This is a genomic window from Paenarthrobacter sp. NPDC090517, assembly GCF_044769165.1.
Classification (GTDB): Bacteria; Actinomycetota; Actinomycetes; order Actinomycetales; family Micrococcaceae; genus Arthrobacter.
The window spans coordinates 169,969-227,639 of the sequence record NZ_JBIVXN010000006.1 but is presented as its reverse complement, the minus strand read 5'-3'; the positions used below and the strand labels follow the sequence as shown (position 1 = coordinate 227,639).

Annotated in this window: 48 protein-coding genes and 1 riboswitch (2 of these 49 only partly in view); of the genes, 37 read left to right on the top strand and 11 right to left on the bottom strand. The window is 63.0% G+C overall.

What is annotated here, in order from left to right; genetic code table 11:
- The 11 genes in view from ACIQTW_RS18220 to ACIQTW_RS18170 are tightly spaced (at most 45 nt apart) and all read left to right on the top strand, a layout consistent with a single transcriptional unit that may run on beyond the window.
- On the top strand, nucleotides 1-2,342 hold the 3' portion of the coding sequence (locus ACIQTW_RS18220; RefSeq protein ID WP_402939795.1) for a transglutaminase domain-containing protein. The gene continues 142 nt to the left of window position 1, outside the view; 2,342 of the gene's 2,484 nt are visible here — the last part of the coding sequence; its start codon lies beyond the left edge, outside the window; the stop codon is at nucleotides 2,340-2,342.
- Nucleotides 2,335-3,885 (top strand): RDD family protein, encoded by a 1,551-nt coding sequence (locus ACIQTW_RS18215; RefSeq protein ID WP_402939793.1) that lies wholly within the window; start codon nucleotides 2,335-2,337, stop codon nucleotides 3,883-3,885. The genes ACIQTW_RS18220 and ACIQTW_RS18215 overlap by 8 nt, the downstream gene beginning before the upstream one ends.
- Nucleotides 3,882-4,808 (top strand): PP2C family protein-serine/threonine phosphatase, encoded by a 927-nt coding sequence (locus tag ACIQTW_RS18210; RefSeq protein WP_402939790.1) that lies wholly within the window; start codon nucleotides 3,882-3,884, stop codon nucleotides 4,806-4,808. Before ACIQTW_RS18215 ends, ACIQTW_RS18210 begins: the two co-directional genes overlap by 4 nt.
- The gene (locus ACIQTW_RS18205) at nucleotides 4,795-6,534 is read left to right on the top strand and encodes an FHA domain-containing protein (RefSeq protein WP_402939787.1); all 1,740 of its coding nucleotides are present in this window, start codon (nucleotides 4,795-4,797) and stop codon (nucleotides 6,532-6,534) included. The genes ACIQTW_RS18210 and ACIQTW_RS18205 overlap by 14 nt, the downstream gene beginning before the upstream one ends.
- Nucleotides 6,531-8,336: a protein kinase gene (locus ACIQTW_RS18200; RefSeq protein ID WP_402939784.1), complete on the top strand. Its 1,806-nt coding sequence runs from the start codon at nucleotides 6,531-6,533 to the stop codon at nucleotides 8,334-8,336. The genes ACIQTW_RS18205 and ACIQTW_RS18200 overlap by 4 nt, the downstream gene beginning before the upstream one ends.
- A 45-nt stretch (nucleotides 8,337-8,381) precedes the next feature.
- The gene (locus ACIQTW_RS18195; protein WP_402939781.1) at nucleotides 8,382-9,086 is read left to right on the top strand and encodes a hypothetical protein; all 705 of its coding nucleotides are present in this window, start codon (nucleotides 8,382-8,384) and stop codon (nucleotides 9,084-9,086) included.
- Complete coding sequence (locus tag ACIQTW_RS18190) at nucleotides 9,083-13,537, top strand: FtsK/SpoIIIE domain-containing protein (RefSeq protein WP_402939779.1); 4,455 nt, start codon at nucleotides 9,083-9,085, stop codon at nucleotides 13,535-13,537. The genes ACIQTW_RS18195 and ACIQTW_RS18190 overlap by 4 nt, the downstream gene beginning before the upstream one ends.
- Before the next feature lie 12 nt (nucleotides 13,538-13,549).
- Nucleotides 13,550-14,185, top strand: coding sequence for a hypothetical protein (locus tag ACIQTW_RS18185; protein WP_402939776.1), 636 nt, complete (start codon nucleotides 13,550-13,552; stop codon nucleotides 14,183-14,185).
- A 39-nt stretch (nucleotides 14,186-14,224) separates the two neighbouring features.
- Nucleotides 14,225-16,531, top strand: a complete 2,307-nt coding sequence (ligA, locus tag ACIQTW_RS18180) for an NAD-dependent DNA ligase LigA (protein ID WP_402939774.1) — start codon at nucleotides 14,225-14,227, stop codon at nucleotides 16,529-16,531.
- Nucleotides 16,528-17,352, top strand: a complete 825-nt coding sequence (locus ACIQTW_RS18175; RefSeq protein ID WP_402939771.1) for an inositol monophosphatase family protein — start codon at nucleotides 16,528-16,530, stop codon at nucleotides 17,350-17,352. The genes ligA and ACIQTW_RS18175 overlap by 4 nt, the downstream gene beginning before the upstream one ends.
- Nucleotides 17,353-17,376: 24 nt before the next feature.
- Nucleotides 17,377-18,585, top strand: a complete 1,209-nt coding sequence (locus tag ACIQTW_RS18170) for an AAA family ATPase (protein WP_402939769.1) — start codon at nucleotides 17,377-17,379, stop codon at nucleotides 18,583-18,585.
- Nucleotides 18,586-18,600: 15 nt separating this feature from the next.
- Here ACIQTW_RS18170 and ACIQTW_RS18165 read toward each other — a convergent pair whose 3' ends face one another.
- Entirely contained in the window at nucleotides 18,601-19,968 is a 1,368-nt protein-coding gene (locus tag ACIQTW_RS18165) for an LLM class flavin-dependent oxidoreductase (RefSeq protein ID WP_402939766.1), read from the bottom strand.
- A 296-nt stretch (nucleotides 19,969-20,264) separates the two neighbouring features.
- Between ACIQTW_RS18165 and ACIQTW_RS18160 the strand changes: the two genes are divergently transcribed.
- Together ACIQTW_RS18160 and ACIQTW_RS18155 are read left to right on the top strand one after the other, a co-directional pair.
- Nucleotides 20,265-20,777: a GNAT family N-acetyltransferase gene (locus ACIQTW_RS18160; protein ID WP_402939764.1), complete on the top strand. Its 513-nt coding sequence runs from the start codon at nucleotides 20,265-20,267 to the stop codon at nucleotides 20,775-20,777.
- A gap of 58 nt (nucleotides 20,778-20,835) precedes the next feature.
- Entirely contained in the window at nucleotides 20,836-21,228 is a 393-nt protein-coding gene (locus ACIQTW_RS18155; protein WP_402939761.1) for a RidA family protein, read from the top strand.
- A gap of 79 nt (nucleotides 21,229-21,307) precedes the next feature.
- Here the strand turns inward: ACIQTW_RS18155 and ACIQTW_RS18150 are convergent, their stop codons facing one another.
- Both ACIQTW_RS18150 and ACIQTW_RS18145 read right to left on the bottom strand, forming a co-directional pair.
- On the bottom strand, nucleotides 21,308-21,967 hold the full coding sequence (locus ACIQTW_RS18150) for a response regulator (protein ID WP_402939759.1): 660 nt from the start codon (nucleotides 21,965-21,967) through the stop codon (nucleotides 21,308-21,310).
- Nucleotides 21,960-23,660 carry an ATP-binding protein gene (locus tag ACIQTW_RS18145; RefSeq protein WP_402939855.1) on the bottom strand — a complete coding sequence of 567 codons (1,701 nt, stop codon included), beginning with the start codon at nucleotides 23,658-23,660 and terminating at the stop codon, nucleotides 21,960-21,962. Before ACIQTW_RS18145 ends, ACIQTW_RS18150 begins: the two co-directional genes overlap by 8 nt.
- A gap of 198 nt (nucleotides 23,661-23,858) precedes the next feature.
- Between ACIQTW_RS18145 and ACIQTW_RS18140 the strand changes: the two genes are divergently transcribed.
- The 5 genes from ACIQTW_RS18140 (at nucleotide 23,859) to ACIQTW_RS18120 (ending at nucleotide 29,887) form a co-directional block, all read left to right on the top strand.
- Nucleotides 23,859-25,355 carry a CitMHS family transporter gene (locus ACIQTW_RS18140; protein WP_402939756.1) on the top strand — a complete coding sequence of 499 codons (1,497 nt, stop codon included), beginning with the start codon at nucleotides 23,859-23,861 and terminating at the stop codon, nucleotides 25,353-25,355.
- 500 nt (nucleotides 25,356-25,855) lie between these two features.
- Nucleotides 25,856-26,152, top strand: a complete 297-nt coding sequence (gene gatC, locus ACIQTW_RS18135; protein WP_017199363.1) for an Asp-tRNA(Asn)/Glu-tRNA(Gln) amidotransferase subunit GatC — start codon at nucleotides 25,856-25,858, stop codon at nucleotides 26,150-26,152.
- A gap of 5 nt (nucleotides 26,153-26,157) precedes the next feature.
- On the top strand, nucleotides 26,158-27,711 hold the full coding sequence (gene gatA / locus ACIQTW_RS18130; RefSeq protein WP_364306071.1) for an Asp-tRNA(Asn)/Glu-tRNA(Gln) amidotransferase subunit GatA: 1,554 nt from the start codon (nucleotides 26,158-26,160) through the stop codon (nucleotides 27,709-27,711).
- Complete coding sequence (gene gatB, locus ACIQTW_RS18125; protein WP_402939751.1) at nucleotides 27,711-29,219, top strand: Asp-tRNA(Asn)/Glu-tRNA(Gln) amidotransferase subunit GatB; 1,509 nt, start codon at nucleotides 27,711-27,713, stop codon at nucleotides 29,217-29,219. The genes gatA and gatB overlap by 1 nt, the downstream gene beginning before the upstream one ends.
- 107 nt (nucleotides 29,220-29,326) lie before the next feature.
- Nucleotides 29,327-29,887, top strand: a complete 561-nt coding sequence (locus ACIQTW_RS18120) for a hypothetical protein (protein WP_402939748.1) — start codon at nucleotides 29,327-29,329, stop codon at nucleotides 29,885-29,887.
- Here ACIQTW_RS18120 and ACIQTW_RS18115 read toward each other — a convergent pair.
- The gene (locus ACIQTW_RS18115; protein ID WP_402939852.1) at nucleotides 29,884-30,900 is read right to left on the bottom strand and encodes a formylglycine-generating enzyme family protein; all 1,017 of its coding nucleotides are present in this window, start codon (nucleotides 30,898-30,900) and stop codon (nucleotides 29,884-29,886) included. The genes ACIQTW_RS18120 and ACIQTW_RS18115 overlap by 4 nt on opposite strands.
- 393 nt (nucleotides 30,901-31,293) lie before the next feature.
- Here ACIQTW_RS18115 and ACIQTW_RS18110 point away from each other — a divergent pair, with 393 nt between their 5' ends.
- The 5 genes from ACIQTW_RS18110 to ACIQTW_RS18090 all read left to right on the top strand — a co-directional run bounded on the left by ACIQTW_RS18110 (nucleotide 31,294) and on the right by ACIQTW_RS18090 (nucleotide 37,334).
- Complete coding sequence (locus ACIQTW_RS18110) at nucleotides 31,294-32,328, top strand: ABC transporter permease (protein WP_402939745.1); 1,035 nt, start codon at nucleotides 31,294-31,296, stop codon at nucleotides 32,326-32,328.
- 42 nt (nucleotides 32,329-32,370) lie between these two features.
- On the top strand, nucleotides 32,371-33,294 hold the full coding sequence (locus ACIQTW_RS18105; protein WP_091466299.1) for a carbohydrate ABC transporter permease: 924 nt from the start codon (nucleotides 32,371-32,373) through the stop codon (nucleotides 33,292-33,294).
- A gap of 72 nt (nucleotides 33,295-33,366) precedes the next feature.
- On the top strand, nucleotides 33,367-35,025 hold the full coding sequence (locus ACIQTW_RS18100) for a sugar ABC transporter substrate-binding protein (RefSeq protein ID WP_402939741.1): 1,659 nt from the start codon (nucleotides 33,367-33,369) through the stop codon (nucleotides 35,023-35,025).
- A gap of 55 nt (nucleotides 35,026-35,080) precedes the next feature.
- Nucleotides 35,081-36,124, top strand: a complete 1,044-nt coding sequence (locus tag ACIQTW_RS18095) for a LacI family DNA-binding transcriptional regulator (RefSeq protein ID WP_402939738.1) — start codon at nucleotides 35,081-35,083, stop codon at nucleotides 36,122-36,124.
- Between the two features lie 16 nt (nucleotides 36,125-36,140).
- The gene (locus tag ACIQTW_RS18090; RefSeq protein WP_402939735.1) at nucleotides 36,141-37,334 is read left to right on the top strand and encodes a Gfo/Idh/MocA family protein; all 1,194 of its coding nucleotides are present in this window, start codon (nucleotides 36,141-36,143) and stop codon (nucleotides 37,332-37,334) included.
- A gap of 54 nt (nucleotides 37,335-37,388) precedes the next feature.
- On the opposite strand, the gene ACIQTW_RS18085 is transcribed toward ACIQTW_RS18090, so the two are convergent.
- Nucleotides 37,389-38,327: a LysR family transcriptional regulator gene (locus ACIQTW_RS18085; protein ID WP_402939732.1), complete on the bottom strand. Its 939-nt coding sequence runs from the start codon at nucleotides 38,325-38,327 to the stop codon at nucleotides 37,389-37,391.
- Nucleotides 38,328-38,434: 107 nt separating this feature from the next.
- On the opposite strand from ACIQTW_RS18085, the gene tdh reads away from it, so the two are divergent.
- From tdh to ACIQTW_RS18040, 9 genes are all read left to right on the top strand, one after another.
- Nucleotides 38,435-39,481 (top strand): L-threonine 3-dehydrogenase, encoded by a 1,047-nt coding sequence (gene tdh, locus ACIQTW_RS18080; protein WP_178996469.1) that lies wholly within the window; start codon nucleotides 38,435-38,437, stop codon nucleotides 39,479-39,481.
- 58 nt (nucleotides 39,482-39,539) lie between these two features.
- Entirely contained in the window at nucleotides 39,540-40,733 is a 1,194-nt protein-coding gene (locus tag ACIQTW_RS18075; protein ID WP_402939729.1) for a glycine C-acetyltransferase, read from the top strand.
- A 157-nt stretch (nucleotides 40,734-40,890) separates the two neighbouring features.
- Entirely contained in the window at nucleotides 40,891-41,988 is a 1,098-nt protein-coding gene (locus ACIQTW_RS18070; protein ID WP_402939727.1) for an NAD(P)/FAD-dependent oxidoreductase, read from the top strand.
- Nucleotides 41,989-41,999: 11 nt separating this feature from the next.
- On the top strand, nucleotides 42,000-43,238 hold the full coding sequence (gene hutI / locus ACIQTW_RS18065; protein WP_402939724.1) for an imidazolonepropionase: 1,239 nt from the start codon (nucleotides 42,000-42,002) through the stop codon (nucleotides 43,236-43,238).
- A 201-nt stretch (nucleotides 43,239-43,439) separates the two neighbouring features.
- Nucleotides 43,440-44,357 (top strand): SIS domain-containing protein, encoded by a 918-nt coding sequence (locus ACIQTW_RS18060; RefSeq protein WP_402939721.1) that lies wholly within the window; start codon nucleotides 43,440-43,442, stop codon nucleotides 44,355-44,357.
- A gap of 10 nt (nucleotides 44,358-44,367) precedes the next feature.
- Nucleotides 44,368-45,303 (top strand): ROK family protein, encoded by a 936-nt coding sequence (locus tag ACIQTW_RS18055; protein WP_402939718.1) that lies wholly within the window; start codon nucleotides 44,368-44,370, stop codon nucleotides 45,301-45,303.
- The gene (locus tag ACIQTW_RS18050; protein ID WP_402939715.1) at nucleotides 45,300-46,268 is read left to right on the top strand and encodes a 1-phosphofructokinase family hexose kinase; all 969 of its coding nucleotides are present in this window, start codon (nucleotides 45,300-45,302) and stop codon (nucleotides 46,266-46,268) included. The genes ACIQTW_RS18055 and ACIQTW_RS18050 overlap by 4 nt, the downstream gene beginning before the upstream one ends.
- Nucleotides 46,250-47,131, top strand: a complete 882-nt coding sequence (locus ACIQTW_RS18045) for a class II fructose-bisphosphate aldolase (protein WP_402939712.1) — start codon at nucleotides 46,250-46,252, stop codon at nucleotides 47,129-47,131. The genes ACIQTW_RS18050 and ACIQTW_RS18045 overlap by 19 nt, the downstream gene beginning before the upstream one ends.
- Entirely contained in the window at nucleotides 47,128-47,919 is a 792-nt protein-coding gene (locus tag ACIQTW_RS18040; protein WP_402939710.1) for a DeoR/GlpR family DNA-binding transcription regulator, read from the top strand. Before ACIQTW_RS18045 ends, ACIQTW_RS18040 begins: the two co-directional genes overlap by 4 nt.
- 38 nt (nucleotides 47,920-47,957) lie before the next feature.
- Here ACIQTW_RS18040 and ACIQTW_RS18035 read toward each other — a convergent pair whose 3' ends face one another.
- Entirely contained in the window at nucleotides 47,958-48,638 is a 681-nt protein-coding gene (locus ACIQTW_RS18035) for a histidine phosphatase family protein (protein WP_402939707.1), read from the bottom strand.
- 23 nt (nucleotides 48,639-48,661) lie between these two features.
- On the opposite strand from ACIQTW_RS18035, the gene ACIQTW_RS18030 reads away from it, so the two are divergent.
- Entirely contained in the window at nucleotides 48,662-49,435 is a 774-nt protein-coding gene (locus ACIQTW_RS18030; RefSeq protein ID WP_402939704.1) for a CPBP family intramembrane glutamic endopeptidase, read from the top strand.
- 135 nt (nucleotides 49,436-49,570) lie between these two features.
- On the opposite strand, the gene ACIQTW_RS18025 is transcribed toward ACIQTW_RS18030, so the two are convergent.
- On the bottom strand, nucleotides 49,571-50,209 hold the full coding sequence (locus ACIQTW_RS18025) for a VOC family protein (RefSeq protein WP_026005588.1): 639 nt from the start codon (nucleotides 50,207-50,209) through the stop codon (nucleotides 49,571-49,573).
- A 202-nt stretch (nucleotides 50,210-50,411) separates the two neighbouring features.
- Between ACIQTW_RS18025 and ACIQTW_RS18020 the strand changes: the two genes are divergently transcribed.
- Both ACIQTW_RS18020 and ACIQTW_RS18015 read left to right on the top strand, forming a co-directional pair.
- On the top strand, nucleotides 50,412-51,752 hold the full coding sequence (locus ACIQTW_RS18020; RefSeq protein WP_402939701.1) for a bifunctional o-acetylhomoserine/o-acetylserine sulfhydrylase: 1,341 nt from the start codon (nucleotides 50,412-50,414) through the stop codon (nucleotides 51,750-51,752).
- A gap of 162 nt (nucleotides 51,753-51,914) precedes the next feature.
- Nucleotides 51,915-52,031, top strand: a riboswitch (SAM riboswitch).
- A gap of 15 nt (nucleotides 52,032-52,046) precedes the next feature.
- Nucleotides 52,047-53,168: a homoserine O-acetyltransferase gene (locus tag ACIQTW_RS18015; protein ID WP_402939698.1), complete on the top strand. Its 1,122-nt coding sequence runs from the start codon at nucleotides 52,047-52,049 to the stop codon at nucleotides 53,166-53,168.
- Between the two features lie 2 nt (nucleotides 53,169-53,170).
- On the opposite strand, the gene ACIQTW_RS18010 is transcribed toward ACIQTW_RS18015, so the two are convergent.
- From ACIQTW_RS18010 to ACIQTW_RS18000, 3 genes are all read right to left on the bottom strand, one after another.
- The gene (locus ACIQTW_RS18010; protein ID WP_402939695.1) at nucleotides 53,171-53,605 is read right to left on the bottom strand and encodes a hypothetical protein; all 435 of its coding nucleotides are present in this window, start codon (nucleotides 53,603-53,605) and stop codon (nucleotides 53,171-53,173) included.
- Nucleotides 53,606-53,667: 62 nt separating this feature from the next.
- A complete protein-coding gene (locus ACIQTW_RS18005) occupies nucleotides 53,668-54,843 on the bottom strand; it encodes a winged helix DNA-binding domain-containing protein (RefSeq protein ID WP_402939692.1) in 1,176 nt (391 codons plus the stop codon).
- A gap of 8 nt (nucleotides 54,844-54,851) precedes the next feature.
- Complete coding sequence (locus ACIQTW_RS18000; protein WP_402939689.1) at nucleotides 54,852-55,694, bottom strand: SGNH/GDSL hydrolase family protein; 843 nt, start codon at nucleotides 55,692-55,694, stop codon at nucleotides 54,852-54,854.
- A 70-nt stretch (nucleotides 55,695-55,764) separates the two neighbouring features.
- On the opposite strand from ACIQTW_RS18000, the gene ACIQTW_RS17995 reads away from it, so the two are divergent.
- Nucleotides 55,765-56,415 (top strand): alpha/beta hydrolase, encoded by a 651-nt coding sequence (locus ACIQTW_RS17995; protein WP_402939686.1) that lies wholly within the window; start codon nucleotides 55,765-55,767, stop codon nucleotides 56,413-56,415.
- Nucleotides 56,416-56,427: 12 nt separating this feature from the next.
- Here the strand turns inward: ACIQTW_RS17995 and ACIQTW_RS17990 are convergent, their stop codons facing one another.
- Entirely contained in the window at nucleotides 56,428-56,655 is a 228-nt protein-coding gene (locus tag ACIQTW_RS17990; protein ID WP_062067368.1) for an RNA-binding S4 domain-containing protein, read from the bottom strand.
- Nucleotides 56,656-56,678: 23 nt separating this feature from the next.
- Between ACIQTW_RS17990 and ACIQTW_RS17985 the strand changes: the two genes are divergently transcribed.
- On the top strand, nucleotides 56,679-57,671 hold the 5' portion of the coding sequence (locus tag ACIQTW_RS17985; RefSeq protein WP_402939682.1) for a DMT family transporter. Its footprint extends 12 nt past the window's final position; 993 of the gene's 1,005 nt are visible here — the first part of the coding sequence; its start codon is at nucleotides 56,679-56,681; its stop codon lies beyond the right edge, outside the window.

The following is a 57,671-nucleotide window of genomic DNA, read 5'->3' as shown; positions in this document are numbered from 1 at the left end:
TGCTCTTCCTTGGCGTCCTCGGTTTTACGCTGAGCTTCGGGGGTGACGCCCACTACCTGGTCGCAGGTCTGGGTGGTGTGCTGCTGGGGCTGGGCACCGCTGTCCTCAACGTGCGCTTCCGACTGGGACTGCTCATCACCGCTGCCGTAACATTTGGCGCCTACATGGTGTTCGGCTCGGCATTGGCCGTACCGGACTCGGCTGTATTCGGATTCCTGCCCAGCCTCGACTCCTTGCGTACGCTTTTGCTGGGCATAGTCTTTGCCTGGAAGGACATGTTGACCGTTGGCGTTCCTGTGGGCACAGCGAATGGCATGCTCATTGTGCCGTTCCTCAGTTCTTTGGTGACCGCCCTGGCAGCTGGGCTGCTGACGTGGCGTTTGAAGAGCCCGTACTGGCCGTTGCTTCCGGTGCTGGTCCTCTTTGTCACGGGAATCGCTTTCAGCACCAGCGCGGGCTTCCTCAATGTGGAGCGCGGCGTCTCTCTGACCGTTGTGTCCATCGTGTGGGCGACGTTCCGCCGTGACGTGCTCCGACGAAACAGCACCAAGACCGTTTCGGCCAATAGGCCGGGTTCCGACGCCGCCACAGCCCGCCGCGGCCAGCTCCGCCGCCTAGGGACTGCTGCAGCCGTGATCGCTGTTGCTGTGGGCGTCACCGCCATTGCCTCGCCATTTGTAACCGCCAGCGATGACCGAAAGGTGCTCCGCAACACGATTGTCCCGCCGTTCGATCCGCGGGAGTACGTCACACCCCTTGCGAGCTTCCGTAACTTCGTCAAGGACGAGAAGGACAGCACGCTGTTCACGGTCAAGGGGCTGCCCAAAGACGCTCGCGTCCGTTTGGCGGCGCTGGACGCCTTTAATGGCTTGAACTACAGCATGGATCCCAACAGTTCCGGCAACTTCAGCAAGGTGGGCGATGCCCGGTCGCTGAACACCTTGGCGGACTCCGGGAACCCGGTGAACGGCACCAACTACTCGCTGGACATCACCATTGAGGATTATCAGGGCTACTTCGTGCCGGGTGGCCGCCACACCACGGGTATGAGTTTCGCGGAAACTTCGGGTGCTGCTTCCGGGCTCTACTTCAACGCCGGCACGGACACGGCCGTGACCACCAAGGGCCTGGCCAAGGGCGACAGCTACACCGTGCAGGTCTCGGACCCCGGGACGCTGGAGCACGGCCAGCTCACGCAGTACGACTTCGCCAAGCTCGCGCTGCCCGAGGCGGAGGAAGTGCCACCGATCGTGGCTACCCAGGCGAATCAGATTTCCGCGGATGCACCTACGGCCATTGACCGTGTCCGGCAGATTGAGGCCCATTTCCAGAAGAGCGGTGCTTTCAGCAACGGCCTGGTGGCCGATGGGCAGCTCCCGAGCCTTCCCGGCCACAGCGCTGCGCGCGTCCGCAACATGCTCTCCGCCAAGCAGATGCTGGGTGACGACGAGCAATACGCCGTGTCCATGTCCCTCATGCTCCGCCATCTTGGTATTCCTTCCCGCGTGGTCATGGGGTTCTACCCCGATCCCAAGAGCCCTGAGAATGGCGCCGGCGATATCAAGATCACCGGTAAGGACGTCCACGCTTGGGTTGAGGTGGCGTTTGACCGTGTGGGGTGGGTTCCTTTCGATCCCACCCCGCCCAAGGACAACGTGCCCATCCCACCCGACCCGGAAAATAAGTCCAAACCCAAGCCGCAGGTGCTGCAGCCACCGCCCCCGCCGCAGGAACCCGCGGACTTGCCACCGGATTCCACTCCGGACGCCCTGGACGCTGACGAGAAGAAAAACAACCCGTGGCTCTTCTGGGGGCCGCTGCTCGCGGCTATTGGCGTGGCACTGATTCCGTTGGGGATCCTCGCCTTGCCGCTGCTGCTGATCCTCCTGCTGAAATCACGACGCCGGAAGGCCCGTTTCCGTGATGGCCACCCGGCCCAGCGGGTTGGCGCCGGATGGAACGAAGTGCTGAGCCTGGTCACCGACATGGGTGCCTCGATTGACACCAAGTCCACCAGGCGGGAATCGGCCACAGTCATCGCTGATGCATTCCCTGCCTCCGGGACCACCACCACCACGCTTGCCCACCGGGCCGATGCTGCCGTCTTCGGTGCCGGTCAGCCCAGCGAGGAGGAGGTCAAGGAGTACTGGGAGATCGTTGATACGTCGCTGACGGACATCACAGGAAGCGTCGGTTTCTGGAAACGGCAGCAGGCACGGTTCTCACCGCGGTCCTTGCTGTCCGATGGCCGCGTGGCCCTTCGCCGCCGGCAACAGACGCCTGGCGACCCGGCCAAGCCCCGCTTCACGTTGCCGTTCAAGAAGGACGCCACCGATGAATAATGAGACAGAACTTTGCCCGGCTTGCCGGCAGGGGGTCCGTCCTGGCGCGACGTTCTGCACGCAGTGCGGTTCACCGCTGAACAACCGTGGTGCCCGAAAAGAGGGCAACATCAACCATGCACAGAAAGCAGCGTTGGAGTTCGCCAACCGGCAGGGCTTCGCCGATCCCGGTAGTATCTCGGTAGTGTCGGCGCCGGCGTCGCCGATGCAGCACGGATCAAAAACCATGCCGGACCGAATGCCGGGGCCAGGGGGAGGGACCACTATGACCACCAAGCTCGAGTTGGCGCCCGCCTCTGCCGGGAAGCGCTTGGGCGCAGCTGTGCTGGACTGGTTGGGTCCCGTTGCCGTGCTCGCCACCACGTTCGCCATTGGAATTGCCGGCATCACCCAAACCCGCAGGAACGGCTTCATCGTCTATGACACGGGTCTCCTGGTTCTCTTGGGCAGCATCGGCCTGGGTGTGACCGTGGTTTACACCTTTGTCCTCCTCGGAATTGAGGCAAAGTCCGGTAACACCATCGGCAATCAGCTCATGGGTATCCGCAGTGCGGACTCGGACGGCTACGCTCCGGGCGCTGGTGTGGTTTTCGTTCGCGGGATCCTCACAGGGGGACTCCTGCTGCTTGGCTCCATCGCTGCCGTCATCCTGTCGGCTCTTGGACAAATTGGGCTGGTCCTGTGGATCGCACTGCCGCTGATGTTAGTTGGTGTTGTCTGGGCCTTCCTTGTAGTCGTATCCAACGCCTGGGACAACAACGGCAAGCTGCGCGGCTGGCACGACAAAGCAGCGAAGTCTTTGGTGTTTGACGTGAACGCGGGTCGCAATCCGGTGACCACGGGAGGCATCCAAGGTCCCTACAGTTTCGCGCCGATGGATCTACCGCCGGTTCAACCCGTCGCTTCCCCGGTCCCGTCCGGGCCCGGCCAGGGCGTTCGTCAGAGCGCGAGTCCACTGCCAACTCCGGCGCAGTCCGCTCCTGCGACACCCTCTATGCAGCCTTCCCATGATCCGAACCGGTGGCGCCCACCCACGGCGCCCTTCACGCCGGCACCCCGCACATCAGCAGCACTAACCGGGTCTACAGCGCCGATCGCATCATTGTCATCGAGCCCTGCTGCGGTTGCACCTCAGGAGACTCCTGCGGCCGTTTCCCATCCGGACGACGATGTGGAGCGGACCCAGATGCGCCCCGGGGCAGCCCGTGCCCAAGCCGTCCTGCGGATTCGGATCGACGATGGCCAGGACATCCAGTTGGGCGGGTCAGTCCTCCTCGGCCGTAACCCGGCGCCGCAGCCGGGGGAAACCGTGGAACAATTGCTGCCCGTCGCAGACCCCGGCCGGTCCATCTCCAAAACACATTTACATTTGCGCGTTGATGGCGACGGTGTCTGGGTCACGGACCGAAAGTCCACCAACGGCAGCGCTGTCACAACCCCCGATGGCATCCAGACCAGGCTCCACCCGGGCGAAGCGAGCTTTGTCCGTCCCGGTTCCACCGTTCACTTCGGGGACCGTTCCTTCCACCTAGGACAAGCATGAATTCACAGCCGGCCACACCCGCCAATGCCGAAGAGGGTCCCGCCGCAGGAGGGTCCTCTTTTCGGCTCAGCTACGGGTACGGAACGGATCGCGGGCTTCGCCGCGAACTGAACGAAGATTCGTTCATTGCTTCTGACCCCGTCTTCGCCGTGGCCGACGGCATGGGCGGGCATGAGGCGGGCGAGATTGCCAGCGGCATGTGCGTCAGGGCTTTGGGCAGCGCCCCTGAGTTGTCAGCCGGCGTGCGCACAGCTTCAGCGGCCGACCTGCAGTCATGCCTGCTGAAGGCCGACGCTGCCATCCGCAACGCAACGGGGGCCCGCGCCGGGACTACGCTGTCCGGCGTCGTGGTGGTGGAGCAGATGGGCCTGCCCTACTGGCTGGTGATGAACATCGGCGATTCCAGGACTTACCGCCTCAGCCAAGGGGAGTTTGCGCAGGTAAGCGTTGACCACTCCGAGGTGCAGGAACTGGTGGATTCCGGGGATATCACCGCGGAGCAGGCCACCGTCCACCCGCGCCGCCACGTTGTTACCCGTGCTTTGGGTACCGGTGACGAAACCGAGGCCGATTTCTGGTTGCTTCCCATCCAGGAAGGTGACCGGATCATGATCTGCTCGGACGGTCTCAACGGGGAACTGGGCGATGACCACATGTTCCGCATCCTTAGCACTGTTGCCCATCCGCAGGATGCCGTGGACGCATTGATCCAGGCTGCCCTGAGAAGCGGTGGCAGGGACAACGTCACCGTCATCGTCGTGGACGCCAAGAACGTCTTGAACGACGCCGGCATCGCCACCACTGCGCCGCGCCCCGAGGTCGCGGCCGAGGTGGAAGAAGATACCCTTCCCCGCGCCTGGGTGAATGGCACCGGCGAGGTAGCAGGGGCTGGGCAGGAGGAAGGCGTCGATGGCAAGCAGTAACCACCTTTCGCTGACCCGCTATCAGCAGGGTGACTGGTTCGGCGTGGTGCGGAGCGGAACCGTGGTGCTCCTCGGCCCGGACACACCGCACGCACTGATCGACACCGTTTGGGAGTCGCTGGCATCCGCGCCCGAGGCCCACGAAGTCCTGCACGAGGTGACGGATGCCTTTGGCGTTTCCCTCAGCCGGATCCCGCCTTTCGGAATCATCGACTCCAAGGACGCGCTCAGAGTGTTCCTCCGCGGAGACCTCGAACTTGTTGTGCAGACGGCCCGCGGCGAGGAAAGCCTCACGGGGCGTGACGTCACCACGTGGACGGAACGACGACTCGCAGACGCCACCTCTTACAGCCTCCGGATAGGGAACAAGCCTGCCCCGTCCGCGGGATTTCCGACGGCGGCTGAGGGCCTGCCGCCGAACGGCTCGCCCTTTAACAGTCTTCCGCTGGGAGAGGGCGTGGTGCTCCTGGTCTCGATAGAGGCATCGGCCCATGCTGCCACCGAGGCGGCCAGTAAACCTGAAGTCCGGCCCGCAACGGTGTCGGACGAAACCATGATCGGCTACACGGAAGCGGACCTTGGCCTGACGATCGCACCCGGTCACGTGGTTCCCGCCAGCGAATCGTCCACTGACGAGTTGGTGGCTCCCAAGTCGTCAGCTGCCAACGTGCCTGCCGTCGACGTAGCTGCGCCGGAGCAGTCGGCCGCGCTCGAAGAGGCGGAGCTGGAACCAGCCAGCGAGGCAGATTCGGAAGCATCCGAGGTGCCCGTCCACACAAGTACCACTGATCCAGTACTTCCGTCGCTGGAAAACACCACAAACTATGACCACCTGTGGGACAAGACGGTGATGCGCAACATCGAGGACGCTGCAGTCCGCACGGACGAAGGGTGTGACGAGCACGACTCGCCTGCGTCCGCTACGCCGGATGCCCCACCAGCTACGGAACCGGTTTCGCCGGCACCGGAGAGCCCGTCTCCAAGCCCGGCGGCCGAAGCAGCAAGCGGGCTGATTGACTCCGTCCCGTGGCTGCGCGGCGGTACCTCCACCCCTGAGCCGGGCAGTGACCAGCAATCAGCTCCGCCCACGCCCCTACCCGGTCCTGCGGCCCAAGTACCGGCCGCTTGGTCGTCGGCTCCGGCGGCCATGGCCGCGGACGAGGACTCTGACCATGACGGACAAACCATCATGAAGAGCAGCCTTCCCACTGAGGACAAAGCCGTTGCCGAAGCTGCGGAAAGGCGCGTGGAAACGTCGGCCGTCAACGGGCCGAGCGTTTTGGCACGGATGTGCTCCCAAGGGCACGCAAACCCACCCACGTACCCGCAGTGTTCGGTGTGCGGGGTTGCCGTTTCCGGTGACGCCGTCCACGTCCCCCGTCCCAGGCTGGGCAGGATGCGGCTATCAACGGGTGAGCTTATTGATCTTGACCAGTCGCTCATCATCGGCCGCCAGCCGTCGGTTTCCCGTGTGCAAGGCGGCACTATGCCGCGTCTGGTCCAAGTGGACAGCCCCGGCGGGGACATTTCCCGCTCGCACGTTGAGGTCCGGCTTGAGGGTTGGCACGTCATGTTGTGCGACCTGAAGGCAACCAACGGCACCGTACTCATCAGGGAAGGCCAGGCACCCCGCCGGCTTGCCCAAAACGAAATGGCCATCCTGCTGGACGGCGACATCGCCGAACTGGGCGACAACATTTCATTGCGTTTCGAGGAGATTCTTTGAGTTCCAAGAGGCCCCCTGCGCCGCCTCCACCCATCCCGGGTTTCAAGTACATCAGCCTGCTCGGCTCCGGTGGCTTCTCGGATGTCTACCTATATGAGCAGGATCGGCCACGCCGAAAAGTAGCAGTCAAGGTGCTGTTGTCCGATTTGAAGACCGAAGGGGCCCGCCGCCGCTTCGAGTCCGAAGCGAACCTTATGGCGCAGTTGTCGTCGCACCCTTACATCGTGACGATTTTCGAAGCCGAGATCACTGAGGACGGACACTCGTACCTTGCCATGGAGTACTGCTCCCGGCCGAGCCTCGACGTCCGTTATCGTCGCCAGCGATTCAGCGTGGATGAGGTCCTGGCCGTCGGAATCCAGGTGGCTTCCGCCGTCGAGACCGCTCACCGGGCCGGTATTGTGCACCGGGACATCAAGCCTGCGAACATTCTGGTCACCGATTACAACCGGCCTGCCCTGACTGACTTTGGAATCTCCGGCACCATCGGCGCAGACACCGACGACGACGCCGGCATGTCCATCCCGTGGTCTCCGCCGGAGCAGTTCCGTGGAGGTGCCGTTGACGGTGTTCCTGTGGACATCTGGGCCTTGGGTGCAACGCTGTACACGCTGCTGGCGGGTCGTTCGCCGTTTGTCCTTCCGGGACAGGACAACTCGCAGCGGGAGCTGATCTCCCGCATCACCAACTCACCCCTGCCCAGGCTGGGCCGTGCCGACGTTCCGGAGTCCCTGGAACTCGTTCTGGCTACGTCCATGGCCAAGTCAGCGGAATCCCGCTACTCATCGGCACATGCTTTCGCACTGGCACTCCAGCGGATCCAGGCTGAACTGAACCTGTCCGTGACGCCATTCGAGGTTCTCGAGGAACCCGGGCACGGTGACGACCAGCACCCGGACGACAACTTCGAGGAAACACGCGTCCGGAGCATCGCCTCGATCGATCCCGACGCCTCGGGAACAGCCACCACAGGGTCAGCGCCCACTTTCCCGGCGCGAACCTTCCCGTCCACCGTTCCGGGCTCCACCCAACAGCCGATACAACAACCGGCCCAACCCGCCAACCCCCCGCAAACAGTGCAGTCCCACACGGGGCTATCGACTCCGCCGCAGTTCCACGCTCCGGCACCGGGATACTCGGCACCGGGATACGCGGCGTCGGGACACACAGCACCGGGATACACGGCACCGGGATCGTACACAGCCCCCGGCAGCCAAAACGCTCCCGCCGAGCCTGACACGGCAGAGTCCACAGTGCTGCGTGGCTGGCAGCCTTCACGTCCCCAGGACGATCTTGGCGCAACGGTCAGTCGCGCCAACGCTACCTCCGGTTCATCGCCGGTCACGCAGGAGCACGCTCCACCAGCAGACCACAGCAAGCGCAACCTCTGGCTGGCTGCCAGCGGCGCTGCAGTGCTGGTAGTAGCCATTGTGGTGGGCGTGGTGTTGGGCGCACAGGCGCAGCCAAAGGTGGCACCCACGGAAACGACAAGCAAGGAGCCGGCCGACCCTCTGGGAGATGGCGGCGTTCCGGAGGTTGCGGGAATGTCCGCGGCGCGGGACACCAAGGACCGGAATATTGTTGTCTTCTCCTGGACAAACCCGGACCCGTTGCCCGGAGACACGTTTAAATGGCGGGTCAAGTCGGCAAAATCCGAAGGCGTCTATGAGACCACGTCCACTGGAAAGGCGTTCCTCGGCGCGCTGGCTGACCCACCGATCTGCGTGCAAGCAATTATTGTCCGTGCTGACGGCAGTGCCTCACCCGGCGGGCCCGATTCCATCGCCTGCCTGGACGACTAACCGGCACATGAGACTTACTTACCGCCGACTGAGGAGGCACAGATCATGGGGGATCTAGCAATAGATTTCTGTGGGGAATGGTACGAACCATCCGATGAGGACATCTTCGATATTGGACGCGAAGGTGACCTGGAAGTGGACGACAACCCCTATCTGCACCGACGCTTCCTGCAGATCGCCCGCTACGACGGCATGTGGTGGCTCAGCAACGTTGGCAGCATGTTGTCCGCCACCATTGCTGACGGTTCGGGCGGCATGCAGGCCTGGCTTGCGCCCGGGGCCAGAATCCCGCTGGTCTTCAGCCACACCAACGTGATTTTCACGGCCGGACCCACAACCTACGAGTTCGCTGTTCACTTGAAGACGCCGTCCTTCCGCCACGAAGCACGCGACGACGACCAAGCGGGAGACACCACGATCGGGCCGGTGGTCTTCACCGATTCGCAAAAGGCACTCATCGTCGCCTTGGCCGAGCCCATGTTGCGACGCGACGGCACCGGCTTCAGCGCCATTCCGTCCTCTGCCGAGGCCGCGAAACGACTGGGCTGGGCCCTGACCCGCTTCAACCGCAAGCTGGATAACGTCTGCGACAAACTGGACCGCGTAGGCGTAGTTGGACTGCGCGGCGGGGTCGGAAAACTCGCCACCAACCGCCGGGCGCGCTTGGTGGAACACGCCGTGACGTCACACTTGGTGACGCCGGCTGACCTGCATCTCCTTGAAAAAATGACTGGAGTCGACGAAGGATGAAGTTCCGCCTGACCTTGCGGCGTGACCCTGCGGAAGCCAAGGACCTCGCCGTAACGGTGGACGGTCGTGCAACCGTGGCTGACATTGCCACCGAACTTTGGGCTGCCGACCCCGCACGAAAGGGGACCGAACCGCCGTCGAACCTGTCCATCAGCGTGGACGAGGCTTTCGTGGGCGGCGGGCTCTCCGGGCACGTCCTACGGCCCACGGACAACCTGCTGGAGTCCGGCCTGCGGCCAGGGTCCAAGGTTTCACTCGCGCAGGTGAGCGAGCAGTTTGCATCCAACGGGCACGCCAACGGTAATGGCAGGGGACCGGCAGCGGCGACGTTGCGCGTGATGTCAGGGCCCGACGTCGGGCGCGAATTTTCACTGCCTTTCGGCACCAGCTACATCGGCCGGGACCGCGACGCCGACATCCGTTTGTCGGACCCGCTGACGTCCAAGCGCCATGCACGGATCACGGTGGGCGAAACCGTGGAAATCGTGGACACGAACTCCGCCAACGGTCTCCTGATGGATGGGCTGCCGGTAACCCGGGCAACGCTCGAATCCTCTGACACCGTTACTTTGGGCGATACCTCCGTAGGTGTCGTTGCCCTGTCCCGAAACCACGGCGGTGGTCCGTCGTCGCCGCTGGTGGATTTCAACCGCTCGCCGCGCGTGCTGCCCAGGTTCGAGTCGCCCAAGCGCGTGCCTCCTGCGGGTCCGAAACGCCCGGAACACCAGCCCTTCCCTTACATCATGCTGATCGTGCCGCTCCTGATGGGCGGCGTGCTCTTCGCTTTCACGCAGAACCTGCTCTCCGTGATTTTCATGGCGATGATGCCGTTGTTCATTGTCGGGCACTACGTGGATCATAAAATGCAGAGCAAGCGGCAGGCCAAGGAAGGCCACAAACAATTCAAAGCCGCCATGCTGGCCTTCCGCGAAGACATCGACAAGCAGCAGAACATTGAACGCGCCGTCAGGCTCCAGGAAGCGCCATCCGTGACTGACACCGTGGACGCGATCTACAAACTCGGGCCCCTTCTCTGGACGCATCGCCCGGAGCATCAGCACTTCCTCGGGGTTCGCTTCGGACTGGGCTCCGCACCATCGCGCATCCAGTTCGACGAACCAGGCGCCAATGAAACTGAACCGCAGTACATGCGGGAAATTCAGGAGTGCCTGCAGCAGGTCCGGGTCATTGAAGGCGTTCCGATCGTGTCGCAACTGCGCACCTCGGGTTCCTTTGGCGTGGCGGGGGACCGCAGCGTGGTGGACGACGTGGCCCGCGGCATGGTGCTCCAGTTGGTGGGACTCCATTCGCCGGCCGAAGTTGTCGTCACGGGACTGACCTCGGCCCGTTCCCGTGAGCGCTGGGACTGGCTGCAGTGGCTCCCGCATGTCGGTTCAGGCCACAGCCCCATCTCGGGTGATCATCTCGCTGCCGGCCCCGGTGCAGGTGCGGCCTTGTTGTCCCGGCTCGAAAATCTTGTGGAAGAACGCGAAACCCTGGCCAAGGAGCCTGGCCCGCATCCGCGGCCTGGACTGAAGAACGAGCAGGAAGAAGTTCCTGGACCCGTGGTTCCGGCCGTCCTGGTGATCGTCGAAGACGACGCCCCCGTGGACCGCGGCCGTCTCACGCGGTTGGTGGAACGCGGCCCCGACTACGGCGTACACGTCATGTGGGTGGCGGCCAACGTACAGTCGCTTCCCGCAGCATGCCGTGACTTCCTCTCCGTGGACGGCGATCACGGCACCACAACCGGCCAGGTCCGCTTGGGTCGCCACACGTACCCGGTGAGCTGCGAAAGCGTTGACGCGGACCTCGCAACGCAGTTGGCACGCATGATGTCGCCGCTGGTGGATGTTGGAAACCCGCTCGACGACGACTCCGACCTCCCGCGCGCCGTCTCCTACGCCACGCTGATCGGCAAGGAACTGATGGATAATCCACAGGCCGTGGCCGAGCGTTGGCAGGAGAACAACTCTGTCCATGCCACGGCCGTGCCCAACCGGAAGGACAACGGCAGCCTCCGTGCGCTGGTTGGTTCCAAAGGTGTGGAGCCGTTCTACCTCGACCTCAAGAACGAAGGTCCGCACGCGCTGGTCGGCGGAACCACGGGTGCCGGTAAATCCGAGTTCCTCCAGTCCTGGGTGATGGGTATGGCGGCCGCCTACAGCCCGGACCGCGTCAGCTTCCTGTTCGTGGACTACAAGGGCGGCGCCGCATTCGCTGACTGCCTGCACCTTCCACACACCGTTGGCCTGGTGACCGACTTGTCCCCGCACCTGGTTCGCCGTGCACTGACATCACTGCGGGCGGAGCTCCACTACCGTGAACGGCTCCTGAACCGTAAGAAAGCCAAAGACCTCCTGGCGCTGCAACGCGAAGCCGATCCCGAGGCGCCCCCGTACCTCATCATCATTGTGGACGAATTCGCGGCGCTGGCTACCGAAGTTCCCGAGTTCGTTGACGGTGTGGTGGACGTCGCTGCCCGTGGCCGTTCCTTGGGCCTGCACTTGATCCTGGCGACGCAACGGCCTGCCGGTGTCATCAAAGACAACCTGCGGGCCAACACCAACCTCCGCGTTGCCTTGCGCATGGCCGACGAAGTGGACGCAACAGACATCCTGGGCGTTCCGACGGCGGCATATTTTGATCCGTCCATTCCCGGCCGCGGTGCAGCCAAGACCGGGCCCGGTCGTATCCAGGGCTTCCAGACCGGGTACGCCGGCGGCTGGACGACGGAGAAGCCGCAGCGACCCCGGATCGACATCGTAGAGATGGCGTTCGGGTCCGGCCCTGCATGGGAACCGCCCTTGGTGTCGCAGGTTGAAGAAGAACCCGCCGGGCCCAACGACATCGCCAGGATGACCGGAAACATCATCCGGGCCGCTGAGGTCCTGTCCATCGAGCCTCCCCGGAAGCCTTGGCTCAACGAACTCGCCACTACCTACGATTTTTCCAAGCTCCCTAACCCGCGGACCGATGAGCGGCTCCTGCTCGGCGTGGCGGATGACCCCGCCCACCAGGATCAGCCCACAGTGTTCTACGAGCCGGACAAGGACGGCAACATGGCCGTCTACGGCACGGGTGGATCCGGTAAGTCGGCTGCCCTGCGAGGGATTGCGATCGCCGCGGCTGTCACGCCGCGTGGTGGGCCGGTTCACGTCTATGGAATCGATTGTGGTTCCTCGGGACTCAAAATGCTCGATGGCCTTCCGCACGTAGGCGAAATCATCAACGGCGACGATGTGGAGCGCGTTGGGCGGCTGCTGCGGTGGCTCAAGGAAGTGGCTGACGACAGGGCGGCACGGTTCGCTGAGGTACGCGCCTCCACCATCGTCGAATACCGGCAGCTGTCCAACCGCCCGGACGAGAAGCGCATCTTCATCCTGGTGGACGGTATGTCTTCCTTCCGCGAATCCTACGAGTACAGCAACTTGTCTGCGCTCTGGGACATCTTCCTGACGCTGGCCACAGACGGACGTCCCTTGGGTATCCACCTGGTAGTCAGCGGTGACCGCACCAACTCTGTTCCGGCGTCGCTCCTTGCCTCCATCCAGAAGCGGCTGGTCCTGCGTCTCAGCTCCGAAGACGACTACATGACCCTCGATGTCCCCAAGGATGTCCTCAACGCAGCCTCGCCTCCCGGGCGTGGCCTGCTGGATGGGCTGGAAGTTCAGCTCGCCGTGCTGGGAGGGAACTCGAACCTCGCGCTCCAGGCCCGGGAAGTGGCCAAGCTCAACCAGGCGATGCTCCGCCAGGGACTCGAGCAAGCACCGCAGATCCAGCGACTCCCGGAACTGGTGGACTTGGACATCCTGCCCACCGGTGCCCCGGACAACCCAGTGATAGGTGTCGACGACGAAACGCTGGGTTCGGCGGCCATCGCCGCCAAGGGATCGCTTCTGCTGGCTGGCCCTCCAGGCGCCGGACGCACAGTCGCCCTGGTCACCTTGGCCTACGCCTTGCGGCGTTCCAACCCGCGCACTGACTTGATCTACATCGGTTCCCGACGCTCCGCCGTGGCATCACTGAACATTTGGAGCAAGTCATTGGTGGGGCCGGACGAAGTCTCGGACGTAGTGGATGACCTGATCGACAAGGCCTCGGACAACCCTGGCACCATGGCCATCTTCATCGAGGGCCTTACCGAGTTCACGGACACCTTGGCCGAATCCGGCGTGGGACGTTTGGTTACAGCCGCAATTAAGGCCGATCAGTGGGTGGTGGGCGAGTCTGAGACCTCCACATGGTCCCAGGCCTGGTCCCTTGCCCAGCCGTTCAAGTCCGGACGCCGCGGGCTTTTGCTCAACCCAGGGGATGTGGAAGGCGACAGCCTCCTCAACACCTCCTTGGGCCGCATCAGCAACGACTTCATCCCGGGCCGCGGGTACATCGTGGGACGTGGAAAGGTACGCAAGCTCCAAATCGCCATGCCGCCTGAAAACCGTAGCTAGGAGGCTACCTACATGCGACACCCCATAGTTCCAGCCGCGGTGCTGGCTGTTGGACTGCTGTTTGCGCCCGCTGCAGCCGCACATGCGGCGCCGTGCGATGGGAAGATCCTCTGCGTGCCCTCCGAGGCACCCACGGAACCGGAAGCCACGGAACCGGAACCTACGCAGCCCGGGCTCGCCCCGGAAACGGACAAGATCCCGTCATCCAAACCGGAGCCGACCCGGGTCAGGGAGCGGGAGGTTGCTCCTGCGCCTGCCCCGCCGGTCAAAGCACCGGTGCAAGCCCCGCAGCCTGTTCAGGTACCGCAACAACCCGTAGTGACCCAGTTCGTCACTGTGGCACCCCAGACAACCGGTGCGGCGTCGAGCTCTTCCGCACCCACCGCAACCTCTGGTACGACGTCGGCGTCAGCAACGCCGTCGCCCTCTCCGTCCACTGGCTTGGCAAGCGCGAGCCCGGGCAAATCCTCCAACTGGAACACGCCGGTGGATAAGGGCAAGGAGACGGAAGCGGCCGCGTTGGCTTCGAGCTCATTTTCGGGTCCCAATATGCTCGGACTGTTCGGCCTCCTGGGGGCCGTCCTGGTGGTTGGCCTGGGAGGGCTGGCATTCGCGTTATGGAGCAAGAACCGGTTGTCGTCCCACTAGCAACTCTTTAATGTCCGTGGGTTACGGCAAGATAGACCTGTGAGCACACCAGAGAATCCGGATCCGGTCGACACCACAACCCAAGACGCCGCTGCGGCAATCGTCGCGGAGGAAGGGACTCCGCCGTCGGAATCCCTGCGGGATGAGTACGAGCAATTAGCGGACCTGGTCCGTAAGTACCGGTATGCCTATTACCAGGAAGACTCGCCAACGGTTTCCGACGCCGAGTTCGACGAACTTTACCGCCGGCTCGAGGAACTGGAAGCACTGCACCCGGAGCTCGTCTCCAATGACTCGCCCACGCAAGAGGTTGGTGGCGAGGTCTCGTCCGCTTTCGCGGCGGTGGAGCACCTGCAGAGGATGTACAGCCTTGACGACGTCTTCTCCCTGGATGAGCTTGAAGCCTGGGTCCGCAAGGCTGAAGCGTCGGTGGCGAAGCTCGGCGATTCCGTCCCGCCCATCGCGTGGCTGACTGAACTGAAGATTGATGGCCTTGCCGTCAATCTGTTGTACCGGGACGGGAAACTGGTCCGGGCCGCCACCCGGGGCGACGGCACCACGGGTGAGGACATTACCCACAACGTCCTCACCATCAAAGAGATTCCACGGCAACTCAGTGGTTCGGGTTATCCGTCGGAAGTCGAAATCCGTGGCGAGGTGTTCATCCCCTCCAAGGCCTTCGTCGAATTCAACGAGACGCTCGTCGCCGCCGGCAAAGCGCCGCTTGCCAACCCCCGCAACGCCGCCGCTGGTTCGCTTCGCCAAAAGGATCCCGCTGAAACTGCCAAGCGTCCGCTCAGCATGTTCGTCCACGGAATCGGTGCCCGTGAAGGGTTGGAGGCCAAAAGCCAGTCGGAAACGTACAAGCTCCTCGAGGAATGGGGGCTCCCTGTCAGCCCGTACCTCAAGGTATTGGACACGTTCGACGACGTCCTGAAGTTCATCGCCGACTACGGTGAGCGCCGGCATAAGCTCCTGCATGAGATCGACGGCATTGTGGTCAAGATCGATGACTTCGCCACCCAGCGTGCACTTGGTTACACCTCCCGGGTTCCCAGGTGGGCTGCTGCCTACAAGTACCCGCCCGAAGAAGTCCACACCAAGCTCCTGGACATCGCCGTCAACGTTGGCCGCACAGGGCGCGTGACTCCTTTCGGCCTGATGGAGCCGGTGAAGGTGGCCGGTTCCACGGTGGGAATGGCGACCCTCCACAACCAGGACGTGGTTAAGGCCAAGGGTGTCATGATCGGAGACATCGTCATTCTCCGCAAGGCCGGAGACGTCATCCCGGAGATCGTCGGCCCGGTGCTGGCACTGCGTGACAAGCAGGATCCACCGGTGCGCGAATTCGTGATGCCCACGGAATGCCCGTCATGCGGCACGCCGTTGGCTCCGTCGAAGGAAGGCGATGTGGACATTCGTTGCCCCAACGCCAAATCCTGCCCTTCGCAGCTGCGGGAGCGCGTGTTCCACCTCGCAGGCCGCGGCGCGTTTGATATCGAAGCGCTCGGCTGGGAAGCAGCCATTGCCCTCACGCAGCCGGCTGAGCCTGAGACGCCGCCACTCACCAGTGAGGCCGGCCTGTTCAGCCTGACGCGTGAGGTCCTGGCGGACGTCAAGATCCGCAGGGAAAAGCGGTCCAAGGGTGTGGGAACGGGCGAATACGAACTGGTCCCATACTTCTACACCAAGGGAACGGCCAAGTCTCCGTCAAAGCCCACTGCAACAACGGAAAAACTGTTCGCGGAGCTGGAGAAGGCGAAGACACAGCCGCTGTGGCGAGTACTGGTGGCGCTCTCCATCCGGCACGTCGGGCCAACTGCATCGCGTGCACTTGCCACCGCCTTCGGGAGCATGGATGCCATTCGCAATGCCACTGAAGAACAGATGGCTCACGTTGACGGCGTCGGACCCACCATTGCAGTGGCGCTCAAGGAATGGTTCGCCGTGGATTGGCACAACGAGATCGTGGACAGCTGGGCGGCTGCCGGCGTGCGCATGGAGGATGAACGGGACACTTCAGTGCCGCGGACCCTTGAGGGGCTCACAGTGGTAGTCACCGGTACGCTGCCCAACTTCAGCCGCGACGAAGCCAAGGAAGCCATCATCATCCGCGGCGGCAAAGCCTCGGGCTCCGTCTCCAAGAACACCAGTTATCTGGTGGCCGGCGACAGTGCCGGCACCAAGCTGGACAAGGCCGAGCAACTCGGCGTACCGGTGCTGGACGAGGACGGCTTCCGCGAGCTCCTGGCCAACGGACCGGCACAAACCGGGACGGAAGCCGAAGCGGCAACGGATGAAGCAAACGTAGTGGATGAAACAGCAGTGGAAGCGGCGGCCGAATGATGGACGCCAACGAGCTGCTTGCTGTAGCAAAACGTGCCGCGGCTGCGGGCGCTGCCGTCCTTGCACAGCGGTCCGCCACCGGCACCGGCGGCGACGGTCTGGAAACCAGCAACAAGGGCGAGGCCGGCGACTGGGTCACCGCTTTTGACGTCGCAGCCGAGAACGCGGTCCGTGAAGCGATCATTGCCGAACGGCCCCACGACACCATCACTGGGGAGGAACACGGCACTACCAGGCCCGAACAGCCCTCGGGATACCGCTGGTCCATCGATCCCCTGGACGGGACCACCAACTTCATCCGCAACATCGTCTACTACGCCACCTCCGTTGCCGTAGCAGATTCCGACGGCGTCTGGCAGGCCGGCGTGGTTCACGCGCCGGCGCTGGGGCGCACCTACTCGGCAGCCCGGGGTCACGGTGCGTGGATGGAAGCCGGGGGAGAGGTGACGCGCCTGGCAGGTCCGGTTCCCGGGCGCACCGGCCTCATCCTGGCCACCGGATTCAGCTACGATCCCGCTACCCGGGCCAGGCAATCTGAAGGTCTCGCCGGGCTCATGGACGGATTTGCCGACGTCCGACGCCTCGGATCGGCTGCACTGGACCTATGCTTGGTGGCGGACGGAACCTTCGACGCCTACGGTGAACGGGGCCTCAACGAGCACGACTTCGCTGCAGGTGCGCTCATTGCGGAAGAAGCTGGTTGTTGGGTGCGCCGGCCTCGCCTGGAGAGCCCCCTGCATGGCGGTCCGAGCACAGAAGACCGGTTATCGGCCTGGATGTGCGCAGGGACCTTGGAGCTCTCCGGCAAATTCCCGTTGTGACTATTAGCCAGTGACCATCAGCCAGTGATCAAAGCACTCGCCATCGCCAACTACCGTTCCATCCGGGATCTCGCCATCGAGTTGCATGGCCTGGACATCGTGACCGGAGCCAACGGCAGTGGGAAGTCCTCGCTCTATCGGGCACTTCGGCTGCTCGCCGAATGCGCCGGAGGCGACTCCGGAAACGTGGTGGGCTCCCTGGCCCGGGACGGCGGGCTGGCTTCCACGCTGTGGGCTGGGCCCGAGTCCATCAGCGAGGCTATGCGTCGTGGTGAAGTACCCGTCCAAGGGACGGTCCGTCGGGAGTCGGTAAACCTGAAGCTGGGCTACTCCAGTGACGACTTCGGTTATCTGGTGGACCTGGGCATGCCGGCATCCAGCGGGGCCGGGTTTGACCCGGAAACCGGCCGTGCGCGGCCATCGGCCTTTAGCCTGGATCCGGAGATCAAACGGGAACAGATTTTCTCCGGCCCTGTAGCACGGCCCGGTTCGCTGCTGGTGGACCGCAAGGGTAGTCTCGCCAAGCTGCGCGGAGCGGATGGCGAGTGGACCGAGCTTTCACGGCGCTTGGACACTTTCCAGAGCATGCTGACAGAGGTCTCGGACCAGGACCGTGCGCCGGAAGTCCTGCGGGTCCGTGACTCGGTTCGTTCATGGCGGTTCTACGATCATTTCCGCACTGATGCCGAGGCTCCTGCGCGCCAAGCACAGCTCGGAACACGTACGCCCGTGCTGCATCACAGCGGCAAGGATCTCGCCGCCGCACTCCAAACGCTGCGCGAGGTGGGATTCGAGCGGCAGTTGGATGCCGCCGTCGACCACGCCTTTCCCGGGAGTCGGCTGGAAATCGCCGTAAGCGACGGCCGGTTCAGCGTGGAGTTGCGCCAGCCGGGCATGCTTCGTCCCATGAAAGCAGCCGAACTCTCGGACGGAACGCTTCGCTTCCTCCTGCTCACCGCAGCATTGTTGACACCGCGGCCCCCGGAGCTCATGGTCCTCAATGAACCTGAGACAAGCCTTCACGTTGACCTGATGCCGGCACTGGCCGGACTGATTGTCCAGGCCAGTGCCAACAGCCAGATGATCGTGGTAACTCACTCCGAGGCCTTGCTCAAGGCACTTCGCGAAAGCGGAGCCGCCCACGAGCATGAGCTCTACAAGGACCTTGGCGAGACCAGGATCAAGGGGCTGGGGCCGCTGGAAGGTCCGTTGTGGAGCTGGCCCAAGCGTTGAGAAGTTACGGCCGGTTCAGAACGCGGAGCCGATGGACGTGAGCTCCTGCGCGGCGCGTCCGGCGTAGCGGTTCTCCGGACGTACGAGCCCGTAGTGTCCACGGAGTGTGGACTCCGTGTATTCGGTCCGGAAGAGCCCACGCCCCTGCAGGATGGGCACCACGTGGTCCACGAAGACTTCGAGGCCCGAAGGAAGCACTGGCGGCATGATGTTGAAACCGTCAGCGGCGCCGGCGTGGAACCAGTCCTGGATAGCATCGGCCACCTGTTCGGGCGTGCCGGAGAAGGTCCGGTGACCGCGTCCGCCGCCCAAACGCCCAATCAACTGCCGGACAGTGAGCTGTTCGCGCCTGGCCAGCTCCACAATCAGCGTGTAGCGGCTCTTGGCTCCCTCGATCTGGTCCTCTGAGGGCAGGTCAGCAGGTAGCTGGCGGTCCAACGGAAGGTCCTCGAGAGACAAGCGGAGAGTCTTGGCCAACTGCTCCCGTGCATATTCGGGCTTGATGAGTTGGTCCAGTTCACGCTCGAGTTTGAGGGCTTCAGCCTCGGTGGAGCCGATCACCGGAACAATTCCCGGCAGGATCTTGATGCCCTCCGGATCGCGTCCGGCAGCCGCCGTGCGTGCTTTCAAGTCGGAGTAGAAGGCTTGGGCGTCGGCCAGCGTTTGATGCGCTGTGAAGACGGCTTCCGCGTACTTTGCCGCCAGGTTCTTGCCATTTTCAGAGGACCCCGCCTGCACGATCAACGGGTGGCCTTGCGGGGAGCGGGGGACATTTAGTGGCCCGCGGACACGGAAGTGCTTTCCTTCGTGGTCGATGGTGCGGATCTTGGTGTCGTCACCCCAGACGCCGCCGGCTTTGTCCGCCAGGATGGCGTCGTCTTCCCAGCTGTCCCAGAGTTTTTGGGCCACTTCAATGAACTCGGCGGCCCGTTCATACCGGACCGCATGTGCCGGCTGGTCATCCACGCCGAAGTTTCGGGCGGCATCGGGCCCAGCCGTGGTGACAACATTCCAGCCGGCGCGGCCTCCGCTGACCCAGTCAACGGACGCGAAACGGCGGGCAAGGTTGAAAGGATCGTTGTAAGTGGTGGACGCCGTAGCGATCAGGCCTATCTTTTGGGTCGCTGCGGCGAGGGCTGTCAGCAACACTGTGGGCTCCAGCTTCCCGGCCGGACGCCGGCCCACCTCCCCGAAGAGTACGGGGGAGTCGGCGAAGAAGATGGAGTCCAGTTTTCCTCGTTCAGCTGTGCGCGCCAGATGCTGGTAATGCTCCACTTTGGTAGGGGCAAGCGGGTCGCTTTCAGGGAGACGCCACGATGCTTCGTGATGCCCGGTGCTCATCAGGAACGCGTTGAGGTGCAGTTGGCGGTCTGGCAGGGTCATGGTTTCTCCTCGGAGTCAGGACAGGTTGGGGCCGATGTGTGGCAACTCAAACACGGGTCCCAAGACCTTTGCCAGCAGCCCGACATCTGCCCGCAACAGCACGAAACCGGGGTTCACGGCACGCAACGCGGCTCAATTGGACGCCATGGGAGGCAACACAATCGGCAGCCCGCCGCCCGGAGAGGAACAGCGGGAGTCAACCATCCGGCGTCGTGCGTTCCTTCAGGACTGATAGTTTCATCACGGAAAGGGTCATTTAGCGCAGTTGGTGCTTGAAGCGCGACTACCATTGGTAGGTGCTTTCGCCGATTACCGTCCGTCCCGCCCTGCCCGAAGACTACGACGCCGTTGCCCGCATTACGCAGGATTCCTACGTCACCGCGGGGTACTACGGCGACGCCGATCACCCGTACCTGCAGAAGCTTCAGGACGTGGCCGGACGCGCTGAGCATGCAGAGATCCTGGTGGCAGAGCGCAACGGCGAGGTCATCGGCTCCGTGACGGCAGCACCTGCCGGTGGCGGCTTCTCCGACATCGGCCTGGAAGACGAACTTGAACTCCGTACCCTCGTGGTGGATCCGGCAGTCCAGCGCTCTGGGGCGGGCCGCGCCCTGGTTCAGGCCGTCGTTGACCAGGCCAAGGCCATGGATGGCATCAAGGCCGTGTCCCTGACTACTGGCGCCACGTGGGAAAGCGCCAACGCTCTTTATGCGCGGACAGGTTTTGACCGCGTCCCGCAGCGCGACTGGTTCGTTCCCGGCACCGACATAAAGCTGTTCGTTTACCGGCTGGACCTCCCGCAGTCATAAAGTTTCCTTCGTAAACGCCGGTCACCGGACCGTGCGAAAGCGACAGGAAAGGCGCGGCATGCGCAAGACATTCGGCACGGGTTCGGTTTGGGAACAGACATTGGGTTACTCCCGGGCAGTCCAGGTGGACAACACACTTTTCATCTCTGCCACGGCTGCTTCGGGACTTGTTGATGGCAAACAGGCGATTGTTGGCGATGACTTCTACTCGCAGACCAAGTACATCCTGGAGAAGCTCGGCGCTGTGCTCGAAGACGCCGGGTTCTCGTACGAGGACGTCGTCCAGTCCAAGCTGTACCTGACCGACATCAGCAAATGGGAAGACGCTGGCCGCGCACACGGTGAGGTCTTCGGCGAGATCCGTCCGACGCTGGCCCTGGTACACGTCCTGCCGTTCTTGGACCCGGAAATGTTGGTGGAGATCGAACTCGTGGCGCAAAAGTCCGCGTAACCCACCTACCGCACCCAACTAAGTCGCAGATCAGGCCGTTTTGAGCGTTCAAAACGGCCTGATCTGCGACTTACTTGGGTCAGGCGGGGACTCCGTAGCGGTGTTCGGGGCGGCCCGTGCTTCCGTAGCGCAGTTGAATCTCGACGGCGCCATCGTCCGCTAGCGAAGACAGGTACCTTTGCGCTGTTGCCCGGGAAACGCCCACCCGCTCAGCAACCTCGGCAGCCGAATACTGCTCACCGGGAAGCAACGATTCCAGGACGGCCGCCTCCGTAGCGGACCGCGGCTTGGCTGACGGTGTGACGTCGCCCGGAATCAGGGACCGCTTGGCTCGTTCAATGGTGGTCTGGTCAACGGCTGTTTGCTGCCCCAGGATCCGGCGATACCGGGCGTAGGACCGGAGCTGTTGGGATAGGGACTCGGCGGTGAATGGCTTCAGCATGTATCCCAAGGCGCCTCGCCGGAGGGCAACTCTGATGGATTGCGCATCCGAGGCAGCAGTAAGCATGATCGCGTCAACATCCAACTGACCCAGCAGGTCCAAGCCGGAGCCGTCCGGCAAATACACGTCCAGCAGCACCAAATCGGGACGCAGGCTGTGGATCGCCTGCAGTGCTTGGGAAACCGACCCCGCCGGAGCCAAGGCCATGAAGCCGGCCACGGAATCCACATAGGCTGCATGGAGTCTTGCCACGTGGAAATCGTCATCCACGATCAATACCCGCAAATCCTCAGCCATTGCTGTCCTCCCTCAATGTTGAGTCGGCCCCTGTGCCCGCGTGCTCCGAGGAATCCATGACGCCAGGGATGGTGGCCATGAACACTGCTCCAGGACCGCCGTGGCTGCCGGGGTCCAGGACGCGAACATCACCGCCGCGTCGCCGCGCAAGCTGCCGCACCAGCGCCAGCCCCAAACCTTGTCCAGCCCCCGAGCGTACCGGTTGTTCCGACGTCGTAAATCCTTCGGCGAAAACCTCTTCCGGCTCCAGGTTCCCCAAACCGTCGCCGGAATCACCCACCACGATGTGCAGGGTCCCGCCGTTTTGGGTGACGTCATCCAGCAGTTCAACTTCCACCCACCGTTCCGCTGCAGAACCGGCGACGGCGGCGCTCACGGCGTTATCTACCAGGTTGCCGAGCACAGTGGTCACGTCCTGGGGATCGGCTACGTGTCCACGAACCAGTGTTTCGGGTCCGATGCGGAGGACAACGCCGCGCTCCGAGGCCTCCACACTTTTCGCGCCAATAAACGCCTGCAAATACGTGTCCTGGAGCAGTTCGGCCTGCTCCACGGGGAACTTCAGCGGACCGGTGGCCGAGATCCGCGCCAAGTACTCCTTGGCGGCATCGTGCTGGCCGATGCTCATGAAACCGGCAATCGTGTGGAGCTGGTTGGCGAATTCATGACGCTGGGCGCGGAGGGCCGTGGACATGGTCCCCACAGCGTCGAGCTGGCGGGTGAGTTGCTGCAGTTCCGTGCGGTCACGCAGCATGACTACCCAGCCAAGGTCCTCCTGCCGGTGCCAGGCTTTGCGGGCACTGGCCACCAGAACGCGTCCGCCCGCCACGATTTCCACGGCTTCGGCGTCGCGGGCTGCCGGCTGGGTGAGTTGTTTGAGTTGCTGGGGAACGGCGGCGGACGCCCAGTCCTGACCGGTGGCGTCGGGCATGTCCAAGAGTCGTGCAGCGGCAGCGTTGAACACCGAGATGCGTCCGTCCGCGGCAATGCCGATCACGCCATCATCCACACCTTGGAGAACGGCCACCTGATCGTGAACCAGCGTGCTGATTTCCTCCGGTTCCAGTCCGAGCGTGAGCCGCTGCAGCCTGCGCCGGAGAAGGAAGGACGCCAGGACACCGGCCAGTAGTGCGCCGCCAGCGGTGAGGGCAATGGGGACGACGTCCCGGGCCAGGCTTTTGCCCAGCGACTCCACGGAATAGCCAACGCTGACCTCGCCCACGATCGAGTCGGAGCCTACCGGTGCATACACCGGCACCTTGGCTCCGGCCGAAGGCCCCAGTGTTCCCGTGTTCCGGGTGGTTATTTCCTGCCCGCCCAGTGCAACTGAGGGGTCGGTGCTGACGCGTTCACCCAACCGGGCCGTCTCAGGATGGGCCAGCCTCAGTCCCGTTTCATCGGTAATTACCACGAACAGGGCCCCGGTCCGGACTCTCACCGCTTCGGCCGCGGCTTGAAGGGTGCCGCCCGCGAGGATGTCCGGGGGAGGCGTTCCTTCTTCTTTGCTGATTGCTTGGACGCCGGACCTGATATCAGGGTCCGCGGCCACCGTCCTGGCAAGGGTGAGTGCTTGGTTTTCGGCTTCGGTGCCAATCCGTTCGTACACCAGCCAAGCGTGAACTGTGCCGCTGAGCAGGACCACCAGCAGGACAACTCCCAACTGGAGGAGAAGGGTTTGGGTGGAGAAACGCATGCTGACCCGGCTGTTGCGCGGCACCTTTGCTCCTTTCCTCCTGATCCATTGAATCACTGAGCACAATGCGCAAAACGTTCGCAACGAGCAGTATTCCCAACAATTCCCGGAAACCCCTGCCCGTGACGGCCGCCACCATATCGTCTGTAGTGCGCATCACACCGACGTGGCGCCATTCACAGTAGTAAGGAGCCGGCCGTGCTGGTTTTGCTTGGATTCGCAATGATTGCGGTATTCATGGTCCTGATCATGACCAAAAAATTGACGCCAGTACTGGCGCTGATCATCGTCCCCACCGTTTTCGGACTTTTCGCCGGAGCGGGCCTCGGCATCGGCGACATGGTGATGGACTCGATGAAGTCCATGACGTCCACGGCCGCGCTCCTCATGTTCGCCATCATCTACTTCGGCCTGATGATCGACGTCGGTCTGTTCGACCCCCTGGTGAAGTTCATCCTGCGCAAACTGGGCAATGACCCCGCCAAGGTTGTCCTCGGCACCGCCATCCTCGCAGCGGCGGTCTCCCTGGACGGCGACGGATCCACCACCTTCATCCTCACCACGGCTGCCATGCTCCCGGTATACCTGCGTCTCAAGATGAGCCCAGTGGTCCTTACCTGTGTGGCCGGCCTCGCCAACGGCACCATGAACATCCTGCCCTGGGGCGGCCCCACAGCTCGGGCAGCCACCGCGCTTAAGCTTGATGTGAACGACGTCTTCGTGCCCATGGTCCCTTCACTGATCGTCGGCCTCATCGTGGTCATGGTCTTCGCATGGCTGCTCGGCCTCCAGGAACGCAACCGCCTCCGCACCACTGCCCCGGAGATCTGGGGCGATGTCGCCGATCCTTCGGAAGCGTTCGACGGCGGCGCAGGCCGCGGCGGTTCGGTTGCCGCCGGTTCGGGTTCAGGATTCGGCGCTGGTCGCTTCGGCTTTGGCCGCACCGGTGCAACCGCAGGCAAGCCGGGCACCGGCGGAGGTTCCGGCGTCGCGGTTCTCGAAGACCCGGCCACGCTGGTGGACGATCACGACACCGCCATGGCAGACACTGCCCTTGACCCCAACCGCTCAACGTTGCGTCCCAAGCTGTTCTGGTTCAACCTGGGCCTGACCGTTGCGGTCATGGTGGTCCTGGTGGCCAACATCGTTCCGCTACCGTTCGTCTTCATGGTTGGTTCGGCCATCGCCCTGCTGGTCAACTTCCCCAAGGTCAAGGACCAAGGCGCACAGCTGATCGCCCACGCACCGTCCATCGTCGCCGTCGTCAGCATGGTCATGGCCGCCGCGGTCCTCACCGGCGTCCTCAACGGCACGGGCATGGTCAAAGCAATGTCCGAGTGGCTCGTCCAGATCATTCCAGCCGAGATGGGCCCGTTCATGGCAGTCATCACCGGCCTGCTCAGCATCCCTATGACGTTCTTCATGAGCAACGACGCCTTCTACTTCGGAGTCCTCCCTGTCCTTTCCGAAACCGCCGCGCACTACGGCGTAGATGCAGTGGACATGGCCCGCGCCTCCATCACCGGGCAGCCCTTCCACCTGCAGAGCCCCCTGGTACCCGCGATCCTCCTGCTGGTTTCCCTCGCCAAGGTAGACTTGGGCGACCACCACAAGAAGGTCCTCTGGCGCACGGCCGTCATCTCGATGGTCATGTTGGCAGTAGGCGTCCTGACCGGAGCAATCGGCATCGGCTAGGCTGCCGTTCCCAAAGCACCCGTCTGCGCCTGAGGTGCAAAACCGGGCCAGACATCCTCCGCGCCGCGGCGCGAAACGAACCAGACATCCTCCGCTTGCTCGCTCCTTCGTCGCTTAGACGCAAGCTTCCGGATGCCTGGTTCGTTTCGCGTTCAGGGCCAACCGGATGCCGGGTTCAGTTTTGCGCTAAGAGCCCGCCCAGCCCACGTCCCTAACCCAACGAGATAGCAAAGCGCGAATGGTCCGCTTTGCTGTCTTTTTGGTTGTCGGGTCCCGGAGTGGCGTGGCCACAGACCGCAAGGTGAGCTGGGCAACAGGTGGCGGGCCGGAGACATCCTGCCGGTCGCGTCTAAGCGAGGCACGAGCGAGCGACCAAAGGATTGTCTGCGGCAAGCCGCCGAACGCAACCACTCGCCTTGCGCGCCAGCGCATCGTCCGGCAGGTGCGCACAGCCAAGTAGACTGGTCCGGAAAACCATTTGAACTTTGCAGGGGAGATCCATGGCTGCGATCAACCGTGACGACGTCGCGCATCTTGCGCGTCTGGCTCACATTGAAATGAGTGCCGAAGAACTGGACAGGATGGCTGTTGAGCTTGCTGTCATTGTGGATTCGGTAAAGAGCGTGAGCGAAGCTGCGGGGGAGGACGTCCCGGCGACGTCGCACCCGATTCCGTTGACCAACGTGTTCCGCGAGGATGTTGTGGGCCACACGTTCACGGCTGAGCAGGCGTTGTCCGGCGCTCCGGATGCTTACGAGAACCGTTTCAAGGTCCCCGCAATCCTGGATGAGGACTAATCACTATGACTGAGCTGAAGAACGAACTCATCCACCACTCCGCTGCCGATCTCGCTGCGAAGCTGGCCGCCCGCGAGGTGACCGCCGTCGAGGTGACGCAGGCGCATCTTGACCGCATTGCGGACGTCGACGGTCAGGTTAACGCGTTCCTGCACGTGAACACCGAAGAGGCTTTGGCTGTAGCGGCCGAGGTTGACGCTGCCCGCGCCGCCGGTGGTTCCGCTGCCGGGGAGCTGCATGCCCTCGCGGGTGTGCCGATCGCAGTGAAGGACCTCATTGTCACGATCGGCCAGCCCACCACGGCTGGTTCTAAAATCCTTGAGGGCTGGCACAGCCCGTACGACGCTACCGTGGTGAAGAAGCTGCGCGCGGCTAAGATGCCCATCCTGGGTAAGACCAACCTGGACGAATTCGCCATGGGTTCCTCCACTGAGCACTCTGCTTACGGCCCCACCCGCAACCCGTGGGACCTGGATCGGATTCCCGGCGGTTCGGGCGGTGGCTCCGCTGCCGCCGTCGCCGCTTTCGAAGCGCCGCTGGCTCTTGGCACCGATACCGGTGGCTCGATCCGCCAGCCGGGTGCCGTCACCGGAACCGTTGGGGTGAAACCGACGTACGGTGCTGTTTCCCGTTACGGTGCCATTGCCATGGCGTCGTCGCTGGACCAGATCGGCCCCGTTTCCCGTACGGTGCTGGACTCTGCTCTGTTGCAGGAAGTCATTGGCGGCCACGACCCCTTTGACTCCACGTCGTTGACCGATCCGTTCAACGATCTTGTTGCTGCGGCCCGTGTGGGCAACGTTGCCGGCATGAAGATCGGCATCGTCAAGGAACTTCACGGTGAGGGCTACCAGGCCGGCGTCGAGAACCGTTTCAACGAGTCCCTTCAGCTGCTGAAGGATGCTGGTGCTGAAATCGTTGAGGTTTCCTGCCCCAACCTGAAGTACGCCCTGGGCGCTTACTACTTGATCATGCCGTCTGAGGTGTCCAGTAACCTGGCCAAGTTCGACGGCGTCCGCTTCGGCATGCGGGTGCTGCCCAAGGATGGTCCCATGACCATCGAGCGCGTCATGGGTGCTACCCGTGCCGCCGGCTTCGGCGACGAAGTGAAGCGGCGCATCATCCTGGGCACCTACGCGCTGAGCGCTGGTTACTACGACGCTTACTACGGATCAGCGCAGAAGGTCCGTACGCTGATCCAGCGCGACTTCGACGCTGCTTTCGCCAAGGCCGATGTCCTCATTTCGCCCACGGCGCCCACTACGGCATTCAAGCTGGGGGAGAAGCTGGACGACCCTCTGGCGATGTACCTGAACGACGTCGCCACCATCCCGGCCAACCTTGCTGGTATCCCGGGCCTGTCCCTGCCGGGCGGCCTGGCTGACGAAGACGGCCTGCCCGTTGGCATCCAGCTGCTGGCTCCTGCCCGCCAGGATGCACGCCTATACCGCGTGGGTGCTGTCCTCGAATCCATCCTTGAAGAGAAGTGGGGCGGCCCGATGCTTGCGCAGGCGCCTGTTCTTGGTTCTGCCACAACCACCGCCGGAGGTTCCAACTAATGTCCGTCGATGCAACCCTGAGCTTCGAAGAGGCCATGGAGAAGTACGATCCTGTCCTGGGGTTCGAGGTCCACGTGGAGCTCAACACCAAGACCAAGATGTTCTCCTCCGCGCCGAACGTCTTTGGTGACGAGCCGAACACCAACGTCAATGAGGTGGACCTGGGCATGCCCGGCGTCCTGCCCGTGGTGAACAAGACGGCGGTGGAGTCCTCCATCAAGATCGGCCTTGCCCTTAACTGCAAGATTGCCGAGTCCTGCCGCTTCGCCCGGAAGAACTACTTCTACCCGGACACTCCCAAGAACTTCCAGACCTCGCAGTACGACGAACCGATCGCCTATGACGGTTACCTCGACATCGAGCTTGAAGACGGTACGGTCTTCCGCGTGGAGATCGAGCGCGCCCACATGGAGGAGGACGCCGGCAAGCTGACCCACATGGGTGGCGCTGCGGGCCGTATCCAGGGCGCCGACTACTCGCTGGTGGACTACAACCGTTCGGGTGTGCCGCTGGTTGAAATCGTCACCAAGCCGATCGAGGGCGCCGGCAGCCGTGCGCCTGAGCTGGCCAAGGCGTACGTCGCCGCAGTCCGCGAGATCGTGAAGAACCTTGGTGTTTCCGATGCCAAAATGGAGCGAGGCAACGTCCGTTGCGACGCCAACGTTTCCCTGCGCCCGCACGGCCGGGAGCGGTTCGGCATCCGTTCGGAGACCAAGAACGTGAACTCGCTGCGCGCCGTCGAGCACGCCGTCCGTTACGAGATCCAGCGCCACGCCGCCGTCCTTGACTCCGGCGAGCCGGTTATCCAGGAGACGCGACACTGGCACGAGGACACGCGTTCGACGACGTCGGGCCGGCCCAAGTCCGACGCCGACGATTACCGCTACTTCCCGGAGCCGGACCTGGTTCCCGTCGTCGCCTCCCGTGAGTGGGTGGAGGAACTCCGCGCCACCCTTCCCGAGCCGCCGGCCGAGCGCCGGAAGCGCCTCAAGGAAGCTTGGGGCTACTCGGATCTTGAGTTCCGCGACGTCGTGAACGCAGGTGTCATGGACTCCATCGAGGAAACCATCGCAGCAGGTGCGTCCGCCGATGTCGCCCGTAAGTGGTGGATGGGTGAGATCGTAGGCCGCGCCAAGGTTGCCGACGTCGATCCTTCAGAGCTTGGTGTCACGCCGCAGGTCATCGTGGAGCTGAACAAGCTGGTTGAAGGCGGCAAGATCAACAACAAGATGGCCACCCAGGTCCTGGACGGCGTGCTCGCCGGTGAAGGCACCCCCGAGGAAATCGTCGAGAAGCGCGGCCTTGCGGTTGTGTCGGACGACGGTCCGCTCCTGGAAGCGATTGACGCAGCATTGGCAGCACAGCCTGACGTGGCGGAGAAGATCCGCGGCGGCAAGGTCCAGGCCATTGGCGCAATTGTTGGCGGTGTCATGAAGGCCACCCGTGGCCAGGCCGACGCCGGACGTGTCCGCGAACTCATCCTGGAGAAGCTCGGCGTCGAGGGCTAAATCCCGCAGTTTGATGCCCAGATAGCTCGCAGTTGTGGTTGTTTCGAAAGCTTGGAACGACCACAACTGCGAGCTACTTTTGTATGTAAAGGGCGCACAATGGATGCATGGCCACTCTCAGACCAGGCCTTGGTAAGGGCTTCCTTGCGGGCGGGATCGCTCTCGCATTGACCGGCGGCGGGGCCGCCGCTGTGTGGGCGGGCACTCAACCCAGCCCTTCGCCGTCGAGCACTTCTGCTTCGCCCGACCCGTCCTCGTCAGCGAAACCCAAGTCCAATGAGGGCCGCGGGCAGGCTATCCACGGCGAACACGTAGTGAAGCAGCCGGACGGGAGCTACCGCCCGGTTCTGACGCAAGCCGGAACCATCGAATCGGTTAGTGGCACCGAGGTGGCCGTGAAGAGCGAAGACGGCTTCACGCAACGCTATTCGATCACCGCGGATACGCGGATAACCAAGGTCCCCGCCGACCTTTCCGAGCTCAGGAACGGCAGGGGCAGGCCATCGCTGCCTGCTGCCACCGTTGCCGACCTCAAAGCCGGCGACAAAGTAAGAGTCAGCGGCGCCAAGGACGGCGACGCCGTGACAGCGACAAAGATCGTGTCAGGAGAACTGCCGGCGGGCGTCAAGGGTCACGGACCAAAGCGCGGCCACGGCCCCAAGTTTTAGAGCGCCACAGTCCTGAAGCCCAGGTTGCCACTGGCAGAGTCCGGCGTGTTTGAGCTCCGCGCTGCGAGGCGGTAGCGGTTGCAGTACGAGTCGTGGCAGAGGTAGGAGCCACCGCGCATGACCTTTCCGCGGCCGACGCTGGGCCCCTGCGGGTTCTCCACCGTTCCTTGTGCCAGGCACGTCTTGTAGTACTTGGGCAGGAACCAGTCGCTGCACCACTCCCAGACATTTCCGCTGGTTTGGTACAGCCCGTAGCCGTTGGGGCGGAATGACCTGGCGGGCGCGGTGGTGAGGTAACCGTCGTCGATCGTGTTGAGGGAGGGGAATTCCCCTTGCCAAATGTTGCAGTTATGAGCGGCTTGGTCGGGCGCTTCGTTGTGCAGGTCATTGCCCCAGGGGTAGCGCTGCCCGGACAGCCCGCCGCGGGCCGCGTATTCCCACTCGGCTTCCGTGGGCAGGCGACGGCCGGCCCATTGGCAGTACGCCAAGGCATCGTTGTGCGAAACATGCGTGACGGGATGGTCGGGGATGTCTGTCCAGCTGGAGAGTGGTCCGGCCGGGTGCGCCCAGCCGGCACCACGGACGTTGAGCCACCACGGGACGTTGTTGACCCTGTTGAGGATGTCGCGTGGGTCTGCTTTCACGGCAAGGTGGAAAACTGCTGACGTTCCGTAGGTTTCCGACTCGGTGCGGTGGCCAGTGGCGTCGACGAACTCGGCGAACTCTTCATTGGTTACGGTGGTAGCGCTGATCCGGAATGTTGAGACGGACACTTCGTGCACAGGCGACTCGCCGTCGTCGCCGTAGCCCTCGTTGAAGGGATCGCCCATGGCGAAGGTTCCCGCGGGAATCTCGACGTCATTGACTTCGTCTATGTGTGAGGCGCCTTCTGCGGCGGAAGGCTCGACGGCGGTGCTCGCCGTCGGATGGTCGCCGGCTGTTCGAAGGGGGAGTCCCGGCTCCGGCTCGGAGTGCCCCCGGGCGGCAGCACCGGGGCTACAGCAATCTGCCATCTCAACCTTCTGTCTGAATTCCACCTGCTAGTACTTTAGCGGGGTCCGGTTGCCTGCCACACGCTGCACTCAACCCCTCGCGAGCGCGCCCGTTGCGGCTAGGCGCATCCTCGTACGCTTTGTGGCGCACCCCTTTCCGCCGGGCGCACCACTCATACGCCTGTGGCGCGCCATTTTCCGCCTGGTGCGCCCGTTCTTACGAGGGCGACCGGCGGGAACGGGTGCGGGCATCGGACAGCCCCACGGGTGCAGAGTGATGAAAAGTGATTTCTGTGCTCAGTTTCGATCATCATCTTGCAAAAAGCGATGCGAGTCACATATGGTTTGTTAAACGGTTAACGAGCGTGGTCTAAATCACATTGGTGAATTCGGCTCAGCACTTGAGGAGACAGCATGAACTCGACGACGGAACAGGCTCCGGCATTGCCCGAAGCTCGCCGAGTCCCGGGCCCGCCAGACGGAAACGCCTCCGGATCCGGTCCGAAGAAGCGGAAGAGGAGCAAGGTCCCGCAGCAAAGTTTCAGGTCCCGTCTGCGACGCGACAAGCAGATGCTGCTCATGATGCTTCCGGGTGTGGCCTTCCTGTTGCTCTTCTTCTACATCCCCATCCTGGGCAACGTCATCGCTTTCCAGGACTACCAGCCCTATCTGGGCATCGGTGACAGCCTGTGGGTCGGCTGGCAGAACTTCGTAGACCTTTTCGGCAACCCTGACTTCATTCACGCCTTCTGGAACACCCTGTACCTCGCCGCCTGGCAGCTGGTCTTCCTGTTTCCTGTGCCGCTGGTATTGGCGCTGATTGTGGATTCACTGATCAGCAGCCGGGTTCGGCGGATCTTCCAAAGCATCGCCTACCTGCCGCACTTCCTTTCCTGGGTGTTGGTGATCGCGTTCTTCCAGCAGATGCTCGGCGGCGCGGGCTTTGTGAACAACCTTCTGAGGGACTGGGGCATGGAGCCCATCCCGTTCATGACCAACCCCGAGACGTTCCCGGTGATGGTGGTGGTCCAGATGATCTGGAAAGACGCCGGCTGGGCCATGATCATCTTCCTCGCAGCGTTGGCCAGCATTGATGCCTCGCTCTACGAAGCCGCGGCGGCCGACGGCGCGGGACGATGGCGCCGGATGTGGCACATCACCCTGCCCGGCCTTAGGCCCGTGATCGTCCTGCTCCTCATCCTCCGCATCGGGGACATTCTTTCGGTCGGATTTGAACAGTTCATCCTGCAGCGCGATGCCGTGGGAGCGGGAGCCGCGGAAGTGCTGGATACCTTCACCTACTACACCGGCGTAGTGGGAGGCGGCTGGAGTTCGGGCGCGGCAGCGGGCCTGGCCAAGGGCGTAGTCAGCGCATTGCTGATCTACGGCGCCAACAAACTTGCCCACCGCTTCGGCGAAGACGGAATCTTCGCAAAACAAGTGCGCTGAACACCCCGCTGACCCGCGCGCCTGCCGCACAAGGAGAACCCCATGGCAACCACACTTTTCACCAAGAAACCCCGGGAGCTTAGCTACAACCCCAAGCGCCCTGTGTGGAAGGAAAAGCCTTCCGCCCTATATCAAACGGTCAAAGCCGTAGTCCTGATTGTCTTCAGCTTGTCCATCCTTACGCCTATTCTGCTGGTGGTCTCAACGTCCCTTGCTGACACCGAACAACTCGTTGAGGCTGGCGGGTTCGTGCTCTGGCCCGAACGTCCAACCTTGGAGGCCTACGCCACCATTTTCAAGGGCCCCATGGTGCTGCAGTCACTTGGAGTCAGCATGTTGGTTACAGCGGTGGGCACCATCCTGGCGCTGTTTGTGACCATCACCATGGCCTACGCCACCAGCCGCACGGTGCTGTTTGGCCGACCAGTGATCCTCGCAGTCTTGTTCACGCTCCTGTTTGCGCCGGGCCTGATTCCGTCATTCCTCATGATTCGCCAACTGGGTCTGTTGGACTCATTGTGGTCGCTGATCCTCCCAGGCATCTTCGGGGCCTTCAACTTTGTGGTGATGCGATCTTTCTTCATGAACATCCCCGGTGAACTGATCGAAAGTGCCAGGATCGACGGCGCCAACGACTGGCAGATCCTGTGGCGCATAGTGATGCCGTTATCCAAAGCCGTGATCGCCGTCGTCGGGCTGTTTTACGCGGTCGGGTTCTGGAACTCGTTCTTCAACGCCCTGCTCTACATCAACGATCACAGCAAGTGGCCCATCCAGTTGCTGCTCCGCAACTTCGTGGTCCAGGGCAGCGGCGCAGCGGACCAGTTGGGAATCACTACCACTCCGCCGCCGCAGTCCATCCAGATGGCCGTGGTGGTGGTGGCACTTGTCCCGATCCTGATGGTCTACCCCTTCCTCCAAAAGCACTTTGCCAAGGGCGTCATCACAGGTGCCGTCAAGGGCTAGCCCCACACAGAGCAACCAAATCCAAGCACTCAAACCTCAGAAATGAAGCAAGTAACCAGAAAGGGTTATGCCATGACGAGCACTACCTCCCAGGCTGGATTCAGCCGCCGCGGTTTCCTTGGCCTCGCGGGCCTGGCCGTGACAGCCGCAGGCTTGTCCGCCTGCGGTGGTGGCGGGGCCGCGAGCAACGGAGGCGCCGCTGCCTCCGCGTCAGTCAAGCTGCCAACGTACAAGGAATTCACCGGCGTCACCCCGGACATCGCCGGTAATGCCAAGGGCCTCCAAGCCGGCTACTTCAAACTGCCCACTGCTGTGCAGTCCGTGAAGACACCGCCGCTCAAGGGCAAGGTCACCGGCCTGACCGAAACCTTCGAGACCATGAGCCCGGGCCTGAAGGACAACCCCTTCTGGCAGCGCCTCAATTCCAAGCTCGGCGGCGACCTGGAGCTGCAAATCGCCGAAGACATCGGAGACGGGTACCCGGCAAAGTTCGCCACTGTCCTGGCCAGCAACGATCTTCCGGACATGATGTGGGTTCCGCCGAACCAGGGCATCCCCAACGTCGGACCCATGTTGGAAGCCAAATTCCAGGACCTGACACCTTACCTTTCCGGTGACGCTGTCCTTGAGTACCCCAACCTGGCCGCACTGAAGCCCGATTCCTGGAAGACCGCCGTCGTGAACGGCAAGATCTGGGGAGCTCCCATCCCCAGCACCCCGTTCGGGCAGGTGTACCTTGGCAACCACGACGTGTGGGCCCAGGTAGATGGCTTCGAAGCTGCCAGCGCCGAGGAATTCCTGGAGAAAGCCAAGGAGCTGACCCGCCCGGGTGACCAGAAGTACGCGCTGGAACCCGCGTACATCAATGCCCTGCACATGGTCACTGAATGGTTTGGTGCCCCGAACAGCTGGGCCGTCAATAAGGACCGCACCCTCACCCACCTGTACGAAACCGACGAATACATGGCCGGCGTCGAGTTCACCGCCAAGATGTTCGCAGCGGGAGTCTTCTACCCTGACTCCAAAGCGACGGACATCCGGTCGCGCGTCGCCAACGGCAGCGTGGCAGCTCAAGTGGTGGTGGGTCCGCACGATATCCGCAGCTACCGTGCTCTGAACAAAGACGCCCAGTTCGACATCCTGATTCCGTTCAGTGCAGACGGCAAGGTCAAGCCCGTCTACGACATGGGCTACGGCACGGTGGGCTTCACCCCGTTCAAGAAGGCCGAAGAGGGCAAGATTCGCGAACTGTTGGCCCTGATCAACTACTTGTCGGCGCCGTTCGGCACGGTGGAGTACATGCAAAAGAACTTCGGCGAGCTGGGCCAGGACTACACCATCGATGCCTCCGGCAACCCGGCACGCACCGAGACGGGAGCCACCAATGCGCCCGGCCTGGTCTCAGCATTGAACATCATGTCCAGCCCGGAGAACGTCATCTTCAACCCAGGTTTCGACGACGACACCCGGTACGTGAGCCAGCAGGAAGAAAAACTGCTTGAGTTCGCATGGCGTAACCCCACCAACGGTTCCTACTCCGACACCAACGCCAAGGTGGGCGCCAAAATCACAAAGCAGCTGCGCGACAAGGTGGTGGACATCATTACCGGCCGCGCCAAGATCGACGAACTCAAGGACGCGGTCAAGCGCTGGAAGAGCGAAGGCGGCGACAAGATGCGCGATGAATACCAGGCCGCGTTGGACCCCAACGCGCCGGTATTCAGGAGCTAGCCTCAAACCAACAACGAACCAACACGCAGATACAAAGAACACAGCAGGGGGAACCATGGCAAAAGCGAGCAGCACAGGAGTCAGGCCGACCATCCGCATGGTGGCCGAACTGGCGGGCGTCTCTACGGCCACGGTTTCCTACGTGTTATCGGGTCGACGCGGTGATGGCGGACCAGGAGTGTCGGATCCGACGGCGGAGAAGGTCAAGGCGGCCGCTGAGCGGCTTGGCTACCGCCCCAATCAGGCAGCCCGGGCCATCCGCACGGGACGGACAAATACTGTCATCCTGTCCCTGACCATGCTGTCCGATCCGTGGTCGTTGTCCGTCATTGAGGCTGTTCAGAAGGCGGCAGTCCCGCTGGGCATCACGCCGATGATCCTGGGTGACGCCGATTGGGTCAAAGTTCTGGGCACGCACAATGCCGATGCTGTGTTCGTGGATGCAGTCCGTCCTGACCAGCGGGAAGCCCTGCGCAAGCTCGCCGAGCACGGCACCACGCTGGTGGTCTTTGACGAAGAGGTCCAAGCGGAGGGCTTCGACGTCATCCGTTCCATCGCCGGACCCGGCTGCCGCCTGGCCGTGGAGCATCTGCTCCACGGCCACCGGAGGATTGCCTGCCTGACCCCGGCAACGGCAGCGGGCACCTCAGGCGGGACAAGGTATCGGGCTTACTCCGATGCTTTGGCCGCGGCGAAGATCAAGGAACGGGACGATTACGTTGGCCTGTTCGACGGCACCAGTGCGGGGGCTTACGCGGCGGCAACGCGACTGCTGAGCATGCCGGACCGTCCCACGGCCATCTATGCCACCACGGACTACGCAGCTGTAAGCGCCATCAACGCAGCCCAGCGCCTGGGCCTCGCCGTGGGCACCGACGTTGACATCATCGGTGTTGGCAACACCGTGGAGGGCGAACGGATGTCACCGTCGCTGAGCACCGTGGGCCCTGTTGACTTCTTCGACAAACTCGCCCGGCTGCTCCTTGGGCGGGCAACGGGTCACACCGCGCCGGAGTCACCTGGCGTCCTTGACTTCCCCTGGCACTTGTTCGTGCGCGAATCGGCGCCGCATCGCAGCGCCGCAACCAGACTTTACTAAGAACAGCAGAAGGAAATTGCACACCATGGAAAAGGATTTGAAGGTCGGCATCGTGGGTTTCGGCCTGCGTTCAGGGCTGTGGAAGCACGCCCACAAGCCGGGCCAAGGCTCGGAAGTTGCCATTGTTTGTGACCTCAGCGAGCGTGGCCGGGCAGACGCCGCTGAACGCATCCCGTCGGCCCGTGTGACGGGGGATCTTGAGGAGCTGCTGAGCAGCGGGATTGACGCCGTCCTGGTCCTGACCCCCGATAATCAGCACGCCGCCGTCGCTGTCCAATCGCTTAAGGCGGGCATCCCCACCTTCTGTGAGAAGCCACTGGACATCACAGTGGAGGCTGCGGACTTGATCCTGAAGACGGCCTACCAGACAGGGACTCGTTTGTACGTCGGCCACAATATGCGCCACATGCCAGTGGTGGTCCAGATGCGCAAACTGATCGAGGACGGCAGGATCGGCGACGTCAAAGCGATCTGGTGCCGCCACTTTGTGGGTCATGGGGGAGACTACTACTTCAAGGACTGGCACGCCCAGCGCGCCAACGTCACGTCCCTTCTCCTCCAAAAAGGTGCCCACGACATCGACGTGATCCACTGGCTGGCGGGCGGATACACCAAGCGGGTTGCCGCCGTCGGAGATCTCGCGGTTTACGGCGACGTGGCCAACCGCAGCAACAACGCCGGCAAGCGCATGGGGGACTGGTTCTCCATGGATAACTGGCCGCCCACCGAGCAGAAGGACCTGGCGGAGGTGATTGATGTTGAGGACATTTCCATGATGAACATGGTGCTGGATAACGGCGTCCTGGCCAGCTATCAGCAGTGTCACTTCACGCCTGATTATTGGCGTAACTATACGGTCATCGGCACGAAGGGCCGGATCGAGAACCTGGGAGACGGTCCGGGCGAAACCATCAACGTGTGGACCAGCCGGTCGTCCGGTTATGCGGCCCCGGACGAGGTCATCACGATCCAGGACGGCGAAGGTGGCCACGGCGGCGCTGACCCGCGGTTGATCGAGGAATTCCTGCGTTTTGCTTCCGAAGGCGGTCAGACCCAAACTAGTCCGATTGCTGCGCGACAGGCGGTAGCGGCCGGTATCTTGGCAGCGGAATCGCTGCGCGGCGACGGCTCGGCTCGGGAGGTACCGGACCTCCCGTTCGAACTAGTGGAGTACTTCGACGCCGGCCAGCCCTCCCTCGTCCGCGACTGAACCCAAGTAGGTCGCAGATGGGGCCGTTCTCAGCACTCAGAACGGCATGTGCTGCTACTTAGTGGGGTGAGCGGGGGCCGATAGCTCGACAAGCTCGGTCATGACGGTTTGAAGTGACTCGCAAACCGTCATGACCGATTTCCGTTTGAGCGTTTCCGGCCGGGCCAGGATGTCGATCTTGCGGACCGAATTCACCCCGGACAGTGGACGCAGCACCACTCCGGAGTCCAACACGCGGCGTGCCGTGAACCGCGGCAGCAGCCCGATCGCGCCACCGGCAGACACCAGCGCAGCCACGGTCGAATAGTCGTTGATGCGGTGCAGTACTTCTGCCGGTCGTCCGCTCACGGCAACGACGGCGGCAAGGACGTCTGCAGGGGAGTAGCCGTCGCGGCTGGTCACCCAGGATTCACCCACGACGTCGGACGGCTCCAGTTCGCGGCGGTTTGCCAACGGGTGAGCTGCCGGAAGCGCGATGTCCAAGGGCTCGTCGGCGAGTGGAATTACCGCCACCTTGTCTTGCGGCCACGACGGGCTGTTGTCCATTCTGTGCGCCAAAACAAGGTCGTATCGCGCAGCCAACCCCGGGAAATCCTCTTGGGCCACATCTTCATCGGACAGCCGCAGGCGAGGCGACTCCCCGCCGTCGGACGCCAACAGCGCCGCCAACGGCGCAAACAACGCCTGCCCCGCGCTGTGAAACGCGCTGACGCTCACTGGCGCGTCCGGAGCGTCGTGATAGGCGCCGATCGCAGCCCGCGCATCGGCCATGGCATTCACGACGGCGGCACCCGCCTCTGCGAGGACGCGGCCTGCGTCCGTGAGCACCAGAGCGCGGCCTTCTTTGCGCGTCAATGGCACGTCCACGGATTTCTGCAGCAGTGCAAGCTGTTGTGAAACTGCCGATGGTGTCACCATCAATGTCTCAGCGACGGCCTTGACGCTTCCCAGGTCTCCGAGTTCGCGAAGCATCTGCAACTGATGAATTTCCATTAGCAAATCCTAAATCGTTGATTGAGAAGATTCTAGTTGTGCTAAATCGTGCCCGGGGCTCTAATGGATTCAGCAGCAGTGAAGCAGCCCCGGCAGTGAGGAATTCCATGAAGGCTCTCTACAAATCCGGACCCCATGCAGGGTTCGAACTCGTCGAACGTCCAGAGCCCCAAGCGGGCCCCAGTGACGTCAAGATCCGTGTGATGACCACCGGTATCTGCGGCACCGACCTCCACATCCAGAGCTGGGATGCCTGGGCCCAGGGCATCATTGAAACGCCCCTCATTGCCGGCCACGAGTTCTATGGCGAAGTAGTGGAAATCGGTGAGGACGTCCGTGACGTCAAGGTAGGGGACAAGGTCTCCGGCGAAGGCCACGTGGTGTGCGGAATCTGCCGCAACTGCCGTGCCGGACGTCGCCAGATGTGCATCCACACCGTCTCCGTCGGCGTGCAGCGCGATGGTGCCTTCGCCGAATTCGTCGTCATCCCGGAAACCAATGTCTGGGTTCACCACGATGAGTCAGTTACCCCTGAGCTCGGCGCCATCTTCGACCCCTTCGGCAACGCCGTCCACACCGCACTGAGCTTCCCGCTGGTGGGAGAAGATGTGCTCATCACCGGTGCAGGTCCCATCGGACTGATGGCCATCGCCGTCGCCCGCCATGCAGGTGCCCGCAAGATCGCGATCACAGACGTGTCCGCACCTCGCTTGGAACTGGCGCGCCAGATGGGCGTGGACCTCGCCGTAGACGTTTCGAAGATGCGCGTTCGCGAAGCGCAGCAGGAACTGGGCATGCGCGAAGGTTTCGACATCGGACTGGAAATGTCGGGACACCCCACAGCGCTGCCTGAGATGATCGACAACATGAACCACGGCGGCCGCATCGCCATGCTTGGCCTGCCCAGCCAGTCCATTGACATCGACTGGGGCAAGGTAGTGACCCACATGCTCACGCTCAAGGGCATCTACGGCCGGGAAATGTTCGAGACCTGGTACGCCATGAGCGCCATGCTGTCCTCCAACCCCGTGCTGCACCGCAGCATCTCCGCAGTCGTCACAGACAAACTGTCTGCAGCGGACTGGGAAAAGGGCTTCGAAATCGCACGCAACGGAACCGGTGGCAAAGTGGTCCTCGACTGGACCGAACTCTAACCCGACCGAACTGTAGCCAGACCGAACCCACCGGATCCCCAAAGACTTTAGGAGCACCATGTACTCAGCCATCAAAGACCAACTGCAAGGCGAATTGGACGAGATCCGCAGCGCCGGACTCTTCAAAACCGAACGCCACATCGATTCCCCCCAGGCCAGCCATATCGCAGCGGGTCAGCTCGGCGAGCCGGCCAACAAGGTCCTGAACTTCTGCGCCAATAACTACCTTGGCCTGGCTGACCACCCGGACATCATTGCGGCCGCCAAGTCCGCCATGGACGAGCGCGGCTTCGGCATGGCGTCCGTTCGCTTCATTTGCGGAACCCAGGACCTGCACCTGGAGCTTGAGACCCGGGTCTCCAAGTTCCTGGGAACCGAGGACACTATCCTCTTCTCCAGCTGCTTCGACGCCAACGGTGGCGTGTTCGAGTCCCTCTTCGGTCCTGAAGACGCCATCATCTCGGACTCCCTGAACCACGCGTCCATCATCGACGGCATCCGGCTGAGCAAGGCCAAGCGTTTCCGCTACGCCAACCAGGACATGGCTGATCTCGAAGCCAAGCTCGTTGAGGCCGAGGGCTCCCGACGGAAGATCATCGTCACGGACGGCGTCTTCTCCATGGACGGGTACCTCGCTCCGCTTGAGGCCATCTGCGACCTCGCCGAGAAGCACGACGCCTTGGTCATGGTGGACGACTCCCATGCCGTTGGCTTCATGGGCCCCACCGGCGCCGGCACCCCTGAGCACGCCGGTGTTTCGGAGCGCGTGGACATCTACACGGGTACGTTCGGCAAGGCTCTCGGCGGCGCCTCGGGTGGTTACGTTTCCGGCCGCGGCGAAATCGTGGCGATGCTCCGTCAAAAGGCGCGCCCGTACCTGTTCTCCAACTCGCTTGCCCCGGCCATCGTTGCGGCAACCATCAAGGCGATCGAGCTCGTGCAGGAGTCCGGCGATCTACGTACCCGCCTGTTCGAGAATGCAGCGCTGTTCCGTCGCCGCATGAGCGAAGAAGGCTTCGAGCTCCTCGACGGCGAACACGCCATCATCCCCGTGATGTTCGGCGACGCCGTGGTTGCGGCCAAGGTTGCCGATGAAATGCTCAAGAACGGCGTTTTTGTCACGGCCTTCAGCTTCCCCGTGGTGCCGAGGGGTGTGGCCCGCATCCGTGTGCAGCTCTCCGCTGCGCACAGCGCGGACGACGTCGAAGCGTGCGTTCAGGCGTTCGTCAAGAGTCGCGCCGCGGTCGCCTAAGCAACCATCTCTCACGTCCCTCGGGTTTCCGGCCGACCCTCTCTCACGTCCCTCGGGTTTCCGGCCGACGCTCGCTCGCTTTCTTGATGAAAGTGAGCGAGCGTCCGGCTGAAGGGCGCGGGATGTGAGAGAGCATCCGGTCTGTCAGGATGGAGTCATGGCTTCGAATTATGACGTGGTAATCGTTGGCGGCGGCATCGGTGGACTGTCCTTGGCAGCGGCTCTCGCGGGCAAGTGCTCGGTGGCCCTTGTCGAGGCTGAGCAGTCCCTGGCTTTCCACACTTCCTCGCGGTCGGCCCGGCAACTGATCCCCAGCTACGGACCGGCCGTGGTCCAGGATCTGACCATCCGCACACTCGACATGCTGTCCGCCCGGGACGCAGAGGCAGGAACGCCGATCCTGACACCCCGGGGCTTCATGCTGGTGGGCGATGAGGCCACGGTGAGCGCCGAAGCCAGCGGAAACATGCACCCCATCCCACACGATGAAGCCATGCGTCTCTGCCCGGCCCTGAATCCTGCATCCTTCACCGCCGCGGGGCTGGATGACGGCTCCTTCGGCTGTAACGCGCCACTGCTTCTCGAGGAGCACCGCCGGACGGCGGAAACTGCAGGTGTGGATATCATCACCGGAGCCAAAGTCCACTCGGCCCAGCGGCTGGGGAGCGGCTGGCAACTGGGCGCGGGTACGGAAGGATTCCAGTCCGGCGTCGTGGTTAACGCAGCAGGAGCATGGGCGGACGAGCTGGCTGTCATCAGTGGTGTGGAGAAGCTGGGACTGCAGCCCTACCGCCGGACTGCGGCGATAGTGAACGTTGAGAATCCATTGTCGCCGGAAACGCCCATGGTGTGTGCCGCTGATAACTCGTTCTACTTCCGCGCCGAGGGCAACCAGGTGTTGATTTCGCCATCGGAAACCGTGCCCAGCGGAGCCGAGGATGCCAAACCCTACCCCGGGGACGTGGAGACATTGATCGGCAAACTCAATACGGTCACTTCCCTGGGCATCCGCTCGGTGGACCGTGCCTGGACCGGACTCAGGACAGAAGCGGCGGACGGAATCCCGGTTGTGGGTTTCGACGCCGAAGCGCCCGGTTTCTTCTGGCTCGCCGGTCAAGGGGGGTACGGTTTTCAAACATCTTCCGCCATCGCCCAGCTGGCCGCCGCACTGATCCTCGGCGAGGTGAAGGACGACAGTCCGGAATCCCGGACAGCGGAGCAGCTCGCGGCCGTACGCTGGTCCATCCGACGCTGAACAATAGGGTCATGAGCGGAATCACAAGCGGCAACAGAAACAGCACGGTCATCACCAATATTGGTGAACTGATGACCCAGGACCTGGAGCACCGGGTCCTCAGGGACGCCGCCATCGTGATCGAAGGCGAGCGGATTTCATGGATCGGCACTGCCAAAGACGCCCCGGCCGGTGACGAAAGGATCGACGCTGAGGGCCGCGCCGTCCTGCCCGGCTGGGTGGATTCGCACTCACACCTCGTCTTCGCAGGTGACCGCACTGCCGAGTTCGAGGCCCGAATGGCAGGCGAAAGCTACAGCGCCGGCGGGATCGCCGTCACCACGGGTGCCACGCGCAGCGTCAGCGACGACGAACTTACGCGCCTCGTGCGGGAGCGGGTGGCTGAGGCAGTTTCGCAAGGAACCACGTACTTGGAGAGCAAGACCGGTTACGGGTTGGACGTGGAGAACGAAGCCCGTAGCGCCCGCATCGCAGCAGCTGAAGTGGACGAGGTTACCTATCTCGGCGCGCACCTGGTTCCCGGCGGCTCCGATCCTGAGGAGTACACGGACCTGGTGTGTGGCCCCATGTTGGACGCCGTCCTGCCGCATGTCCGCTGGGCTGACGTCTTCTGCGAGCGCGGAGCGTTCACTGAGGATCAGTCACGGCGGGTCCTCACTGCTGCCCGCAACGCCGGGCTGGGCCTGAGGGTTCACGGCAACCAGCTCGGGGAGGGGCCTGGTGTGGCTTTGGCCGTTGAGTTCGCGGCTGCGAGCGTGGACCACGTGAACTACCTTTCGGATAAGGATGTCCGGGCGCTCGCGGAAACGTGGGCCGGCTGGGATGTGGCCTCCGGAACGGGCGCGCGCGGTACGGTGGCCACGTGCCTTCCCGCTTGTGACCTTTCCACGCGGCAGCCCTTGGCGCCTGGCCGTGAACTGATCGACGCGGGCGTACAGATTGCCCTTGCGGCCAACTGCAACCCGGGGACCTCGTACACCAGCTCCATGGCGTTCTGTGTCACCACGGCTGTGCTTCAGATGCACTTGAGCGTCCACGAGGCCGTCCGCGCGGCGACGTATGGCGGCGCTTTGGCGTTGGGCCGGGAGTCAGGGAACGACGTCGACGGCGAACGGGCGGTGGGTTCGCTCGCCGTCGGACATCGCGCTGATTTGCACATGCTGAAGGCTCCGTCGGCCACGCATCTGGCGTACCGTCCCGGGATTCCGTTGACTCATTCGGTGTGGCGGGCCGGCGTGCGGGCTGTCTAAGGACAAGTTAGAGACAAGAAGGAGGGGCTGTGTTCCGGTTGGAACGCAGCCCCTCCTTTTTGGGTTTAACGCTCGCCGCTCATGATGCGCGAATAATGAGCAGTCTCAGCACACGAATGATCCTTGTTAGATCGAAAATGATCGTTTAGTGTTTCTATAGATCAGAAAACGTCATTAAGCTGAGCGGGAGCGAAACACACGATGAGCGAGAACACACTGGGTGCCTTCATGGAAGAAGAGCTGGTTTCCCAACCCGAGGTTTGGCAGCGCGCCGTGGAGCAGGCACGTGCGGAGCAGTTGCTTCCGGCGGACGGCAAGCGCATCGCCGTCATCGGCTGTGGCACATCCTGGTTCATGGCTCAGAGCTACGCCGCGGCCCGCGAATCCGCCGGCAAAGGGGTCACGGATGCGTTCGCCGCCTCAGAGGCTTTCCTGAACAGCAACAGCGCCGATCGCCAGTACGACGCCGTTGTGGCCATCACCCGATCAGGTACCACCACTGAGGTGCTCGAGATTTTGGCTGATTTGAAGGGGATTGTCCCCACCGTAGCCATCATTGGCGACATCTCCTCGCCAATCGTCGAGCTGGCAGACGCCGTGGTAAGCCTCCAATACGCCGATGAGCGCTCCGTGGTGCAGACCCGCTTCGCCACCACGGCGTTGGTCTACCTGCTGACCAGCCTCGGCATCGACGTGCAACAGGCAATCGATGATGCCCGTGATGCAGTGGCTGCGCCGGTCTCCCAGGAACTCCTGGACGCCGAGCAATTCACCTTCCTCGGCACCGGCTGGACGGTCGGGCTGGCCCACGAGGCCGGATTGAAGATGCGCGAAGCCGTGCAGGGGTGGACCGAGTCCTACCCCGCCATGGAATACCGGCACGGCCCCATCTCCATCGCCGCCCCCGGCCGTGTCACTTGGCTGTTTGGTGCCCAGCCCGAGGGCCTGGACAACGATATGGTCGTCACTGGCGCCCTTTACATCCACACGGACAAGCACCCGCTGGCTGAACTGGCACGCGTCCACAAGGTCACCTTGGAGCGTGCGCGCGTTCGTGGACTGAATCCGGACCTGCCCCGCAACCTGACGCGCTCCGTTATTCTCGACGCCTCGGCCTAGGCAGCCCATCATGGTTCTCGGAGCCGCAGAATCGCCGGTCCTTTCGTTCGACGTCGGCGGGACAGACATCAAGGCTGGTTTGGTGGACGCACTTGGGACCGTCCTGGGCATGCGCCGCGTCCCTACGCCGTTGGATCCTGCCCGCCCCGGCGAAGCGGTACTGGACAGGCTTGCTGAGCTCAAAGCCGAGCTGGACTCTGAGTTTCCTGAAACTCCCGCCAGGGCAGCGGGCATCATCGTCCCTGGAATCGTGGACTCCGTGGCCGGAGTGGGCGTCTATTCCGCCAACCTCGGATGGCGTAACTTCCCCTTCACTGCCGAAGCTGAAAAGCGGCTTGGCATCCCCGTTGCATTCGATCACGATGTCCGTTCCGCTGCAGCAGTTGAACACAGCTTTGGAGGGTCCAAAGAGTTCAACGATGTTGTGGTGATGGTGGTGGGAACCGGCATTGCTGCAGCTGTGTTCTCGGGCGGCAAGGCCGTTACCGCAGGGGGATTCGCCGGGGAACTCGGCCACGCCCAGGTCCCGGACCCCGACGCCGGACCGGACGCCACAGGCTCGACCATTCTGGAAGCAGTGGGCTCAGCAGGTGCAATTGCCAAGCGTTACCACCGGGCATCGGGAAACCCGGTGGACGGTGCACGCGGTGTATTGCTCAGGGCAAACACGGGAGATGCCGTGGCCGCACGTGTTTGGGCGGATGCTGTTGATGCTCTGGCCTTCACTATCTGCCAGTGCGTAAACATTATTGGGACCGAAGCCGTGGTGATTGGCGGAGGTCTCGCTGAAGCAGGCGACGAGCTGCTTGAGCCCCTTCGTAAACGGGTTGACACCATCCTGGACTTCCAGCGCAGGCCCCAACTCATTCGTGCCCAACTGGGGCAGGACGCCGGCTTGCTCGGCGCGGCACTGAATGCCCGGGCACTTTTGGGAGGCGCACGATGAAGCGAGCCAACGTGAACCGCATTATTACCGTCACTCCAAATCCGGCCATCGACATGACCTACACCGTCCACGGAATCACTGAGGGTTCCAGCCACCGGGTTCCCACGCCCATAAGTCGTGCGGGAGGCAAGGGCATCAACGTAGCCCGTGTCACTCACCAGTTGGGGTACCCCGTGCTCGCCATTGCCCCCACCGGCGGTGCGGCAGGGCAGACCCTCGCTGCTGAACTGTGGACCAGCGGGGTGCCGCACACGCTGGTGGGAGTCGCAGCTGAAACCCGCCGCAGCATCGCGCTGGTGGACACCGTTGCTGGGGAGACCTCCATTTTCAATGAGGAGGGCCAAGCCCTTCTGCCGGATGACTGGCGCTCACTGCGGATCGCCGTAGTGGAGGCCGTGAGCGGTAACCGCAACCTGCCGGCCTCCGTCCTGGTCGGTTCGGGAAGCCTGCCGCCGGGCGCTCCTGAGGATTTCTACCCGGAGCTGGTTCGCCTTGCCCACGACGCCGGTATCCCGGCCATCATCGACACGTCCGGTCCGGGGATCATCGCCGCGGCGAAAGCCGGTGCCGACATTCTCAAGCCCAATCATCACGAGCTGGCCGAAGCGACGGGGGAGTCCAGCCTTGAAGCTGCCGCATTGGCGCTGATCGACATGGGTGCCCGAACAGTCCTCGTCAGCGCCGGAGCGGACGGCATGCTCGCCTTTGACCACGCCGCCCCGGGCGGTTACTGGAGCGCCCGGCTGCCCGAAGCGCTCAGCGGTAACCCCACAGGGGCTGGCGACGCCGGGGTGGCGGCTGCCGCCGTCGCACTCGCCGAAGGCATCACAGAGCCCCGGGAAATTCTTCGCCGCGCCACCGCCTGGTCGGCCGCGGCCGTGCTCATGCCTGCCGCAGGTGAAATTTCGCCGCGATTCAAGGAACTCCAAGACCAATTGATCGTGACATGGAAGGAGACCCGGTGACCCTGGTTAGCACTCGGGAACTCATGGACAAGGCCGCCGCCGCGGGCACAGGACAAGGTGCGTTCAACATCATTCACATCGAAACTGCCGAAGGCCTGGTGGCAGGGGCCGAGGCGGCCGGCGTCCCGCTTATTCTGCAGATTTCCGAGAACTGCGCCAAGTACCATGGCGGACTCGAACCCCTCGCGGCGGCAGCCCTGGCAATCGCCCGTTCCGCTGCCGTGCCCGTTGCCCTTCACTTGGATCACGCAGAATCCGAAGATCTCGCGATCGCCGCCGTGGACCTGGGTTTCGGTTCCGTCATGTACGACGGCGCGCACCTGCCGTACGACGGGAACGTGGAAGTCACCCAACGGGTGGCCAGGTATGCCCACAAGCGCGGTGTCTATGTGGAGGCCGAGCTTGGAAAAGTGGGTGGCAAGGACGGAGCCCACGCTCCCGGTGTCCGAACGGACCCCGGTGAGGCCCGCGCATTCGTTGAGGCAACAGGAGTGGACGCGCTCGCTGTAGCTGTCGGCTCGTCCCACGCGATGACCGAACGCAGCGCCGCGCTGGACCTGCACCTCATCACCAGACTGAAAACTGCGGTGGGAAAACCACTGGTCCTCCATGGCTCCTCCGGTGTGACAGATGACATGCTTATAGCCGCTATCCGTGCGGGTATGACTAAGATCAACGTATCCACACATTTGAACGGGTTCTTTACCCGCGCCGTCCGTGGGTACCTCGAGGCCAACCCTGCAGTGGTGGATTCCCGGAAATACATCAAGGCCGGCCGGGATGCCCTTGTGCTGGAGTCCGCACGTATGCTGACGCTGTTCGCCAAAGCGAACTCGCTGGAACCCGCGAAAGGCTTGTCATGACCCGCACCGATCGGCTCACTGCCATACTCGACCTCCTGGCCGAGTCCGGCCATGTGGAAGTCGAGGACATCGTGACCCGCCTGGGCGTCTCACCTGCCACGGCCCGCAGGGATCTTGACAGCCTCGCCAAGCAGCGGTTGCTCAGCCGCACCCGCGGCGGCGCCACTACCGGGTCCGTTGCCTACGACCTTCCGGGCCGCTACAACCGTGACGACCATGCTGCGGCCAAGCAGGAAATCGCCTTGGCTGCGTCAGCATTGATCCGCCCGGGTGCCGTCATTGGACTCAGCGGCGGTACCACCAACACTGCTTTGGCCCAGCTGCTGTCCACCCGCGAGGACCTCAACGCACCTTCAAACCGGCCCACCCTGACTGTGGTGACCAACGCGATCAACATCGCTTCGCAGCTTGCAGTCCGGCCGAACATCAAGATCATGGTCACCGGCGGCATCCTCAACCCCCGCTCTTACGAGCTGGTGGGTCCCTACACGGACGTCATCATGCAAAAAGTTGCCCTGGATATTGCGTTCATCGGTGTCAATGGCGTCGACCCGGACCTCGGCCCCACCATCACCGACGAAGGCGAAGCCATGGTCAACACGGTGATGGCACGCCGTGCCACCGAGTCCTATGTGGTGGCCGACTCTTCCAAAGTGGGCCGTCGCTCCTTTGCCGCCATGGCAGGCTACGACTTCAGACACCTCATCACGGATTCCGGCATCAGTGCCGAACATAAAGCAGCGTTCGAAGCCAAGGGCACCGAAGTCATCGTCGCACCTGCTGGCTGAGACCCGCCGGCTGAGACCTGCCCGCTGAACAGCGCACGCTAGAAGCGCATCCTCGGTGCGTGCAGCACTGAGTCGTCTACCTCCCTGGGCACCCACTGGCTGAACGGTATATCCAGGCTGTACTGGTCGTCGTCGTTCTTGATCAGGGTCCGAAGCTCGGCGTTGTCCGGGTTGTTGAGCGACTCGAAGTACTCCACCGTCCAGTGGAACCAACGCATGCAGAAAAGGCGCATGGTCAGCCCGTGCGTGACCAGGAGCGTGTTTGGTGCGTAAGTAGGCTTCTGCCAGTGCCGGTACAGCGTCTCCATGAAGGATGACACCCGGTCATACACATCCGAACCGGACTCGCCCTCGCGGAACCTGTAGAAGAAGTGGCCGTAGAGGTTGCGCAGTTCCTTTTGGTCCTCGATCTCCCCGGCGATCTGGAAGTTTGCCCAGTCCTGCTCGCGAAGCCGGGGTTCCTCAACCACGCGTTCGATCAGGGGACCGAGGTTCATGGCTTCGAGGGTTTGGTACGCGCGCAAGTAGGGGGAGACATAGACGCAGACCTGTTCTCCATCGAGCTTCCGGCGTATGTCCTCCCCGGCAATCCGGGCCTGCTCCAACCCTCGCTCCGTCAGCGGGATCCGGTAGTCCGGCACACGGTTGTAGATGGACGTGTCGGCATTCGCGGCTGACTGGCCGTGCCGGATCATGAAGATTCTCTCAGGGGCACCCATCCCACCAAGCATAGGGTGGGTACATGTTCCTTGCTTCCCGTCGCCGGCTGCGCGCCGAAGTGCTTATTGTGCTGGGCCTGTCCTTGGGCCAGTCCGCCGTCTACTCCGTAGTTCAGTTGCTGGACAAGATGACCAGGGCACCATTGGCGGACGCCACGTCAACCCTGAACAGGTCCCAAAGCACGCGCGAGTACTTCGACCTCACGTACCAATTGCTGGATATTGTGTTCGCTCTGGTGCCCGTGGCCTTGGTGTTCTACTTTCTGTCCACCCATTCATCTGGCGGCAGGGAAGGCGGGGGCGGCTCGGCATTCGCCCGGCTAGGCTTCAACTTTGCCAGGCCCGGCAAGGACCTTCTCCAAGGTGTTGGCCTGGCCGCTGCGATTGGCATACCCTCGCTCGGCCTGTATGCCGCGGGTCGGGCGCTGGGAATCACCACTGCGATTGTGCCCAGTGGCCTGGACGCTTACTGGTGGACGGTGCCGGTGCTGGTCCTTTCGGCCATGCGCCATGCGATCGTGGAAGAAGTGATCGTGGTGGGGTACCTTATGGACCGCTTCGGTAAATTCGGGTGGAGCCTGCCGGCGGCGATTGTGGTCAGTGCCGTCCTGCGGGGAAGCTACCACCTGTACCAGGGCTTTGGGCCGTTCGTAGGGAACGTGGTCATGGGCCTGCTGTTCGCGTGGATCTACACCAAGACCAAGCGGGTAATGCCCTTGGTGATTGCCCACGCACTGCTGGACATCGTGGCGTTCGTTGGATTCAGCCTGTTCGGCAAGGCAATGGGCCTGGGGTAGGCGCCCGTTAAAAGTATCCGGCCGCCATCGGCGGGTGACGTCATTGGCACCCGCTGATGGCGGCCGAAGCTTAGCCCGGACATGATCGGCTCCGGACATGGGTGACCGGGGCAGGGACCAGCCGGATGGATCGGGTTAGATGGTGACGGCTCCGGAGGCGGTCTCGAAAGTCACAGCGAGGATGCCAGGAGTGCCGTGCGGTGCCATCCACTGGACGGCGACATCCTCCAGCGGCTTCTCCACCGGTTCGCCCAACCATTCGGTGACGCGTTCAGCGGAGCCCGCAATGGTGAGGCTGGACATCTTGACGTCGCTCTCGTAGATCCTGGACGGGTGCAGCGAGGGGTCGCCCTCCCACTTGAGCAGGTAGGGCACCTGGGGATCAGCGATCAGGCCGAGGATGCCAATCTGCTGCCACACCAGTTCGCGTCCGTCGGGGAACTTACGGTTGCCCGGAACAGCCGAGCGGCCAAGCCGGTCTTCGAACGGCGCAAGGTCGTCAACGGCGACGCACCAGCCCATCCATCCACCACCGGCAGCCGAGCGGGCACGGACGGCCTGGCCAAAGGGTGCTTTGTCGGAAGCGGGGTGGTCAAGGACCTCCACCACTTCCAGGTACTTGTTATCCGCAAGGGGAATGATCATGTTCCGGGTACCGAAGCGCGGGTGCACTCCGCCCCGGACAGCGTCCACTCCCAGTGCCGCGGAAATTCGTTCGGTAGTGGCCAAAAGGCCATCTCGTTCACAGGCGTAAGAGACGTGATCCATGCGCATGGCTTCATCTTGGCACTTTGTGATCGGGGTCTCAGCTAAGTCAAGCCTAACTAAGGTGGGATGTGTATAAGTGGTGGTAGTGGGCGTCATGGAGGGACGCGGGAAGACCGAAAGTTTCCACCGGCGTCACAAAGCTGTCTTCGCCTCCGGGCAGTTCTTAGACTGGCCCCAGCTCACACCGCTTCACATTGCCGCCAAACCCATGCGCCACGAACAGGAGAACAGCATGTCCCAAGGATGGTCTTTCGAAACCCGCCAGATCCACGCAGGCCAGGAGCCTGATGCCGCCACAGGTGCGCGCTCGCTTCCGATCTACCAGACCACGTCCTTCGTGTTCCCCAGTGCCGAAAGCGCCGCCAATCGCTTTGCCCTGGCCGAGCTCGCCCCCATCTACACCCGGATCGGCAACCCGACGCAGGATGCAGTGGAGCAGCGGGTCGCGAGCCTGGAAGGTGGACTGGGTGCCCTCTTGCTCAGCTCCGGACAGGCTGCGGAGACGTTCGCCATCCTGAATATCGCCGAGGCGGGCGATCACATCGTGGCTAGCCCCAGCCTGTATGGCGGCACCTACAACCTGCTGGCTCACACGCTGAAGAAGTTCGGCATTTCGGTCACGTTCGTCGAGGACCCGGACAATCTGGACCAATGGCGTGACGCCGTCCGGCCCAACACCAAGTTGTTCTTCGGCGAGGTCGTGTCCAACCCCCGCCAGGACGTACTGGACATCGAGGGCATCGCCCGCACTGCCCACGAGGCCGGCGTGCCCCTCATCGTCGACAACACGCTGTCCACGCCCTACCTGATCCGTCCCATCGAGTGGGGAGCGGACATTGTGGTCCACTCTGCAACCAAATACCTCGGTGGTCACGGTTCCGCAATCGCCGGTGTGATTGTGGATTCCGGGAACTTCGACTTCGGCAAGGACCCCGAGCGCTTCCCTGGCTTCAATACTCCGGACCCCAGCTACAACGGCCTGGTCTACGCCCGGGACATCGGCAAGGACGGTGCGCTGGGGGCGAACCTCTCCTACATCCTCAAGGCCCGCGTCCAGTTGCTTCGCGATCTCGGCTCTGCCGTGTCCCCGTTCAACGCCTTCCTCATTGCCCAGGGCCTGGAGACCTTGAGCCTGCGCGTGGAGCGCCATGTGGCCAACGCCACCAAGGTGGCCGAATGGCTGGAAAAGCACGACGACGTCGAATCGGTCGCCTATGCGGGCTTGCCGTCCAGCCCGTGGTATGACCGTGGCCGGAAGTACGGCCCCAAGGGCACAGGCGCCATTGTGGCCTTCAACATCAAGGGCGGCGTAGAAGCGGGCAAGCGCTTCGTGGACGGCCTGGAGTTGCACTCGCACGTTGCCAACATCGGTGATGTACGCTCGCTGGTCATCCACCCGGCGTCGACCACGCACAGCCAATTGACGGTGGAACAGCAGGTCGCTGCGGGCGTCAACCCTGGCCTCGTTCGCCTGTCCGTGGGCATCGAGCACGTCGATGACATCATCGCCGACCTCGAAGCCGGCTTCCGGGCTGCCAAGGGCGCCTAACGCCGCGCCCCGAAGTCTTAACCCGACTGCCGCTCGCGTCGACGATTATTCGCCGGGCGGCAGTTCCGGGTGCTCGTTCGTGAACGAAGACACCCTAAACCGTCACACTGTTGTCACATTCTTCGCCAGAACCGCCCTGCATTTCCTAGACTCTTCGTATTAGGTCATGAGTGCCAGCACATAGCCCCGGCTTGCTGGCCGGCAACCCTCCTCCGCGGTGGGGTGCCCCGGGTGAAGACCAGGCCTGTTCGCACGCAAGGCGACGGGCAAGCGCGAGGTTAAGGTGTTAAAGGAATGACCATTACTGCTACTGCCCTTCCAAAATCCGGAGAGGAAGACGGAACCGTCAAGTACGCCGGCATCGGGCCGTTGGAACTTGAGGCCGGCGGATTCCTCCCCGATGTCGTCCTCGCTTATGAGACCTGGGGGCAGCTGAATGCCGATGCCTCCAATGCCGTCCTCATCCAGCATGCGCTCACGGGCAGCACTCACGTAGCCCGTGGAGCCACCGACGAGGAAGGTTGGTGGGAGCAACTCGTTGGGCCGGGTGCCACCATCGACACCAACAAGTTTTTCGTCATTTCCATCAACATCGTGGGTGGCTGTTATGGCAGCACCGGCCCATCGTCAGAAGCGCCGGACGGACGTCCTTGGGGCTCACGTTTCCCGTTGGTCACGCTGCGCGACAGCACGGAGGCTGAGGCGCGCCTGGCCGATGCCTTGGGAATCGATGCCTGGCATGCCGTGTTGGGCGGTTCCATGGGCGGCGCCAGGGCCCTTGAATGGGCTGTGACGTTCCCTGACAGGGTCAAACGCTGCGCCGTAATTTCGGTGGGCGCCTACAGCACGGCCGAGCAGATTGCCTTCGCCCAGGCCCAAACCTTGGCCATCAGGCAGGACCCGAACTTCAATAACGGTGACTACTACGGCGGCACTGCACCCGAACATGGTTTGGCGTTGGCCCGACGCATCGCCCACATCACTTACCGCTCAGCCTTGGAGCTGGATTTCCGCTTCGGCAGGGAAGCCCAGCACCAGGAAACGCCACTCGCCGCCGCGGTGTTGGGGGAGCGTGGCCGCTACCAGGTGGAAAGCTACCTGGACCACCAGGGAACCAAGCTGGTCCGCCGTTTTGACGCCAACAGCTACATCGCCATCACCGAAGCCCTGATGTCCCACGACGTCACCAGGGGCCGCGGCCCGCTGGAACAGGCGTTGTCGCGCGCTACGGCTGAGTTCTTCGTGGCGGCGGTGGATAGCGACAGGCTCTACTTCCCTGCACAGTCGCGGGAACTTGCCGCCGCGCTACCCGGAGATGTGCCGGTCCACCTCATTGAGGCCCCGATTGGTCACGATGGCTTCCTCACTGAGATTGGCCAGCTCTCGGCGCAACTCCGCGAATCATTCTTCGCCTAGCCCTAGCCGTTCATGATTTCGCCGCGCTGCTTCATGTAATCCTCCATGGCGATCTCGCCGTTGCTGAACTTCGTGTCCAGCTCGGCCAGCTTGCGCGCGCGGAATCCCTGCGGCTCCGAAGCGCCCGCTGGGGGGAACGGTGCCGGGGATGAAGGGTTCGACGGCGGCCCGGCCTGCGGTGTCGAATCCGCGGGGCGGATAACGGTTGGTTCGGACGGGTACCCGGGGTAATTCTGCGTCGGGTAGCTCTGACCTGGATAACGCTGATTCGAGTAACCCGGCCCTGGGTAATTTTGCTGCGGGTAATTCTGCTGCGGGAAGCCGGGGCCGCGGAAGTTGTTTTGCTGGATCCGGCGCGCCCGGGAGCGGTTGTACAGGCGGATGCCGAGCGGAATCAGCCACGAGCAGACGATGATCCAGAAGATCAGATTGTTCACAGTGCAGGCCTCCTAGGTCTCATCCCAGCTTAGTCCTGCCCAGTGAGACCAATCCGGCCGCCTCAGACCAGTTTGGTCTCCATGCCCAGGAAACGGCCGTAGCGATCCGCCTCGGACTGCAGGGCTTCCTGCTCTTGCGCAGTTGTGGGCTGGTTCATGCGGACGTCCAATCTGCAGGTTCCGCCGGAGAACCCGTGGCGCCACCACCCAGCCAACCTGCCATCCAGCAGGACCACATGCATGGGTCCGTTGTCCTCGGGGAAGTACGGCGCTGTTCCGCCAAGGAAGTGCCGGGACTGTGAATAGCCCATCACGTATTCGTCGTAGCACTGGATGAGATCTACGCGGGGAAGGCCGGAGTCTTCAGGGGGAGAAGGATGAACACCACCTTCGAGGGCTTCCACTTCCTCGGAGGCCAGATGGAACCCGAGACCATCAAACTGCACCGAGCCCAAACTCCCGGGAGACTGGTGACCCGCCACGTCGATTCCCCGCTTTACCTCCTTCATGGTCAAACCGGACCATGCCGCACAGTCTTTGACAGTGGCGGGTCCCCGGCTGGTGAAGTAACGGAGTGCCAACCGTCCAAGGGCCTCGTCGCGGCCTTCGGATGTAAAGGGTGACAGCACCGGGTCCGGTACCCGTTCGTCAAACAAGGCATAGGTCTGTTTCAGGGCGCCTCCTGTAGAGCGGACGGGCGAGCCACTGACCAGGACGCCGCTGATTTCCGCGTGCATGAGGTGGTAAATGAAGCCCAGCCCCCTGCTGGGAAATCCGGACTGCCCCAGGACTTCGGCCAGTTCCTCGCGTGTCTTGTGCGCTCCGTCCGCCACGGCAGCGGCCAGGATCCGGCCGCTCTTGGCTGCGGAGTCCTCATCAATTCCTGTTTGGCGGTACATGCCCTTGTTGCCTTGGTGGAGGCGATCTGCGGACAATGCCATCAACCAACCGAGGTCGTCGCGGTGCACAAAATGCCAGGTTGGCCGGAGGATATGCGTCCGCAGGATGCTTCCGTCGGCTACGGCCTGCTCAATCTCTGCCGCCGTGACCATCGACGAAGCGCCGGTGGAGCTTCTTTGCGCAAGCGTCCACCTCGCGTAGGGAAACTCCTGGGACTGGACGGCCAGGAGGTTGCGAACCACATCGCCGGGACTTCCGGCATAGGGAGCCCGCAACTGCTGCCGCCGTAACCGAATCCTCCGGATAGTCTCCGTGGAGATAAAGCTGTCACCCGGCACGGCGGACCTCAGCGGCGCGGCAGCAAGGTGCCGGTGGAGCCGAAGACGGGTCCCGGCGTCGGACGCTTTGGTGTGATGCCGTCGCCGGAGGACTGATGCCGAAGGCGCCGGATCACCCACGGGACAAAGTACTCACGTGCCCAGACGAGGTCGGAAGAGCGGGCCTCACGCCATGTGCGCGGCGGAAGGGACTTGGGCATCAGGGGCTCGAGCGTGTGCTCGACGTTCAACGCCTCCAAAACCATCATGGCTATGGTGTGGTGGCCAAGCGGCGAGAAGTGAAGGCGGTCAACGTCCCACATCTGGGGATCCGCCAACTGCCTCAAGGACCACATATCCGCGATGATGGCGTCGTGGCGTGCAGCTACCGTCCTGAGGTTCTCGTTGTAGATGGCCACCTTGCCGCGGATACGCCCGAGCACTGAAGTTGCCGTGTCCGGGCCGTTGAAAAGCACCACTGTGGCACCGCCCGAGCTCAGCTCCGCGACTGCGGCGTCGAGCTTTTCGGCCAGCAGATCGGGATCGCCGCCGGGACGGATGAGATCGTTTCCGCCGGCCGAAATGGACACGAGGTCAGGCTGCAGTTCCAAGCAGGGGCCGACTTGTTCATCGATAATCTGCTGCAGCAGCCTGCCACGGATAGCAAGGTTGGCATAGGCGAAGTCTTCCTGGCTGCGGCCCAGTTCCTCCGCAACCCGGTCCGCCCAACCACGGTGACCGCCGGGGTTTCGGGGCTCGGGGTCGCCGATGCCCTCGGTGAAGGAGTCACCCAGGGCCACATATCGGGTCCAAGGGTGCTTTGGAACGGGCTCGCCCGTCTTCAGTAAAGGATTGTTCTCACTCACGCTCATATCCTGCACCGTGACGTCGACCCTACGCCACCGTAGGTTGTTACTGGCGGGTAACTGCAAGAATGGACCCATGACTGAAGCACCCACATTTCCCGCTCCCGTTGTCCTGTGGTCCCACGACGAATCAGAGCGTGCAGGCAAGCCGCTCCTGCTCCTGCTCCACGGTTACGGCTCCAACGAGGACGACCTGTTCAGCTTGGCCGGATTGCTGCCCGACGGCTTTGTGGTGGCCGCCCTTCGGGCCCCGATGCCCATGGGCCCGGGCTTCACGTGGTTCCCCCTAACGGCGTCCATCGACTATTCATTGGGAGCTGTAAAGCAGGCAGCCGAGTACGCCCTTGAATGGCTGGACACAGTCAAAGCCAACCACTCTTCAGTGACGTTGCTTGGCTTCTCCATGGGCATGGCCATGGCCACCACCATGCTCCGCTACCGTCCCGCGGACTTCGCTGCCGTCGTCGGGCTTTCAGGCTTTGTGATCGACGCCGGCGCTGACGCAGCCTTCCGGGACGACGAACTGGACGGAACGCTACCGATGTTCTGGGGCCGCGACCAGCAGGATCCCGTCATTACTCAGGACAAGATCGAATACACCATGGGCTGGGTGCGCAAGCACGTTGACCTCACCAAAGTGCTTTACACGGGGATGTGGCACGGCATCAACCAGCAGGAGATCGGACACGTGGGCGAATTCCTCACCCACAAGGTGCTCACTGACTGAGTTTTCAGTCTGTCAGGCTGCGGTGATCCGGACCGTCTGGCCATTGACGGTCACGGTATCGCCAACGTGGAGCTGGCGTCCGCGGCGGTCATCGATTTCGTTGTTGACTTTGACCAAGCCGTTCTTGATGAGCTCCGTGGCTTCAACCCCGTCCTCCACCAAGTTGGCGAGCTTCAACAGCTGGCCGAGTCGGATCATGTCGTCGCGGATGGGGATCTCTTCAATTTCGGGGTTGCTCATACAGCAATGATGCCTGAAGTAGTGTGGTGACGGTGCCGCAGCCTTCTCCCCGTCCCGCCCTTCCGCTGGTCATTGGCCTTCCCATCGCAGTAGCGACGGGCCTGGTTATCCCGCTTCAAGGAAGGATCAACGGGGCCCTCGGCGCCAAACTGGGAGACGGCATCGCCGCGGCTGTGGTGAGCTTCACCACAGGACTCATCCTCATCAGTGCCATCTCACTTGCCACACCCAAGGGCAGGGCAGGGCTCCAGCGCATCATTCCTGCCGTCCGGAACCGCAGCTTCCCCCGGTTCTACGTCATGGCCGGTGCCATCGGAGCGTTGTTCGTCTTTGCCCAGTCGTTCACTGTTGCCCTGCTGGGTGTCGCGTTGTTCACAGTCGCAGCCGTGACCGGACAGACGTTGAGTGGACTGCTCGTGGACCGGATGGGCATCGGACCGGGAGGAAAACGCGCCATCACAGGAGTCCGGGTCATAGGCAGTGTCCTGACGGTGGCCGCCGTCGCGTGGGCAGTTTCCCCGCGGTTCAGCGGCGACACCGACATTGCCTCGCTCGTCCTGCCCGTTCTCCTGCCGCTGGCCGCCGGATTCTTTATGAGCTTCCAGCAGGCCATGAACGGAACTGCAACGGTCCACTACGGAACGCCAATCGCAGCCACGCTGGTCAACTTCATTGCGGGGTCGCTCATTCTGTGGATCGCGTGGATTTTCAAGCTTTCTATGGCCGGGCCTGGAAATCCGCTTCCCAGCGAGTGGTGGTACTACCTTGGCGGCCCCATGGGCTGCCTGTTCATCGGCCTGGCGGCGCTGCTGGTCCGGAGTCTTGGGGTCCTGATCACCGGTTTGGGCATGATCGCCGGGCAGTTGGTGGGGTCGTTGGTGCTCGACGTCGTGATCCCCAGTCCCGGCGCTGTGGTCGCCTTGCCCACGGTGCTGGGTACGGTCCTGACGCTCGCTGCGATCATCGTGGCCACACTGCCCTGGCCCAAGGGAGCTTTCGCACGAAGAGTCTCTCCC

Bases quoted from the DNA above. Each gene is read 5' to 3' on its own strand.
- ACIQTW_RS18150 (WP_402939759.1), bottom strand. From the start codon at position 21,967: ATGGCTGAGGATTTGCGGGTATTGATCGTGGATGACGATTTCCACGTG.
- ACIQTW_RS18045 (WP_402939712.1), top strand. From the start codon at position 46,250: ATGGAAGGAGACCCGGTGACCCTGGTTAGCACTCGGGAACTCATGGAC.
- ACIQTW_RS18185 (WP_402939776.1), top strand. From the start codon at position 13,550: ATGCGACACCCCATAGTTCCAGCCGCGGTGCTGGCTGTTGGACTGCTG.
- ACIQTW_RS18050 (WP_402939715.1), top strand. From the start codon at position 45,300: ATGAAGCGAGCCAACGTGAACCGCATTATTACCGTCACTCCAAATCCG.
- ACIQTW_RS18000 (WP_402939689.1), bottom strand. From the start codon at position 55,694: ATGAGCGTGAGTGAGAACAATCCTTTACTGAAGACGGGCGAGCCCGTT.
- ACIQTW_RS18120 (WP_402939748.1), top strand. From the start codon at position 29,327: ATGGCCACTCTCAGACCAGGCCTTGGTAAGGGCTTCCTTGCGGGCGGG.
- ACIQTW_RS18020 (WP_402939701.1), top strand. From the start codon at position 50,412: ATGCGCCACGAACAGGAGAACAGCATGTCCCAAGGATGGTCTTTCGAA.
- ACIQTW_RS18060 (WP_402939721.1), top strand. From the start codon at position 43,440: ATGAGCGAGAACACACTGGGTGCCTTCATGGAAGAAGAGCTGGTTTCC.
- ACIQTW_RS17995 (WP_402939686.1), top strand. From the start codon at position 55,765: ATGACTGAAGCACCCACATTTCCCGCTCCCGTTGTCCTGTGGTCCCAC.
- ACIQTW_RS17990 (WP_062067368.1), bottom strand. From the start codon at position 56,655: ATGAGCAACCCCGAAATTGAAGAGATCCCCATCCGCGACGACATGATC.
- ACIQTW_RS18095 (WP_402939738.1), top strand. From the start codon at position 35,081: ATGGCAAAAGCGAGCAGCACAGGAGTCAGGCCGACCATCCGCATGGTG.
- gatC (WP_017199363.1), top strand. From the start codon at position 25,856: ATGGCTGCGATCAACCGTGACGACGTCGCGCATCTTGCGCGTCTGGCT.
- ACIQTW_RS18210 (WP_402939790.1), top strand. From the start codon at position 3,882: ATGAATTCACAGCCGGCCACACCCGCCAATGCCGAAGAGGGTCCCGCC.
- ACIQTW_RS18110 (WP_402939745.1), top strand. From the start codon at position 31,294: ATGAACTCGACGACGGAACAGGCTCCGGCATTGCCCGAAGCTCGCCGA.
- ACIQTW_RS18145 (WP_402939855.1), bottom strand. From the start codon at position 23,660: ATGCGTTTCTCCACCCAAACCCTTCTCCTCCAGTTGGGAGTTGTCCTG.
- ACIQTW_RS18035 (WP_402939707.1), bottom strand. From the start codon at position 48,638: ATGGGTGCCCCTGAGAGAATCTTCATGATCCGGCACGGCCAGTCAGCC.
- ACIQTW_RS18100 (WP_402939741.1), top strand. From the start codon at position 33,367: ATGACGAGCACTACCTCCCAGGCTGGATTCAGCCGCCGCGGTTTCCTT.
- ACIQTW_RS18205 (WP_402939787.1), top strand. From the start codon at position 4,795: ATGGCAAGCAGTAACCACCTTTCGCTGACCCGCTATCAGCAGGGTGAC.
- ACIQTW_RS18040 (WP_402939710.1), top strand. From the start codon at position 47,128: ATGACCCGCACCGATCGGCTCACTGCCATACTCGACCTCCTGGCCGAG.
- ACIQTW_RS18070 (WP_402939727.1), top strand. From the start codon at position 40,891: ATGGCTTCGAATTATGACGTGGTAATCGTTGGCGGCGGCATCGGTGGA.
- ACIQTW_RS18175 (WP_402939771.1), top strand. From the start codon at position 16,528: ATGATGGACGCCAACGAGCTGCTTGCTGTAGCAAAACGTGCCGCGGCT.
- hutI (WP_402939724.1), top strand. From the start codon at position 42,000: ATGAGCGGAATCACAAGCGGCAACAGAAACAGCACGGTCATCACCAAT.
- ACIQTW_RS18025 (WP_026005588.1), bottom strand. From the start codon at position 50,209: ATGCGCATGGATCACGTCTCTTACGCCTGTGAACGAGATGGCCTTTTG.
- ACIQTW_RS18030 (WP_402939704.1), top strand. From the start codon at position 48,662: ATGTTCCTTGCTTCCCGTCGCCGGCTGCGCGCCGAAGTGCTTATTGTG.
- ACIQTW_RS18215 (WP_402939793.1), top strand. From the start codon at position 2,335: ATGAATAATGAGACAGAACTTTGCCCGGCTTGCCGGCAGGGGGTCCGT.
- ACIQTW_RS18190 (WP_402939779.1), top strand. From the start codon at position 9,083: ATGAAGTTCCGCCTGACCTTGCGGCGTGACCCTGCGGAAGCCAAGGAC.
- ACIQTW_RS18055 (WP_402939718.1), top strand. From the start codon at position 44,368: ATGGTTCTCGGAGCCGCAGAATCGCCGGTCCTTTCGTTCGACGTCGGC.
- ACIQTW_RS18165 (WP_402939766.1), bottom strand. From the start codon at position 19,968: ATGACCCTGCCAGACCGCCAACTGCACCTCAACGCGTTCCTGATGAGC.
- ACIQTW_RS18085 (WP_402939732.1), bottom strand. From the start codon at position 38,327: ATGGAAATTCATCAGTTGCAGATGCTTCGCGAACTCGGAGACCTGGGA.
- gatB (WP_402939751.1), top strand. From the start codon at position 27,711: ATGTCCGTCGATGCAACCCTGAGCTTCGAAGAGGCCATGGAGAAGTAC.
- ACIQTW_RS18195 (WP_402939781.1), top strand. From the start codon at position 8,382: ATGGGGGATCTAGCAATAGATTTCTGTGGGGAATGGTACGAACCATCC.
- ACIQTW_RS18115 (WP_402939852.1), bottom strand. From the start codon at position 30,900: ATGGCAGATTGCTGTAGCCCCGGTGCTGCCGCCCGGGGGCACTCCGAG.
- ACIQTW_RS18155 (WP_402939761.1), top strand. From the start codon at position 20,836: ATGCGCAAGACATTCGGCACGGGTTCGGTTTGGGAACAGACATTGGGT.
- ACIQTW_RS18105 (WP_091466299.1), top strand. From the start codon at position 32,371: ATGGCAACCACACTTTTCACCAAGAAACCCCGGGAGCTTAGCTACAAC.
- ACIQTW_RS18075 (WP_402939729.1), top strand. From the start codon at position 39,540: ATGTACTCAGCCATCAAAGACCAACTGCAAGGCGAATTGGACGAGATC.
- ACIQTW_RS18015 (WP_402939698.1), top strand. From the start codon at position 52,047: ATGACCATTACTGCTACTGCCCTTCCAAAATCCGGAGAGGAAGACGGA.
- gatA (WP_364306071.1), top strand. From the start codon at position 26,158: ATGACTGAGCTGAAGAACGAACTCATCCACCACTCCGCTGCCGATCTC.
- tdh (WP_178996469.1), top strand. From the start codon at position 38,435: ATGAAGGCTCTCTACAAATCCGGACCCCATGCAGGGTTCGAACTCGTC.